This window comes from Caulobacter sp. (assembly GCF_039596335.1).
GTDB lineage: Bacteria > Pseudomonadota > Alphaproteobacteria > Caulobacterales > Caulobacteraceae > Caulobacter.
The window spans coordinates 286,686-341,218 of record NZ_JBCNJZ010000005.1 but is presented as its reverse complement, the minus strand read 5'-3'; the positions used below and the strand labels follow the sequence as shown (position 1 = coordinate 341,218).

Here is a 54,533-nt window from a genome sequence, read left to right as displayed (position 1 = left end):
ACAGCTTCGAGGGCGAGCCGACGATCCTGGAAGACCACGCCCTGCACGACTGGGGGTGGTTTGCCCTGGACGCCCTGCCCTCGCCGATGACGGCGGGGGCGCTGGACGCCGTGGCGGCCTTGAAGAAGGCCTAGCCCCGGGTCCGATCCACCGTCTCGACCGACGGACAGGCGCGAAGCGCGGCCTGGATGTTGGTCAGGTGCTTGGCGTCGCGGACCTCGACATCGATGTCGGTGTCGAAGAAGTCGCTCTGCCGATGGTGCATGCGCAGATTGACGATGTTGCCGCCGGCCTCGCCGATGATCGTGCAGACCAGGCCCAGCACGCCCGGGGCGTTCTGGATCGTGGCGTGCAGGCGGGTCAGCGAAATGGTCGAACGCTCGGCTTCGGGCGTCCAGTTCAGGTCGCGCCACAGCTCTTCCTGATCCTCGAACTCGGCCAGCCGTGGGCAGTCGATGGTGTGGACGTCCAGGCCCTCGCCGTCTTCCCTCAGGATGCCGACAATGCGGTCGCCCGGCACCGGGCTGCAGCAGTGGGCGAAGTGCAGCGAGACGCCGGGGGTCAGGCCGCCGCCGCGCACATAGAGCGTGGCGTTAGCGCCGCCCTCGATCCGGCGACGGGCCGTGGCGGCCTCGCGGTCGGCGTCCTTCATGCCCGGATAGGCCGTCTCCAGCACCTGGCTGGGCGAGATGCGGCCACGACCGACGGCGTCGAACAGCGCCTCTTCGGTCTCCAGGGCAAAGCGCTCCAGGATCGGCCGCAGGGACACGTCCTTCAGCTTCTTGCCGGCGCGCTCGAAGACCTGCTCCAGCGAGGCCTTGCCCAGGCGCAAGAACTCTTCCTTCTCGGTCTGGCGAATGTGGCGACGGATGGCCGAACGGGCGCGGCCCGTGACCGTCAGCGAGCGCCAGTCCGGCGGCACCACCGGCTTGGAGCCACGCACCACCTCGACCACGTCGCCATTGACCAGCACCGTGCGCAGGGGCTTCAGCTCGCCGTTGATCTTCACGCCGATGCAGGTGTCGCCCACGTCGGTGTGGACGGCATAGGCGAAGTCCAGCGGCATCGCGCCCCGCGGCAGGCTGACCAGCTTGCCCTTGGGGGTGAAGACGAACACCTGGTCCAGGAACATTTCGAGCTTGGCGTGCTCGACCAGTTCCTCAGAGTCGCCGCCGTGCTCCAGCACCTGAACCAGCTGGCGCAGATTGGCCAGCGGGTCACGGCCGCCAGCGGCTTCCATGCCCTCCAAGTCCAGGCCGTACGAGGCGTCCTTGTAGCGGAAGTGGGCGGCGACGCCCTCTTCGTTGACCCGGTCCATGCTCTCGGTGCGGATCTGCATCTCGATGCGCATCCCGCGCGGACCGACCACGGTCGTGTGCAGCGAGCGGTAATTGTTCCGCTTCGGCGTCGAGATGTAGTCCTTGAAGCGATCCGGCACGCTGGACCAGGCGCGGTGCACCACGCCCAGGGCGCGGTAGCAGTCTTCCTCGCTGTCGACGATCACGCGAAACGCATAGATGTCGGCCATCTGCGAGAAGCCGATCGATTTGCGCTGCAGCTTGCGCCAGATCGAATACGGCGACTTCTCGCGGCCGAACACGCGGGCCGGCAGGTTGGCCGACTCCAGGCGCGCGGCGATCTCCTGGCTGACCAGGGCCACCGCCCCGCCCTGCTCCTCGCGCAGCGCGTCCAGGCGGCGCTCGATGGCGTCGCGAGCCACCGGGTTGGTGTGCTGGAAGGACAGCTCCTCCAGCTCCACGCAGATGCGGTGACAGCCGATGTTGCGGGCCAGCGGCGCGTAGATGTCGCGCGTCTCGCGGGCGATCCGCTCGCGTTTCGCCTGATTCTTGATGAAGTGCAGCGTCCGCATGTTGTGCAGACGGTCGGCCAGCTTCACCAGCAGGACGCGGACGTCCTTGGAGATGGCCAGGATGAATTTGCGCAGGTTCTCGGCCTGGCGCATGTGCTCGGCCTGGAGTTCCAGCTTGGACAGCTTGGTGACGCCCTCGACCAGCTCGCCGATCTCGTCGCCGAACAGCTTGGCGATCTCGTCCTTGGTGACCGGGGTGTCCTCGATCACGTCATGCAGCAGGGCCGTGACGATGGTCGCGGTGTCGAGACGGTACTCGGTGAGGATGCCCGCCACCTCGATCGGGTGGGCGTAATAGGGGTCGCCGCTGGCCCGGGTCTGCGAGCCGTGCATGCGCATGGCGTAGACATAGGCGCGGTTCAGCAGCGCCTCGTCGGCCGTCGGGTCGTAGGCGTGGACCCGCTCGATCAGTTCATACTGGCGAAGAAACTTGGGGCGCGGCTTGGGAGCCGGCGGCTCGACCGCAGCAGCGGGAGCTTGAGACGAAGACGCGCCCGATTCGGAACCGGGCGCGCGTTCGGACGAGACGGTCGGATCGACCGCCTCGAGGGTCAGAGGATCTGCGCCTTCGGGGCTCAGTACCGCTCCTCCTGACCGCCGTCGCGGTCGCTCTGCAGAGCGCGGACCAGTTCCAGCTCGCTCATCTGCATGTGGCTCGGATCCGCCAGCAGGGCCAGGGTTTCGGCCTCTTCCTCGGCTTCGGTGTGCTCATCGACGCGTTGCAGCGTGGTGATGAGGTGTTCCTTCAGGCCCTCGTGGTCGATCACGTCGTCGGCGATCTCGCGCAGGGCGACGACGGGGTTCTTGTCGTTGTCGCGGTCGACCATCAGGGCGGCGCCGGCCGAAATGGCGCGGGCGCGGTGCGCCGAGAGCAGGACCAGCGAGAAGCGGTTCGGAACCTTCTCGACGCAATCTTCGACGGTGACGCGGGCCATGAGTTCCTCGGGCTGCGGTTAGCTATCGCAAAATAGGCTTCCGTGCGGCGACACGCAATGTCGCGCATGATCGTCAGCTTTTGCGAGCGGGCGCTTATGCCCGCTTCGTCACCTAAAGTCCACCCTCTCCGGCAGGGCGCGCATCACGCCCGACGGTCGAGGTCGCAGCCAGGCGGAAGGCCGACTCGCCTGTGACCGGGTGGATCCAGGCCGAGGCCAGTTCGGCCAGCGGTCCCATGACGAAGAGACGTTCGTGAGCTCTGGGATGCGGCACCACGAGGTCGCCGTCCAGCACAGCGCGGCCGTGGGCGATCAAGTCCAGGTCCAGAGTGCGCGGCGCATTGGCCTCTCCCCTCGCCCGCCCGAACTGGGCCTCGACGCGATGCAGGGCCGCCAAGGTCTCGGCCGGCGAGAAGTCGGTGCTGACAATGGCGACGCCGTTGCGATACGCCGGCCCCTCGGGATCGGGCCAGGCCGCCGAAGTCCACCAGGACGAGCGGGCGACGATCGCCAGCCCCGCCTGCGGCAGAGCCTCCAGCGCGGCTTCCAACAGCGCCTCGCGACTCGTATAGGCTCCCGGCAGATTACAGCCGAGCGCCACGATCACGGCCTCGTCCAAGTCATTTCGAGCGACCTGATTTTTCAAGGAATTTCCCGTGACCTTCTATCCGACCGACCGTCTGGCCCTGTTCATAGACGGGGCCAATCTCTATTCCGCCGCCAAGGCGCTGGGCTTCGATATCGACTATCGCAAGCTGCTCGACGAGTTCAAAAAGCGCGGCGTCCTGATCCGCGCCTACTACTATACCGCGATCGCCGAGAACGACGACTATTCTCCGATCCGGCCGCTGGTCGACTGGCTGGACTATAACGGCTTCACCCTGGTGACGAAGCCGGCGCGCGAGTTCACCGACAGCCAAGGCCGCAAGCGCTGGCGCGGCGACATGGACATCGAGATCGCCGTCGACATGCTGCAGCTGGCCGAGACCGCCGACCACCTGGTGCTGTTCTCGGGCGACGGCGACTTCCGCGCCCTGGTCGAGGCCGTGCAGCGCAAGGGCCGTCGGGTCACCGTCGTCTCCACGATGAAGAGCCAGCCGCCGATGACCAGCGACGACCTGCGCCGCCAGGCCGACGACTTCGTCGATCTCGCCGACCTGGGCGGCATCATCGGCCGTCCGCAACGGGTGCAGCCGCGCCAGATGGTCGACAACCGCACGCCGGCTGAGCGCGACGCCGAGGACGAGTACTAGGATGCTGCAGCACTCCAACATCGCCGGCGAGACCGTTCCCAACCCGGCAGAGCCGCCGCGCGACTGCCCGCTGTGTCCGCGCCTGGTGGCCTATCGCCAGGAGAACCGCGACCTCTATCCCGATTGGTGGAACGGCCCCGCCCCGTCGTTCGGCGATCAGGACGCCCGCCTGCTGGTTGCGGGCCTGGCGCCGGGTCGCAAGGGCGCCAACCGCACCGGTCGGCCGTTCACCGGCGACTATGCCGGCACGCTACTCTACGAGACGCTGATCAAGTTCGGCTTCGCCACCGGCAAGTTCGAGGCTCGGACGGATGACAGCCTGAAGCTGGTCGGCGCAGCCGTGACCAACGCCGTCCGCTGCGCTCCGCCCGGCAACAAGCCCGAGACCTCGGAAGAGAACAACTGCCGGCCGTTCCTGAAGGCACGGCTGGACATGTTCCCGAACCTGAAGGTGATCGTCACCCTGGGCGACGTGGCGCGCCGCAATGTTCTGAAGACGCTGGGCCTGAAGGCCTCGGCCGGCATTCCCGGCCACGGCTCGGAGTTCCAGGCCGGCCCCTATCGCATCTTCAACAGCTATCACTGCTCGCGGCTCAACACGAACACGGGCCGCCTGACGACGCCGATGTTCGAGGAGCTGTTCGCCCGGGTGAAGGCCTATCTCGACGAAAACCCATAATAGAAAAGCCCTCCGGCCCGTAGCGACCGGAGGGCTTTCTTTCAGGCTGAACCGCGCCCCTGACGAGGCGCGGCGTGGCTAGCCTCAGGCGTTTTCGAGAACGCGCGAGTCGGCCAGCAGACCCTTGATGTAGTCGCGGATGCCTTCGTCCTGGGCGTTGGCGAAGAAGTACTCCTGGAACTTCTCACCAGCGATGGCGGCCTTCAGCAGGTCCTGGTCGACGTTCTTCAGGACGGTCAGCATGTCGTTGCAGGTGACTTCCTTCAGGCCCTTCAGGATGCCGCGGTTCTTCGCCATGATCTCGGCGCGTTCCTTCGGATAGCCCAGGCCGCGCTCGCCTTCGAACAGCTTGCGGTAGACGTCTTGCAGGTTCAGCTCGGCCGCCCAGCCGAAGCCCTTGGCGTACGGCATCGAGATGGCGTTGCCATCGTTGATCTGGCCGAACAGGAAGGCGTCGGTCGGGTCGATGACCAGGCCGCAGAACACGCCCGGCATCGAGTTGCAGGCCAGCATGGCGCCCATGCCGGTGCCGCAGCCGGTGACGACAAAGTCGGCGGCCTTCGAGTTCAGCAGGATGCCGGCCAGCAGGCCGTTCATCACGTAGGTCAGCGAGGCCTTATCTTCGGCGGTGTACATGCCGTAGTTGAACACCTGATGGCCCATGGGCTCGGCGACGGCGGTCAGCGCGGCGTGAATCGTCTGATTCTTGGCGGCTTGGCTGTTTTCGGTGATCAGGGCGATCTTCATGGGTATTCCTCATTACGCTCGGGGCGGCGGATGCCGGTTAGGCGCGCCGCTGGGTGATGTCTAGAGCGATCTGCTCGCGTCCTCTTTTCCCTTAGGTCGCTTACACAGATTTTGCGACATTATTGGCGCCTTCACGACCGTACGCGGGGCACGGCGTCCAGCCAGCGCGCATAGGCCGCCTCGCGGTCGTGCTCCTTGATCGAAGGCGACAGCGTCTCGGCGGCCGGACTGACCTGGGCGGCTTCCTCGACCGAGGCGTAGAGCCCGGCACCGACACCGGCGAACAGGGCTGCGCCCAGGGCGGTCATCTCCTGATAGCTCGCCCGGCGCACGTCGATGCCGGTCAGGTCGGCCAGGCGCTGCGAGAACCAGGCGCTCTTGGACATGCCGCCGTCGATGCGCAGTTGCGCCGCTTCCCCGAAGGCCGTCGGCGCATCAGCCCGCATGGCTTCGATCAGGTCGCGGCTCTGCAGGGCGCAGGCGTCGAAGGTCGCCGCCGCAATCTCGGGCAGGCCGGCGTCACGGGTCAGGCCGAACACGCCCCCTCGCGCCCCGGCGTCCCACCACGGCGCGCCCAGGCCGGTGAAGGCCGGCACGACGACGACGCCATGATCGGCCTTGGCCGCGCGAGCCAGCGCTTCGGCGGCGCGGGGCCCGCCGGTGATCCCCAGCCCTTCGCCCAGCCACTGGATCGCCGCTCCGGCCACAAAGATCGAGCCTTCCAGAGCGTAGGTCGTGCGGCCATTCACCCGCGCCGCCATCGTAGTCAGCAGCCGCGAGCGCGACACCGCGCGGTCCTCGCCGGTGTTGATCAGCATGAAGCAGCCGGTGCCGTAGGTGGCCTTCATCTGACCGGGCGCCACGCAGCCCTGCCCCATCAGCGCCGCCTGCTGGTCGCCGGCCACGCCGCGGATCGGCACCTCACGGCCCAGGATCGGCGCCTGGGTCGCGCCGAAGTCGCCGACGCAGTCCAGCACCTTGGGCAACAGGGCGGCCGGGACGTTCAGTAGCTCCAGCATCGGCAACGACCAGTCCTGCTGGGCGATGTCGAACAGCAAGGTGCGCGAGGCGTTGGTGGCGTCGGTGACGTGCATCGCCCCGCCGGTCAGCCGCCAGATCACCCAGCAGTCCATGGTCCCGGCCAGCAGCTCCCCCGCCTCGGCCCGAGCCCGCGCGCCGGGAACCTTGTCGAGAATCCAGGCGATCTTGGTCCCCGAGAAGTACGGGTCCAACAGCAGGCCAGTGACCTCGGTGACGCGCGGCTCGTGGCCCTCGGCTTTCAACTTGGCGCAGACCTCGGCCGTCCGACGGTCCTGCCAGACGATGGCCGGATGGATCGGGCGGCCGGTCTTGCGATCCCAGACGACGACCGTCTCGCGCTGGTTGGTGATGCCGATCGCCGCCACGTCGTCGGCCCGCCCCGACGTCTCGACCACCTCGCGCAGCACCGCCACGCAGGCCGCGTAGATCTCCTCGGCGTCATGCTCGACCCAGCCGTCGTGCGGATAGCTCTGGCGCAGCGGCCGCGTGGCCTCCGACAGCGGCTTGCCGACCCGGTCGAACAGGATGGCCCGAGTGCTGGTCGTGCCCTGGTCCAAAGCCAAGATCAGGTCTTGCGCCATCTACGCGTCCTCCACTGCTGCTTGCGACATTTCGACGCCGTCTTCCTTGACTGGTTTAAGCATGTTTTCATTTGAGGACGGCAAGGTCATCCTCATTCGGGACTTCCGGATTCGTGGAGGCGGGATCATTCCAGCCGTCGAAATCGCTTCGCTTCTGAAGCTGGCCCGCAGTCGCGAGGCCGGTGACCGCGAGCGTTTGCTTACGGGGATCATCGACCTGTGCGAGGCCGGCCAGGCCCGTGGCGAGCCGACCCATCCCGATGTCCAGGCCCTGCTGAACTCCATTTTCATGACCCTGGTGGTCGAGGCTGAGCGCGAGATCCGTCATCGCCTGGCTGAACGCCTGGCCGACGCCGAATGGGCGCCGTCGGCGCTGATCAATATTATGGCCCTCGACGAGATCGAGATCGCCCGGCCGATCATCGCCCGCAGCGCGGTGCTGCATGATCACGACCTGATCCGCCTGCTGGTCCAGGCCACGCTGGAACACCAGATCGAGATCGCCCGCCGCCCGCATCTTCGCTCGTCCGTCGTCGAGGCGATCATCGACCGCGACGAGCCCGCCGTGCTGACCGCCCTGGCCGGCAACGAGACCGCCGACATCTCGTCGGACGCCATGGGCAAGCTGGTCGATCGCTCCCGCGAGGTCGTGGCCCTGCGCTCGCCACTGGCCCGCCATCCGCGCCTGTCCGAACAATTGGCCGAGCAACTGTATTTGCTGGTCGGCCGCGCCCTGCAGGACGCGCTGGAAAGCCGCTTCCACCTGGATCCGGGCCGGATGCAGGCCGCCGTCGCTGACGCCGCCAGGGCCGCCCATCACGGCGCAGCCCCAGACCAGCCCGCGCCGATCGGCCTGGACGAGGATCGCGAGGAGATGGAGCGCTCACTGATCGAGAAGCTCGACTCCGCCGGTCAGCTGCGCCCCGGCTATCTGCTGCGGGTCCTGCGCGAAGGCCGGCTGCAGCTGTTCGTCATGGCCTTGGCGCGCCTGGGCAAGTTTGAATCCGCCCAGATCCGCCGCGCCATCGACAGCGCTCGCCCCGAACTGCTGGCCCTGGCATGCTCGTCCATCGGCATCGACCGCAGCGTCTTCCCGACCATCCTGGAGCACGTCCGCCAGCTGAACGGCGGCCGTCCGGGCGGCGGTGAGGAAGGCGTGCGTCGCGCCGCCAGCGCCTTCGGCCCCTTCACGCCGGACATCGCCGGCATGGCCTTCCGCCAGGCCGTCGGCCAAGCCTGAACAACGTCCCGACACGGCGTTTGACAAGCTGGCGGCCTTCCCGCCACTTGGCCGCATGTTCCAGCCGCAACCCTTCGTGACTCGCCTGGCGTTCAAGGCCAGCGACCGGCCCGAAGCCATCGAAGCCCGCGAGCGGCTCGTCGAACGCTACGGCGACGTCGGCGACCAGAACGCCCAGGTGATTGTCGCCCTGGGCGGCGACGGTTTCATGCTGGAGACCCTGCACGAGTCGATCGCGACCCAGACGCCGATCTACGGCATGAACCGCGGCTCGGTCGGCTTCCTGATGAACGAGTATTCCGAGGACGACCTGCTGGAGCGGATCAACGTCGCCGAGCGCGCCGTCATCCACCCGCTGGCCATGGTCGCCATCGACAGCCGTCGCACCCAGCACCGCGCCTTGGCGATCAACGAGGTCTCGCTGCTGCGCCAGACCCGCCAGACCGCCAAGCTGCGCATCTCGATCGACGGCAAGGTGCGGATGGGCGAACTGGTCTGCGACGGCGCCCTGCTGGCCACGCCCGCCGGGTCGACCGCCTACAACCTGTCGGCCCACGGGCCGATCATTCCGATCGACGGCCAGGTGCTGGCCCTGACGCCCATCTCCGCGTTCCGCCCCCGCCGCTGGCGCGGGGCCCTGCTGCCGCAGTCTTCCCGCGTCACCTTCGAGGTTCTGGAGGCCGACAAGCGGCCGGTCAGCGCCGTGGCCGACAACTTCGAAGTCCGCGACGTGGCGGAGGTCCACATCTCCGAGGACCGCGGCACCTCGCTGTCGATGCTGTTCGACGCCGGCCGCAGCCTGGAGGAAAGAGTTCTGGCAGAGCAGTTCTCGGCCTGAGGCGTTCAGCCGCAGTGAAACGTGCGTCTCATCCAATCTTAACGCCTGCTATGTTAGCGATATCCAACTAACGCTGGTGGGGAACGCCCGTGACGAACAAGACCAACGCCGAGGTCATCCAGGTTCCGAACATGCTGAAGCTGAAAGTCGGGGGCCGGGGCGGCATCGACATGGCCGCCATCGCCAAGGCCGAAGCCGCGCTGAAGAGCCTGTCGGGCAACTTTGCCGAGTGGCTGAACGACGAGATCGTCAAGCTGGAGGCCGCCCGTCAGGGTGTGCGCTCCGAGGGCCTGACCGCCGAGACCGTCGAGACCCTGTATCTGCGCGCCCACGATCTGAAGGGCCTGGGCGCCACCTACGAGTTCCCGCTGATCACCCGCCTGGCCGCCTCGCTGTGCAAGCTGATCGACGATCCGGAGACCCGCCTGTCGGCGCCGATGTTCCTGGTCGACGCTCACATCGACGCGATCAAGGCCTGCGTCCGTGACGACATCAAGGTCGATACCCATCCTGTCGGCAAGGCCCTGGTCACCGAACTTGAGGCCCGCGTCGCCGACTATCTCGGCGCTTAAGCCAAGCCGAACAGCCCCTTCAGATAGGGGTTGAGCATCCGGCCGTCGGGATCCAGCTCCCGGCGGACCGCCAGGAAATTCTTCCAGTTCGGATAGATCGCCTCCAGCTGCCCGGCCCGCAGGGTGTGCAGCTTGCCCCAGTGCGGCCGGCCGTCGTAGCGGCGGAAGATCGGCTCGATCAGCGTGTAGAGGAAACTGAAGTCGTCGCGATAATAGGCGTGCACCGCCACCGAGCCGCGCGGCCCACCCTGGAACGGCGACAGCCAGGCGTCATCGCCGGCGATCCGTCGCACCTCGATCGGGAAGAAGACGTCCGGCCGCTCGCGCTCGATCACCCGCTGCACCTCGGCCAGCGCCTTCAGCTGGTTCTCGATCGGCAGGTGGAATTCCATCTCGTTGAAGCGCACCGGCCGCTCGGTCGATAGCAGCTTCCAGCCCTCGTCGACGCAGGTCTCGGGCTTGGCCGTCGACAGCAGAGCCCTGGCGGCAGCCCTGCGCAGCGGCGGCGCAAAGCTCAGAAGATTGCGTAGGCCTTTGAGCGCCTGCAGGAACTCGACATCCTGGTCGGGACCGCGCGCCTCGGCCGGATCGTCGGTCTCGTCGTGGCTGATGCCGACCGCCAGGCCGGTGAACGGCACGGCGTAGAACTCGAAATTGCGATGCTGGGCCCAGCGCGCCTCGGCCTTGGCCATGGCTTCGTCGAACGGCTCCAGCCAGACATTGCGGCGCAGGCGGCGGTTGGCGATGGTGCGCATCCGCACCTGGGTGATCACGCCCAGCGCGCCCAGCGACACCTTGGCGGCCTGGAAGATCTCGGGATGGGTCTTGGCGTCGGCGTCGATCACCCGGCCCGACGGCGTGACCAGTCGCAAGCCTGTGACGTCGGCGTGCATGGCCGGAATCTTGGCGCCGGTGCCGTGGGTCGCCGTGCCCAGCGCCCCGCCCAGCGACTGCTTGTTGATGTCCGGCAGGTTCGGCAGCGCCCGCCCCTTCGCCGCCAAGGCCGGACCCAGGGCGCCCAGCCGCGTGCCGGTGCGGATGATGGCCTCGCCCCCCTCCCAGCCGACGATGCCCGACATCGCGTCCAGCGAGACCAATGCGCCATTAGTCGGGGCCAGGCCGGTGAAGGAGTGGCCCGCGCCGACGGGACGGATCGGGGCCTGGGCGACCGTCAGCATGGTCGCCAGCTCGGCCTCGTCCTTGGGCGCCAGGCGGGCGGCGGGATAGGCGTGCTGCACGCCCGACCAGTTGCGCCAGAGCATCTTGCCATCGGCGTTGACCGAGGCCGGCGACGGCGGCTCGGGCTTGTCTCCGGTGGCGACGACATAGGCCGCGCCCGCGCCGCCAGCGACGACCACGGCGCTGGTCCCACCGGCGATCAAGGCTCCGCGTCGTGAGATCATGCCGCTCCCCAAGGTCTAGGTCGCGGAATCTTCTCGCCCCGCCATGAAGCGTATCAGGGCCTTGAAATCGTCCGGCGTGCAAGTCGCGCACTGGCCAGTGGCCGGCATGGCGTTGAAGCCCTGGATGGTGTGGTCCAGCAACACGGCCTCGCCCTGCTTCCAGCGCGGATCCCAGGCGGCGCGATCATGGACCATCGGCGCGGCCGTTTCGGGGATGGCGTGGCAGGCGTGGCACGAGGTCTCGTACAGCGCCGCCAGCCGCGCGTCGGCCGGGCGCAGGGCCAATGCTTGTTCAGGCGTTGGCGGCGCAGACGGCTTGGCCCCGCAAGCTGAAACGGACAGGGCGAACGCTGCGAAGACGAACGCCCCTCGCATCAGGCGACGCCCGAAATGCGCTTGGCGGCCGTCAGCGTATTGGCCAGCAAGCAGGCGATGGTCATCGGTCCGACTCCCCCCGGAACCGGCGTGATCGCGCCGGCGACCTCGCGAACTTCGTCGAAGGCGACGTCGCCGACAAGCCGGGTCTTGCCCGCCGCGGCGGCTTCCGGGTCGCGGGCCGGGAAGCGGCTGATGCCGACGTCGATGACCACGGCGCCCGGCTTGACCCAGTCGGCCTTGACCATCTCGGCGCGACCGACGGCGGCCACGACGATGTCGGCCTGACGCACGATCGACGGCAGATCCTGGCTGCGCGAGTGGGCGATGGTCACAGTGCAGTCGGCGGCCAGAAGCATCTGGGCCATCGGCTTACCCATCAGGTTCGAGCGGCCGATGACGACGGCGGTCTTGCCCGAAAGATCGTCGATCACGTCCTTGATCAGCATCATGCAGCCCGTCGGGGTGCAGGGCGCCAGGGCCGGCAGGCCACTGGCCAGACGCCCGGCGTTGGTCACGGTCAGGCCGTCGACGTCCTTGTCCGGCGACAGGGCCGCCACGACGTCCATCTGGTTGATGTGGGCCGGCACCGGGAACTGCACCAGCACGCCGTGGATCTTGGGGTCGGCGTTCAGCTTGGCGACCACGGCCAGCAGGTCGTCCTGGCTGGTGTCGGCCGGCAGGCGATGGGTTTCGGAATACATGCCGGCGGCTTCGGTCTGCTCGCCCTTGTTGCGGACATAGACCTGGCTGGCCGGATCCTCGCCGACCAGCACCACGGCCAGACCCGGCGTGATCCCGTGTTCAGCCTTCAGGGCGGCGACCTCGCCGGCGATCTTGGCCCGCAGATCGGCCGCGAAGGCCTTGCCGTCGATGAGTTTGCCCTGGGCCATGTCGGTTCTCCTGCTGGGTGCGTCCCTAGCGGCTGGCGGAGTGACGCGCAACGGGCCGCCCCTCGCGCCGCTCAGGCTGCGAGTGGATGGAAAGGGCTGCGGAGCGCCGGACAGCGTCCGGCGGTGTGTGGAATTGATACCGTTTCGACGAAGCCAGACGCTCCGCGCAGCCGTTATCCGCCAGCGTCCCGTCGGGTGGCCCTGTTCAGGCCTTACCGGGACCCAGGCCCTTCCGTTTCCGGAAGCCCCCGAAGGTCGGAGAGGACGAGCCAATACAGGCTAAGACACATCCCTTGGCCTCCAACCACGCCGACGGCGGGCGGGTCTGGCAGCGACCAGATCCCCGGACCGTTCGAGTATCCCCCTCGAACCTGTCCCCGCTCGACCACGCCCCGCCGCCGCAACTGGTCGCTGGCCATGCGCCCTTTCCCTGCGACGAGGTGGATAGAGATTACGGCAGGTTTTGCAGGGGAGGACGGAAGCGTGGGAACGCTCGTGCTCCACCCGACCCCTTCTCTCATAGAGAGAGGGAGGGGCCCATGCGCAGCATGGGAGGGTGAGAGGTTACACTGCTCACCGGTAAATCCTGAAAACTCAGTGAGATGAGCGAAACCACCCACCGGCTTCGCCTAACCTCTCACCCTCCCACGCCTGACGGCGCGGGCCCCTCCCTCTCTCAAAGAGAGAGAGGTTCAACGCCCGTGCTCCCGCGGGGATAACCACCTTGCCGTCCGCGCGCTCAACCGGCATAAGCCCTGGCTTCGGGCTTTCGAGCCCACGCCGGCTTAGCACAGCGGTAGTGCAGCGGTTTTGTAAACCGAAGGTCGCGGGTTCGATCCCTGCAGCCGGCACCATTTTCCATGCCCAGGTACCGCGCGATGACCGCCATCCTCTTCATCGACGCCGACGCCTGTCCCGTGAAGGACGAGGCCTACAAGGTCGCCGCCCGTCACGGCTTCAAGACCTTCGTGGTGTCTAACAGCTGGATCCGCGTTCCCCAGACGCCGGTGATCGAGCAGATCGTGGTCGAGGCCGGTCCCGACATCGCCGACGACTGGATCGCCGAACGCTGCGGTCCCGGCGACGTGGTGGTGACCAACGACATCCCCCTGGCCGACCGCGTGCTGAAGGCGGGCGGCGCGGCCCTGGCCCCCAACGGGCGGGTGTTCAGTCCCGACATGATCGGCTCGGCCCTGGCCTCGCGCTCGATCGGCGAGCATCTGCGCTCGATGGGCGAGGTTACGAAAGGCCCGGCCGCCTTCGCCAACGCCGACCGCTCGCGCTTCCTACAGGCGCTGGACCAGCTGGTGGTGAAGGCCAAGCGGGCCCCGTCTGCCCCTAAAGCGCCGCCGAAATGATCGAGATCACGTCCTGGCTTCGGATCGACGAGGACGAGCTGGTCTGGAAGGCCACGCGCGCCTCGGGTCCGGGCGGTCAGCACGTCAACAAGACCAGCACGGCGATCGAGCTGCGCTTTGACGTCAGGAACTCCCCAGCCCTGCCCGAGGACGTCAAGGCGCGTCTCGAAAAGCTGGCCGGCAGTCGCCTGACCCAGGACGGCGTGCTGATCCTGTTCGCCCAGGGCTCGCGTTCCCAGGAGATGAACCGGCAGGACGCTCAGGCGCGGCTGGTCGAGCTGATCCTGCGCGCCACCGAACGGCCCAAGGCCCGCAAGGCGACCAAGCCCACCTATTCCAGCAAGCTCAAGCGGCTGGAGAGCAAGACCAAGCGCGCGGGCGTGAAGTCAGGCCGCGGCCGGGTGAAGTTCGACGACTGAGAACGCTCAGACCACTTCCGGCGGGGCGGGGGCCGAGAAGGCCAGGACATCCTGCTTCCAGTCCGGCTCCACGATCAGGCCTGACAGCATCTTCTGCAGGTAGCCGGTCATCGCCGCCTGCTCTTCGGCGGTCAGGTTCGAGCAGATGTCGCGGTTCAGCGGGCGGATCTCAGCGCGGATCGCTTCCAGCAGAATGCGACCGGTGTCAGTCAGGCAAACGACGACGATACGGCGGTCGCTGGGCGAGGCCTGGCGGGCGACCAGGCCGTCGGTGATCAGGCTGTCGATGGCGCGGGTCAGGGTCGTGCGGTCGGTGGCGGCCAACCTGGCCAGGCGGGTCATCGACAGATCGCCGAAGCGGCGCAGCGAGATCATCGCCACCCATTTGGCGAAGGTCAGGCCATGTCTCGCCAGCAGGTCGGCGGCCATCGCCCGGCGGTGTTGCTCGGTCTGGTAGAGCAGATAACTCAGATAGCTCGGCAACGGCAGCGCATGCTCGTCGACCGTGCCACCGCCCTCAAACCCCTCGCCCATATTGGTTTCCGTCCCCCAGAAGCGGCGCTGTGTGTGTCATAAGGTTAACGCCAACGCAATCTGTGCACTCCCGACGGAAACGAAAAACCCCGCGAAAGGCTTCGCGGGGTCATCCATTTCAATTTAGACGAGAATTTACTGACGCAGCAGGCGAGAACGTCAGCACTTCCGCCAAAATGTCGCCTATCCGACTTTTAGCGTCAGGCGGCGACGGCCGTGGCAGCCTCGCGGTTGCGGTTGCGGCCACGGGTCAGCCAGTCGTCGGGATAGGTCTCACGCACGGTGATCGACTTGAACTGGGTCACCGGAATGCTGGCGTGGTCGCCAGGATTGAGGTCGCGCGACACCGAATGGCCGGCGAACTCCTCAATGATGGTGATCACTTGGCTGCTGCCGGCGGCGTTCTCGATCAGGACCATGTTCATGGCGGGTTCGTCTCGGTGATCTCGAGGAAAAGGGAAAGTCGTGAAGGGGGGCGGGAAGGATCAGCCGATGCTGGGCTGGACCCGCTCCTTCAGGCCGCGCAGGGCCCAGGCTTCGACCGACTTGGCCGAGCCGCCGCTGCGGTGGGCGCCCTGGCTGTGCTGCTCGCAGTAGGAGCCACGCATCGAGACCTTGGGGCGACCGCAGAAGCCGAATTCATCGCTGTCGGGATGGCCGATCGGCCAGCGACAGGAATGGGCGCCCAGACCCAGGATGCCCGAGGTCGGCAGCATGTCCTCCTCAGTGCGCTCGAAGCGCGGGGCGACATGAGGAGCGGCCGTGGTCTCGCGGGTGGGACGACGGGTCGGAATGCGCGACGGAGCGCGGACGGTGGTGATCCGTTGACGGACGGGCGTGTCGCGGACGGTGATGCCCAGGCGGTGGACCTTGCCGATCACCGCGCTGCGGCTGACGCCGCCCAGCTGGCGCGCCACCTGGCTTGCGCTCATGCCCTCAAGCCACAACTTCTTGAGCGTGGCGGTACGTTCTTCGCTCCAGTCCATGGTCGTCTCTCGTGCCCTGCTCGGAGCCAGCCCGCTCCGTGGAGAAATGGGTAGAATTTATGGTTAACGCACGTCAAACGCTTATGTGCAGACCCACGGTTTGCATTTCCACTTTTCGTGAGAAGAATCAGCTAGCTACCAGCAATTGTCGCAGAGCGCCGCCGGAGGCCCGGATTGGGAACATCGTTCCGTGACAAGGCCATGGCCCTGAATTTATAAGGGTTTGGAATGCGTCGCGCCGTCGCAGCCCATGCGGCGAAACGTCAGTCGGGGATCAGCATGCGTAAGATCGAAACGGTCGCTCTGGCGGCCTTGTGCCTGGGCGCGGGCCTGACCCTCGCGGCGTGCTCCAAGGACGGCGGCGGCTCGGGCGAGGCTCCGGCCTCTGCGCCCGCCTCGGCTCCGCCGACCGACGCCGAGAAGGCCGCGGCCCTGGCCGCCCTCCCCGCGCCCTACAACACCGGCGACCTCTCCAACGGCCAGCGCAAGTTCGCGCTCTGCCGCTCGTGCCACACCATCACCGAGGGCGGCCCGGACCTGACCGGCCCGAACCTGTACGGCGTGTTCGGCCGCACGGCCGGGACCAAGGACGGCTACCGCTATTCCGACGCCGTGAAGGCCGCGGGCTTCGCCTGGGACGCCCAGCACCTGGACAAGTGGCTGGCCGACCCGCGCGGCTTCATGCCGGGCACCAAGATGACCTTCGCCGGCCTGCACGACGCCAAGGACCGGGTGGACCTGATCGCCTATCTCAAGGTCGAGACAGGCTACAAGCCTGCGCCAACCTCTGCGCCATGACCGTGCGCCCGGCCCCGCCAGAAATCGAGGCGCTGGTCGGGCGTCTCTACGACGCCGTCGGGCGCCGGGACTTCGAGGCCTTTCGCGGCCTGGTCCCGGGTCGGCTGGAATGGGCGGATCTGACGCGCGGCGGCTGGCTGGATAGCCCCGAAGCCGTCCTCGACTACTGGGCGTATAACGACGCCTCGATCCGCGTGGAGACCACGCCTGTCGAGGTCTGGCTGGACGACGAGGACCATGTCCTGGTCGACTCCAACCAGGTGATCTGGAACCTGACCGGCCGTCTCTGGTCGGATTTCTGCGTGCGGCATTGTTACACGCTCCGCGACGGACTGTTCTGGCGCATGGATGTCGTCTCCAAGGGAGACTCGGAACCAAGCCCATGACGGCGGAGGCGGAACGCAGCGCGCAGCAAGCGGTCCTGGCGAAGGCCTATGAGGCCGTCAACGCCCAGGATCTCGTGGGCGTGCGCGACACCCTGCACCCCGATGCGACCTGGCCCGACACCCTGGAAGGCGGCCGGCTGCACGGCCGGGAAGCCATCCTCGCGCACTTCGAGCAGCTGTTTGCCCTGACCCGGCCCAACATCCAGCTGATCCGCATCGTCGGCGAGACGGACGGGGCGCTGGACGTCGAGGTCCAGCTGCTGGTCCAGGACCACAAGGGCCACATCTGGTCCGACACCCGCGCCCGCCTGACCTATCGCTTCGCGGACAGCCTGCTCAGCGACGTGATCATCCTCAGCGGCGTCTAAGCCACCGGCGGCGCGGCGGCCGCGGCCTTTTCTTCGGCCTCGTAGGCCTCGATCTGGCGCGCGGTCCATTCCGGCGATTTCGTGAAGCGCGCGAGCAGGTCGTAGAAAACCGGCACGATGAACAGCGTCAGCAAGGTGGCGAAGATCGCCCCCGTGAAGATCGTCGCCCCGATCGTCTGGCGGCTGCCCGCCCCGGCTCCGGCCCACAGCATCAGCGGCAGAGCGCCCATGGCCGCGGCGATCGAGGTCATGATGATCGGACGCAGGCGCAGGGCCGCCGCCTCGATCACGGCTTCACGCACCGACAGGCCCTCGTCGCGCAGCTGGTTGGCGAACTCGACGATCAGGATGCCGTTCTTGGTGGCGATGCCGACCAGGATGATCAGGCCGATCTGGCTGTAGGTGTTGATGGTCGAGCCGGTCATCAGCAGGCCGAACAGGCCGCCCAGCGCCGCCAGGGGCACGGTCAGCATGATCACCGCCGGGTGGATCCAGCTTTCGAACTGCGCGGCGAGCACCAGGAAGACCAGCAGCAGGGCCAGGCCGAAGGCGATGGCGATGCCGCCCGAACCTTCCAGATAGTCCTTGGCCTGGCCGCCCCACTTCACCGACACGCCCGGCGCGGCGTGATCCGCGGCCTGCTGCTGGAAGAAGGTCACCGCGTCGCCCACGGTGTAGCCGGGGTTCAGCTGGGTGGTCAGGGTCACCGAGCGCAGGCGGTCGACGCGCGGACGGTCCGGAGTGTCGCCGCGCAGCTGCGTGGTCACCACGGTCGACAGCGGCACCAAGGCGCCCGAAGCGGCGCGGACGTTCAGGCGGTTCAGATCCTCAATGCTGCGACGCTGGTCGAGGTTGGTCTGCAGGATGACGTCGTATTCCTGGCCGTTCTTGATGTAGGTCGTCGCCCGGCGCGAGCCGAACATCGTCTCGAGCGCGCGACCGATCGACTGGGCCGAGACGCCCAGGCTGGCGGCCTTGTCCAGGTCGATCGACACCGACAGGCGCGGCGCGGTCGGCTCGTAGTCCAGGCGCGGACGCGACAGGCCGGGGTTCTCCTGCGAGGCCTGCAGGATCGGCTTCAGCCAGTTCGACAGCTGGACGTAGTCGTTGCCGACGGCGATCAGGTCGACATTGGTGCCGCCGCCCCCGCCGCCGCCACCGCCCCGCTGGAACGGGCCGCGCACGCTGGCCACGGCGCGCACCCCGGTGATCTTGTTGAGGTCCTTGTTGAGCTGGGCGGCCACCTCATCGGCGGTCATGTCCCGCTCGCCCCAGGGCTTCATCACCACCACGCCGTTGCCGGTGTTGAACTGGCTCTGGCCGAAGCGCGGGATCGAGACGATGGTCCGCTCGGCCTGGCCGTTCTCGCGATAGGCCGAAATCTCCTTCTCGACCCGACCGATGATCGAGGCGGTGTAGTCGTAGCCAGCGCCTTCCGGCGCGGTGATCGAGACGTCGACCCGGCCACGGTCTTCCGGCGGCACCAGCTCCTTGGGCAGGGTGGCGAACATCAGGCCGGCGAAGGCCGCCAGGCCGATCACCAACACGCCGGCCAGGGCTGCGGTCCAGCGGCCAACCAGAATGCCCTCCAGCGAGGCGCGATACGAGTTCTTCAGCCCGTCCATGGCCACGTTGACCTTGCGGGCCAGCCAGCCTTCGCCATGCGCCGACTTCAGTAGCTTGGACGCCATCATCGGCGACAGCGACAGGGCCAGCAGGGCCGAGAACGCCACGGCCGAGGCGATGGCCACGGCCAGCTCGACGAACAGGCGGCCGATATAGCCGGGCAGGAACATCAGCGGCGCGAACACCGAGATCAGCACGATGGTGGTGGCCACGACGGCGAAGAACACCTGGCGGGTGCCGCGCTCGGCGGCGACCAGCGGCGGCTCGCCCTCGTCGACGCGACGCTGGATGTTCTCGACCACCACGATGGCGTCATCGACAACCAGGCCAACGGCCAGCACCAGGGCCAGCAGGGTCAGCAGGTTCAGCGAGAAGCCCAGCGGGGCCAGGATGATGAAGGTCGACAGGATGCAGATCGGCGCGACGATCGACGGGATCAGCGCCGAGCGCCAGCTGCCCAGGAACAGCAGGTTGACCAGCACCACCAGGCCGATCGACAGCCCCATGGTGATCCAGACCTCATGGATGGCCTCGGCGGTGAACACTGAGTTGTCCACGGCCACGACCAGCTTGGTGCCGGGCGGCAGGGTCTGGTTGATCGACTCCACTTCCTTGCGGACGGTCTCGGAGATGGCGACGTCATTGGCCTGCGACTGGCGGGTCAGGCCGATGCCGACCTGGTCGACGCCGTTGCCGCGGAACTGGCGGCGGCGCTCGTCCGGGCCTTCCTCGACCCGGGCCACATCGCCCAGGCGCAGCACGAAGCCGCTGGCGTCGGCGGCGCGGATCGGCAGGCGGGCGAACTCCTCGGGCTTGGCATAGGCGCGCACGACCCGGATGGTGAAGTCCTTGGTGGCGCTTTCCAGCGAGCCGGCCGGCAGTTCCAGGTTCTGGCTGTTGAGGGCGCTTTCGACGTCGTCGACGGTGACGCCGCGGGCGGCCATCTGGTCGGCGTCCAGCCAGATCCGCATGGCGAAGATCTTGGCCCCGAACAGGTTGGCCTGGGCCACGCCGTCGATGGTCGACATCCGCTCGACCAGGTAGCGGTCGGCGTAGTCGGCCAGCTGCAGCGGATCCAGCGTGGTCGAGGTCAGGTTCAGGATGATGATCGGCGAGCTGTCGGCATTGGCCTTGGCGATCTGCGGCGGATCGGCCTGGTCGGGCAGATTGGCCGTCACCCGGCTGACGGCGTCGCGCACGTCATTGGCGGCCGCGTCCAGGTCGCGGTCGAGATTGAAGGTGATGGTGATCTGCGAGCGACCGTCGCGCGACGAGCTGTTGACCCGGTCGATGCCCTGGATGCCGGCCGCCTGGCGCTCGATCACCTGGGTGATGCGCTCTTCGATGACCTCGGCCGAGGCGCCGCGATAGGTGGTCGAGATCGACACCACGGGCGGATCGACGCTGGGCAGCTCACGGATCGGCAGCGACGTGTAGGCTGCCAGGCCAATGACGCAGAGGATGATCGCCGCGACGGCGGCGAATACGGGACGACGGACAGAAAGGTCGGACAGCATCAGCCGCCCTTGCGGCTTTCACCGCCCTTTTGCTGGCCTTGGCCACCTTGACCACCACGGACGGCCGCGCCGTCCTGGATGCGGTTCAGGCCGTCGGCGACGATCTTCTCGCCGGCCCGCAGACCTGCCCGGATCTCGACGAAGCCGTTCTCGGTGGCCCCGGTGTCGACGTCGGCGCGGCGCGCGACCAGGCCCTTGGGACCTTCGATGATGCGGAAGACCGACGCCTGAGAGCCTTCGAACTGAACGGCCGTCTCCGGCGTGGCGACAGCGGTGCGCACACCCTGGTCGATGGCGACCTTGACCAGCATCCCCGGCTTCAGGCGATCGCCAGCGTTGGGGAACTCGGCCCGGGCCATCACCGCGCGGGTGCTGGGATTGATGCGGGTGTCGACCTGGGCGATGCGGCCCTGGAAGGTCTCGCCCGGCAGGGCGTCGGGACGCGCCGTGATCGGCAGGCCCACGCGCAGGGTGCGCAGGTAGCGGTCCGGCACCGAGAAGTCGACGCGGATCACCGAGATATCGTCCAGGCTGACGATAGCCGCACCCGGGCTGATCATGGTCCCCGGCGCGACGTCGGAAATGCCGACACGGCCGGCGAATGGCGCGCGGATCACGCGGTCCAGCTTCTGGGCCTGGGCCGTGCCGACGGCGGCGCGGGCGGCTTCCAGATTGGCCAGCGATTGCTCGGCCGTGGCGCGCGGGGCGATGCCCTTGTCGGCCAGGGTCTTCCAGCGGGCATAGTCGCGCTCGGCCTGGGCCAGGCGGGCGCGGGCCTCGGAGATGCCGGCGTCTTCCTGCTCGGCGCGCAGTTCGACCAGCACCTGGCCGCGCGACACGCTCTGGCCGTCGACGAAGCGCACGGCGGTGATCTGCTCGGTGGTGTTGGAAGTGATCGTCACCGACTGGCGGCCCTTGGCCACGCCCAGCACCTCGATGCGGTCGGTGAACTGGCGATCGATCGCCACGGCCTGCGAAACACTGGTCGCGCGACCGCCGGGGCCGCCTTCGTCCTTCTTACCGCCAAACGCAAGCTTCAGCCCGCCGACGATCACCATCAAGACGACGGCGGCGACGGCCACCACGAGAAAGAAATGCCTGCGGATCAACGAAACGCTCCGGGCGCCGACTGGATTCGGCGTTTATTCTGTGGCGACATATGACCGCAGCCTAAAGCGTCGTCCAGTGACAGCCGAATGACCGTCTGTTGCAATGCTGAAACAAGCTATAACTGACGCCACAAACTGAGCAGTACGCCGCGATCACGAGCGACTTCGCGGCCAGTAACCGTATCGCGCCAGCCGGCCTGAACACTCCAGTCACCAACGGCGCGGACGACCGAGACCTCGCTCTTGACCCAGCGCGCGCCGACCTCGCCACGGTCGGTCCGGCCGGCATAGGTCTGGGCCATCACCAGCCATCGCTTGGCCGGCCGCACGCCCACGGTCGTGTCGAAACGTGTCTCGTCGGCAAGGCCTTGACGCTTCAGCCGGGCGGCCTGCAGATCGACGAACACCTGCCGACCGCGCCAGACGCCCGAGCGGCCGTAGAGCACCCGCGCTTCCAGATCCAGGCTCCCCTGCCCTGGCGTCGCATAGCCGGCGTTGCGGCCCTTCCCCGCCTCGCCCGCGCCGACATAGAGCGCCAGGGACGAGCGGTCGTCGCGGCGAACCGTCCAGCGGACCCCGGCCTCGATCGGACCGCGCCCCTCATAGTCCACCCAGCGGTCATGGCCGCGCGTCACCCCGACCTTGCCTTGCAGGGTCAGGCGCGGCGTGACGCCATGCTCGACGAAGACCGACAGCAGTTCGTCCCGGCGATGGCCCACCGTCACCAGCACGCCGTCGGGATCATAGCCCTCGTCGGCGTGGGTGCGCTCGTACTTGGCGATCAGCTGGGTGCGGCCCGGCTCGATCGGCCAGGCGCCGGCCGTGGCCTTCCCCGGGGCCAGACATGGAAAAGCCGCCGCGATCACCAGGACCGCGACGGCTTTCCAAAGCGTCGAAACGAAGCCTAGTCCGAGTAGCCGGGCAGCTCGCGATCCAGCTTGCGCAGGCAGCCGGGCCAGGCCAGGCTGCCGATCATTCCCATGCCCATGCCGACCTGGCGTCGGACCTCCTCCTGAGCGCCTTCCGGCGCCAGCAGGACGTTGTCGCGACCGATCGAGAGCGCCATGACCTGTTGTGCGCACGCCCGCTCCAGGAAGAACATCCCCAACCAGCATTCGGCCGCGGTCGCGCCCAGGGACAGGGTTCCATGGTTGCGCAACATCATCAGCTTCTTGTCACCGAGATCAGCCACAATTCGCTCGCGCTCGTCAAGGTTGAGCGCAATGCCTTCATAGTCGTGATAGGCGATTTGAGGCGTGACGATCAGCGCGTGTTGGGTCAGCGGCAGCAGGCCGTCCTTGTGCGCCGACACGGCCACGCCCTGGTCGCTGTGTAGGTGCATGACGAAATGGGCGTCCTCGCGCGCGGCGTGGATGGCCGAGTGGATGGTGAAGCCCGCCGGATTGATGAAGTACTGGGTCTTGTCGACGATGTTCCCCTCGAGATCGACCTTGACCAGGCACGAGGCGGTCATCTCGCCGAAGAACATGCCGTAGGGATTGATCAGGAAGTGGTGCTCAGGCCCGGGAATGCGGGCCGAGATGTGGGTGAAGATCATGTCGTCCCACCCGTGCAGGGCCACGAGACGATAGAGAGCGGCCAAGTCGACGCGCGCCTGCCACTCGGCGTCGCTGACCTTGCCCTTTAGCGATGGTATTGGCAGGGACGTGATCGGCAGAGACCCGTCGGCCATGGTTTCCTCCGTAGGTTATCATTGTTGACTTGAGGGTCGCGCCGGGGCGTTTCAGCGTCAAGGGGGACTTGCGCCGCCTGTCACGCTGAAGTTGAAGGGGCTTATGACCGCCCTCGCCGCCTTCAGATGAGTCTGGCCCGCGCCACGGCCTCGCGCTTCGCCCGGATCGCCCTGGGCCATCTGACGCGCGAGTACCCCGCCAAGCTGGATCACGTGATGGCCGGGCCGGAGGACATTCAGAGTCCCCGCGACCTGCATCCGATCTTCTTCGGCAGCTTCGACTGGCACTCTTGCGTGCACGGCTACTGGCTGCTGGCCACCCTGCTGCGGCTGCGGCCTGAGATGGCCGAGGCCGAGCAGATCATCGAGATCTTCGACGACGCGTTCACGCCCGACAAGGTCGCCGGCGAGGTGGCCTATCTCTCCCGGCCCGAGAGCCGCGGCTTCGAGCGTCCCTATGGCTGGGCCTGGAACCTGATGTTGCAGGCCGAGCTGCTGCGCCACGATCGCCCGTGGGCCGGGGCCCACGCGCCCCTGGCCAATGCCTTCGCCGAGCGGTTCGAGGATTTCCTGCCGATCGCCGACTATCCGGTCCGTAGCGGCGCGCACTTCAACACCGCCTTCGCCCTGGTCTTGGCCAGCGAATATGCCGACATGACCCACGACGCGGCCTTCCGCCAGCTGCTGCTGGACCGGGCGCTGGTCTGGTACGGCCAGGATGCCGCCTGCCCGGCCTGGGAGCCGTCGGGCGACGACTTCCTTTCCCCCGCCCTGATCGAGGCCGAGGCCATGCGCCGGCTGATGCCGCGCGAACGCTTCGAGCTGTGGTTCCCGCGCTTCCTGCCGGATCTGGCCCGCAAGCAGCCGGCGACGCTGTTCACGCCGGCCCGGGTCAGCGACCGCACCGACGGCCAGATCGTCCACCTGGACGGCCTGAACCTGTCGCGCGCCTGGTGCTGGCGCACCCTGGCCGGAGCGATGTCCGAGGCCGATCCGGCCAAGCCGCTGGCCATCAACGCCGCGCTAAACCACCTGGCGGCGGCCATCCCGCACGTGTCTGGCGACTATATGGGCGAGCACTGGCTGGCCACCTTCGCCCTGCTGGCGCTGGAAAACGGCTGACCGGAAAGGTTGATCCGCCGCAAAGCCATTCGTCCGGGTTCTGTTTACATAGATTGACAATGCTCAGGGCTTGGCTCGCGTTAAGGATGCTCCCGCGTCCGGTCGGGGGCGCGAGTCGCAACCAGGGAGCTCGTCGTCATGAACCAGGACGCCGCGCACTGCCAGCGCATCGAAATCATGCCGCTGAATGACGGCTGGGTCGTCACCGAGGGCGGACGCACCGCCGGACAGTTCGACAATGTCGAGAGCGCCTACAAGAGCGCCCTGGCCATTTGCGGAGACCTGTTCGAGCAAGGCGTTCGATCTCAGGTCACCGAGCGGGCGGCTGCCGCCTAGAGGCTCAGGACCTCACTTTAACAATCGTTGACAATGCCCAGCTCGCGCCAGGGTTTAACATCCGTGCGAAGACTGAATCGTGGCGCGCGCATAACGCGCCGCAGGATCGGAGCCTGATCATGGCGCAGACGCCCACGACCCTTCGCCCAACCGCACTCCGCCAAGAGGTCCGCACCTTCCTGATCGTCAGCGCGGGCGCCTTCGCCCTGGGCCTGGTGATCGGCTTCCTGCTGATGGGCCAGCACTAGGCCCACCGACCGCTAGTCGTCGCGGTTGCCCTTCATCAGGCGCGCCTTGTCGCGCTGCCAGTCGCGCGCGGCTTCGGTCTCGCGCTTGTCGTGATTCTTCTTGCCCTTGGCCAGGCCGATCTCCAGCTTGGCTAGGCCCTTCTCGTTCCAATAGAGCTTCAGCGGGATCATCGTCCGGCCGTCGCGCTGGACCGCGCCGATAAGCTTGTCGATCTGCTTGCGGTGCAGCAGCAGCTTCCGGTGCCGGCGCGGCTCGTGATTGAAGCGGTTGGCGTGGCCGTACGGCGGAATGTCGGCGTTGATCAGCTTGATCTCGCGACCTTCCACTGAGGCGTAGGATTCAGCGATATTGGCCCGGCCGACGCGTAAGCTCTTCACCTCGGTGCCGGTCAGCATGATGCCGGCCTCGAAGGTCTCCTCGATGAAGTAGTCGTACCGGGCGCGCCGGTTTTCCGCGATCGGCTTGGTCATTACTGGAGACCGGCCTCGCGCATGGCCTCGATGATCGTCGGACGCACGGCGTCGCCGCACGCGGTGATCGGCAGGCGCACGTCTTCGGTGCAGAGGCCCAGGTGGGCCATGGCGAACTTCGTCGGCCCGGGTGAGCTGTCCAGGAACAGGGCCTTGTGCAGGCGCACCAGGCGGTCCTGCCAGTAGAGGCCGGTTTCCCAAGCCCCCTGCATGCAGGCGTTCATGAAGGCGGCGCAGGCGTCCGGCGCGACATTGGCGGTGACCGAGATCACGCCATGGCCGCCGTGGGCCATGTAGCCCAGCGCGGTCGGGTCATCGCCCGACAGCAGGATCCAGTCCGGACCGCACAGCAGGCGCTGCATGCTGATCCGCGTCAGGTCGCCGGTGGCGTCCTTGATGCCGACGATGTTGGGCAGCTTGGACAGGCGCGCCAGCGTCTCGTTGCTGATGTCGACGCCCGAGCGGCCCGGCACGTTGTAGACGAAGATCGGCAGCTCCACGGCGTCGTTGATCGCCTTGTAGTGCTGGTACATGCCCTCCTGGCTGGGGCGGTTGTAGTACGGGGTCACGACCAGGGCGGCGTCGGCGCCGACGGCCTTGGCGTGCTGGGCCAGTTCGATGGCCTCGTCGGTCGAGTTCGAACCGGCGCCGGCGATCACCGGCACACGGCCGGCGGCGGTCTTCACGCACAGCTCGACGACGCGCTTGTGCTCGTCGTGCGACAGGGTCGAGGTCTCGCCCGTCGTGCCCACCGGCACCAGGCCATGGACGCCGCCGGCGATCTGGCGCTCGACCAGGGCCACGAAGGCTTTTTCGTCCACCTCACCGTCGCGGAACGGCGTGACGAGGGCCGGAATGACGCCCTTGAAGTGAGACTGGACCATGACTTGCAAATTGCCGTGAGGAGGCGCCGCAGGGTGTTGCGGCTTGAGGATGGGGGCGGACAATATGTCCGCGCCCTGTGGTCCCGCAACCGGGTCCGACAGGGCGAAGGCGGATTTGATGGGGGAAGGCTTTCCGGTCAAGCCCGCCAACCCGACTTTAAAACCTATTAGAGCCTGAATCGTCGCATAGGGACGGCGTCGGGTTTGAGATGGAAGGCCCCCCGGGGGCCTTTCGAGGAGAGTGTTTTGGCTTCTGTGGTGCGTCGGATTCTTCTTGGTGGAGCCTGTATCGCGGCCGTGGTCGGGGCGGCGGACGCCCAAACCACCTCGGGCTACGCCACGCCTGGCGCCTCGAGCCTGATCACCACGCCGCCCACCGCCGTGCCGCAGAGCCTGTCGGACACCGACTCGGCGAACCTGCAGAGCGCCCTGGCCGCCGCCAAGCGCGGCGACGTCTCGGGCGCGCGCATGGCCATGGGCTCCATCCAGGACCCGATCGCCAAGAAGATCGCCCAATGGCAGATGGTCGACAGCAACGCCGAGGCCATGAGCTTCTTCGAGCTGGACGCCGCCCGCCGCGACCTGGCCGGCTGGCCGCGCAGCGCCCGCCGTGACAGCGCCGCCGAGAAGTCCCTATCGACCTCGGGCCTGGATCCGGCCCGCACCATCGCCTGGTTCGGCGGCGCCCAGCCGTCGACGGCCGAAGGCGCCATGGCCCTGGCCAGCGCCTGGCAGGCCACCGGCCGCGCCAAGGACGCCACCAACCTGATCCGCAACACCTTCCGCGACAAGGTGTTCGAGGCCGACGCCCAGCGCAGCATGATCGCCCGCTTTGGGGCCATGCTGACGCCCGACGACTATGTCCGCCGCGCCGACATCCTGCTGTACGGCCAGCAAGGCCCGGCCGCCCGCGAGATGGTCGCCATGCTGTCGGAAACTCAGCAGGGCGCGGCCCGCGTGCGCATGGCCTATCGCCAGAACGCCGGCAACGCCAACGACCTCTACAACAGCCTCACCCCCGACCTGCAGGCCCAGCCGGGCGTGGTGTTCGAGCGCGCCGCCTATCTGCGCCGCAAGGGCATGGACACCCTGGCCCTGCCGATGGTGGTCAACTTCCCGGTCCCGCCGACCGAGGAGGCCTCCAGCGCCATCTGGCGCGAGCGCAAGCAGTTGATCGTCGGCGCCCTGAAGGCCGGCAACAGCGCCGGCGCCTATGCCGCCGCCAACAACACCCAGGCCATCGCCCCCGCAGACATCGCCGAGAGCGAGTTCTACGCCGGCTGGCTGGCCCTGACCCGTCTGCGCAATCCCGACGCCGCCGCGGCCCACTTCGCCCAGATCGCCGCCGTCGGCGCCTCGCCGATCACCCGCGGCCGCGCCCTCTACTGGCAGGGCCGCGCGGCCGAGGCCCAAGGCGACCCGATCGCCGCCCAGGCCTTCTATTCCGAGGGCGCGCGCCACACGACCACCTTCTACGGCCAGCTGGCCGCCGAGAAGGCCGGGATGAAGGAGCTGCGCCTGCCGCGCGATCCGGTCATCACCCAGGCCGACCGCGCCCGCTTCTATGGCCGCGAACAAGTGCGCGCCGCCCGCATCCTGGCCGACATCGGCCAGCGCGACCTGTTCCGCAGCCTGGTGCTCTATATCGACGACACCCTGCCCAACGCCGAGGAAAGCGCCCTGCTGGTCGACCTGGCCCGTGGCTATGGCGACCAGGACCTGGCCATGCGCGCGGTCCGCACCGCCGCCCAGCGGGGCATGATCCTGACCGAGCGCGGCTATCCGCTGCTGGACCACCACTTCACGCCCGGCCCCGGCGCGGCCGAAACGGCCTTCGTCTATTCTATCTCGCGCCAGGAAAGTAACTTCGACCCGGCCGCCCGCTCGGGTGTCGGCGCGCGCGGCATGATGCAGTTGATGCCGGCCACCGCCTCGCTGGTCGCCCGCAAGCTGGGCGAAAGCCACAGCGTCGAGCGCCTGGGGGACGCGCCCTACAACATGCGCCTGGGCTCGGTGTATCTGGGTGACATGGTCCGCACCTTCAGCGGCTCGTACATCATGGCCGCGGCGGCCTATAACGCCGGCCCCGGCCGTCCGGCCCAATGGGCGGGCCTGTGCGGCGACCCGCGCGGCGCCAGCACCGACCCGCTGGACTTCATCGAGTGCATCCCGTTCTCCGAGACCCGCAACTACGTGATGCGAACCTTGGAAACGACCATGGTCTATCGCGCGCGGCTGGCCGGCGGGGTGACGCCGCTGACGCTGTCCAGCGACTTGAAGCGGGGTGGGTATGTGTACACGCCGGCGGTCGCGAGCGCGGACGGGATCTCGGCGCAGCCTTAGGCTATCCACCACACCCATTTCTCAAGTTTGCTTTCCTGGGCCTTGTGCCCAGGACCCAGCGTTCAGCCCGCTCTGCGCTGAAATCTAGGGCGGCCACGCTGACCACACACCCCAATCAACGCCTAGCCCAGCCGAACCATAGGTCCTCGCCACAAGGGCGAGGAAGGCAGTTGGGAGGATTGGGCTAAACCCGCCTGGCCGCCAGAACCGGCCCAGCGTCGGTCTCGACCAGCTCGCCGTCGAGCCTGAACACGCGCTTGAGTAACTCTCGCGACAGCGCCTCACGCGGCGCGGCGTCGGCAACCACACGTCCGGCCTCCATCACCACGATCCGGTCGCACGACCGCGCCGCCAAGCCCAGGTCGTGCAGCGTCACCACGACGCCGGCCCCACGTGCGGCCTCGTCCCGCAGCAGATCAAGCGTCAGCAGCTGGGCGTCGGGATCCAGGCCCGCTACCGGCTCGTCGGCGACCAGCAGCGGGGCGCGGGTGGCCAGAAGGCGCGCCAGCAGCACCTTGGCCCGCTCGCCGCCGGACATGTCCAGCACGCCGCGATCGGCGAGATCCCGCGCGCCGACGCGGTTCAGCATCTCCAGCGCCAACGCGTCGGCGGCGTCATCGGCCAGGTCGCTGGCGCCCAGGGCGGCGACCATGCGAGCTGGCAGGTTCCAGGCCGCGCGGCGGTCCTGCGGCAGGTAGCCGACCAGCCGGGCGCGCTCGTGCGGCTTCAACTGAGCGACGGGTCGGTCCGACAGCCGCGCCTCGCCGGCCACGCTCGCCAGCACGCCCAGACCCGCCCGCAGCAGGCTGGTCTTGCCCGCGCCATTGGGGCCGACCACGCCGACCACTTCGCCGGCGGACACCGACAGGCTGGCGGCGTCCAGCACCGTCTTCCGGCCCTGACACGCGGTCAGGCCTACGAGGGTCCACAGCACGCTCACGACCGCCAGCTCCGCGAAGCCCGCCACGCCAGCAGGGCGAAGGCCGGCGCGCCGAACAGCGCGGTGACCACGCCCAGCTTCAGTTCCTGCTCGGTGGGAATGAGACGGGCGGCCAGATCGGCCAGCACCAGCAGCAGCGCGCCAGCCAGGGCCGAGGGCCACAGGAGGCGCTTGGGATCGTCGCGGACCAAGGCCCGCACCAGGTGCGGCGCGGCCAGGCCGACAAAGCCGATCACCCCCGCCGCCGCCACCGCAGCGCCGGTCAGCAGAGCCGCGCCGGCCACGGCATACAACCGCAAGCGCGCCATCGGCAGGGCCGACATCCGCGCCGCCTCCTCGCCCAGGGTCAGCATGCGCAGCCCCTGCCCGGCCCGCACGCAGAGCGCCGCGCCCAGCGCCATCGGGACCACCGCCCAGGCCGCATCGGTCCAGTCGCGGTTCTGCACCGAGCCCATCAGCCAGGCCAGGATCTCCGCCGTCGCCACCGGCGAAGGCGACAGGTTGAACACTAGCGCCGTCAGCGCCCCGCCGAACGCGGACAGGGCCACGCCGAACAGGATAAGCGCCTCGGGCTCCCGAAACCGCGCGGCCAGGGCCACGACCAAGGCGCCGGCGACCAGCGCCCCGACGAGGGCCGACAGCTCGATGACGCCGGGCGCGACCGCAAGTCCCGCCGAGATGGCCAGGGCCGCGCCCAGGCCCGACACCGCCGAGACGCCCAGCACGCCGGGATCGGCCAAGGGATTTCGCAGCAGGCCCTGCATGGTCGCGCCCGCCAGACCTAACGCCGCGCCGACCAGGGCGGCGACGGCGACGCGCGGCGCGCGGATGGTCCACAGCACCTCGCCCGGCGGAGAAGCCGGCTGGCTCAGGGCCTGGAGGTGCTGCGCCATCGACAGCGGCGTCTCGCCCAGGGCGATCGCCAGAACGGTCGCGCCGGCCAGAACCAGCAGCATCAGAAGACAGAGACGGATGAGGTTCATCGCGCGGCCTTGGCCAGGGCTCGCGCCCCATCGGCCGCGAACCAGCCGGCGCAGCCGACCATCGAGGCCGGCAGCGAGGCGACGGTGCGGGTCTTCACGGCCTTCTGAAGCGCCGCGTGACGGCCGGGGCCCCAACGATCAGAGCCGGCGCGGACCAGATCGAACAGGCCCAACACCACCGCCGCCGGCGGAGTCATGACCATCCGCTCCAGCGACACCGGCGCGAAATAGGGATCCTTGGACGCGTTCGTGTAGCCCGCCGCCTTCAGCATGGTGTCGATCAGGGTGCCGGAGCCCGCCGTATAGCCGCCCGGCGTCAGGTACAGCGCTTCACGCCCCTGCCCTGCCCCAGCGGCGTTGGCCAGCTTGGCGTCCATGCTTGCGATCAAGGCCTCGCCCTGCGGCCGGCGATCTAGCGCCGCCGCCACCTTGCGGACATTGCCGCGTACGCCCTCGAAATCGGCCGCATCGTCCAAAGCCACCGTCGTGACGCCTTTGCCGCTCAGCGCCTTGGAGAGCCGCGCATCGCCGCCCCACAGGCGCACCACGACCTCAGGCTTGGCCGACACCAGGCTCTCGAACGTGGCCCGGCGCAGCGGCAGGCCGCCGGCCGCGTCGCGCATATAGCTGTCGCGCGCGATCGCCCGGTGCGAGAGGCCGACGATGCTGTCGCGCGGGGCCAGGGCCAGCACATACTGGTCGGCGCAGGAATCCAGAGACATCACCCGCGGTGCGGCCAGGGCCGTTACCGGGGCGAGCGCCACCACCGCCAAAACGGCGCACAAAGCCTTGGCGGGGCTCATGAGATCAGTCCGTGACCAGGCCGTACAGCAGACCGTCCAGCATCACCTTCATCAACTGATCAGGCTCGGACCAGCCCCGCGAGGGCTTGGTGATCAGCAGCGACACCAGGCCATGGCAGCCGCTCCACAACACCTCGGCCGCCGCATGGGCCGTCCCCGAGCGCAGACGCCCCTGGGCGGCGATGGCGTGCACCGGCTCGCTGAACTTTTCGAAGCAGCGGTCGCCCAGCGCCATGACGTCGGCGGTCTTGTCGGACGAGACGTGCTCGCCGGTGCTGCAGAACACCAGCTGATAGGTGTTGGGATTGTCCAGCGCGAAGGTCATGTAGGCTTCGAGCATCAAGCGCACGCGCGCCACCGGGTCGACCGGCTGGGAGGCGATCTCGGTGTTCAGGGCCAGCAAGCGCTCGATGGCGTCGTTGCTGATCTCCAGCAGGATCTGATCCTTATCGCGGAAGTGCATGTAGAGCGCGGTCGACGACACGCCCACGGCGTCGGCGATCTTGCGGATGGTCGCGCCCGCATAGCCCTCGGCGATGAAGATCTTCTCGGCCGCCGCCAGGATCTCGCCTCGGCGCATGTGCCCGTCGCCCTTGGGCTTCCGCGCGGACTTGTGAGGCTTCTTCAAAACGACGGACACGGAATTGGCTTCCCCTCTCAGTTCCCCATCGGACACTAAACGGGAATCACTCAGCCGTCGCAAGAACGTGCGCCCGTTGCGGGTGTCCGCGTCGAAACGCCCCAAGACGCGCATTTTTCCATTTGACAGCCTTGAGTTGTGAATCCGTTATGCCTCGCGTTGGGGCGACGGCGTCAATCGGGGGCATCCATGACGCGGGAGGAAGTGTTGGAACCGGCGCTAGCGCCGGCGAGCGGCGGTGCTGTGCCCGGCGTTCTGGAGCCGACCGGGACAGACATCCGCGACGGCGCGCATCGCAGCCTGTCGCCGGCCCAGGCCGTGGCGGTGGCGCTGGCGGGCCTGCTGGCGGCGATCGGCGTAGCGCTGGATCCCGGCAGCGCCATGGTCATGGTCCACCACCTGTTCTTCGCCATTTTCCTGCTGGGCGGCCTGACACGCCTGGCGGCCGCCTGTACGCCCCTGCCTGACACGCCGGCGCCGCCGCTGGCCGACGCGGACCTGCCGACCTACACCCTGATCGCACCGCTCTATCGCGAGGCCGAGGTGCTGGCCGAGCTGGTTCAGAACCTGGCCGCGCTCGACTATCCGCACGAGCGGCTGCAGGCGCTGATCGTGCTGGAGACCGACGACGAGACGACCCAGGACGCCGCCGACGAACTGGACCTGCCAGCCTTCGTCTCGGTGCTGGTGGTCCCGCCGGGCACGCCCAAGACCAAGCCGCGCGCCTGCAACCACGCTCTGGACCACGCCAAGGGCGAACTGGTGGTCATCTATGACGCGGAGGACATGCCCGATCCGGGCCAGCTGCGCGAGGCCGCCGCCCGCTTCGCCGCCTCGGACCCGCGCCTGGCCTGCCTGCAGGCGCCGCTGCGGATCGAGGATCCGGGCTTTTCGATGTTTCTGCCCTCGCAGTTCCGGCTGGAATATGCGGCCCACTTCGAGGTGCTGCTGCCGGCCCTGGCCCGCTGGGGCCTGGCCTTTCCGCTGGGCGGCACCAGCAACCACTTCAAGGCCGCAGCCCTGCACGAGGTCGGGGCCTGGGACGCCTTCAACGTCACCGAGGACGCGGACGTTGGCTTCCGGCTAGCGGCCGCCGGCTATCGTCTGGGCGTGATCCGCCGCCCGACCTGGGAGACGGCTCCGACCGCCTGGGGCCAGTGGCTCCCGCAGCGGGCCCGGTGGATCAAGGGCCACATGCAGACGCTGTTCGTGCACGCCCGGGGCCGGGTCCCGCGCCAGCCGCGCAACGCCGCCGCCCTGGTGCTGACCCTGGCCCAGTCGGTGGCGTCGTCGCACCTGCACGGCCCGGTGATGGCGGTGGCGCTGCTGCTGGCGGCGATCGACTGGCTGCCCGACGGCGACATCACCCTGCCGCTGTGGGACCTGATGCTGTACGCCCTGGGCTGGGGCTCAGCGGCCATCGCCGGGGCGCGCGGCGTGCTGCGGGCGGGTGATCGGCCCAAGTCGCTGCACCTGCTGGGCATGCCCGGCTATTGGCTTCTGCAGAGCCTGGCCGCGACCAAGGCCCTTTACCAGTTCGTCACCGCTCCGCACCGCTGGGACAAGACCCACCATGTCCCCCGCTCTGGACCAGTAGCCCCCTAAGGCGGTATGGGCGGGCGATGGCACCGAAGATCGCTCCGTCCCCCCTCGTCATGCGCACCACCGGCTGGGCCGACTACGCCCTGCTGGACAGCGGAAACGGCAAGAAGCTGGAGCGCTACGGCCGCTACACCGTCGTGCGCCCCGAGCCGCAGTGCTTCTGGGCGCCGCGCCTGGATCAGAAGGTGTGGGACAACGCCGACGCCGTGTTCGATCCCTCCGACGAGGATGAAGCCGGCCGCTGGCGCTTCAAGGGCAAGCCGATCGAGAAGTTCGACCTAGGCTGGGGCGACGCCAAGTTCCACGGCCAGTTCACGCCCTTCCGCCACCTGGCCTTCTTCCCCGAGCAGGCCGCCAATTGGGCCTGGCAGGACGAGCGCGTGCGCACCCTGTGCAAGAGCTCAGGTCCGCAGCCGAAGATCTTGAATCTGTTCGGCTATACGGGCGTGGCCTCGCTGGTCTGCGCCGCTGCCGGCGCGGCCGTCACCCATGTCGACGCCTCCAAGAAGTCGGTCGGCTTCGCGCGCGAGAACGCCGCCTTCGCCGGCCTGGCCGACAAGCCGATCCGCTGGATCGTCGAGGACGCGCGCAAGTTCGTGGCCCGCGAGGTCCGTCGCGGCAACACATACGACGGCATCATCCTGGACCCGCCCAAGTTCGGCCGCGGCGCCGACGGCGAGGTCTGGCGCCTGTTCGAGGACCTGGCCGCCCTGACCAAGGACTGCGCCCAGCTGCTGTCGCCCGACGCCTCGTTCCTGCTGATGAACGCCTATGCCGCCCGCGTCTCGGGCGCGGCGATGTCGGGCCTGCTGGCCCAGGAGCTGGAAGGCCGCGGCGGCGTCATCGACTGGGGCGAGCTGTCGCTGGTCGAGGAAAAGGGCGATCGCCAGATTGGCCTGTCGTTCTTCGCCCGCTGGTCCTCGGAGGGCTGATTGTGAACGCCAAGACCGTCACCTCGCTGACCAATACCACCGTCAAGGCCGTCCGCGCCCTGCATATGCGCAAGGAACGGGAAGAGAGCGGCCTCTTCCTGGCCGAGGGCCTGAAGATCGTCATCGAGGCGATCGACTGTGGCCACGCGCCCAAGATCGTCATGTACGGCCCCGACGCCGCCGATCACCCGATGCTGAAGAAGGCCGTCGCCGCCTGCGTCAAGGCCGGCGGCGAAGTCATTGAGGTCAATCGGGAAATCCTGGAAAAGGTCTCGCGTCGCGACAACCCCCAGGCCGTCGTCGCCGTCTTCCGTCAGGTGTTCACGCCGCTGTCGGCCATCGTACCCGAGAGCGCGCCGTGCTGGGTGGCGATGCAGGCCGTCCGCGACCCCGGCAACCTGGGCACCGTGATCCGCACCGCCGACGCCGCTGGCTGCGGCGGCGTGATCCTGGTCGGCGACTGCGTGGACCCCTACTCCGTCGAGGGCGTACGCGCGACCATGGGCTCGATCTTCGCCGTGAAGATCGCCAAGGCCACTACGCCTGAGTTCCTGGCCTGGCGCGAGACCTGGCCCGGCAGCGTGGTCGGAACCCTGCTGACCGCCACCGTCGACCACAAGAGCGCCGACTATGTGAAGCCGTCGCTGATCCTGATGGGCAACGAGCAGCAGGGCCTGCCGCCCGAGCTGGCCGCCGCCTGCGACGTCAACGTCAAGATCCCCATGCGCGGCCGCGCCGACAGCCTGAACCTGTCGGTGGCCACGGGGATCATGATCTACACGGTGACGGGCTAGGCCCGGCTACTTGGCTTCCGGCTTCTTCGCCGGGGCGATGCCGGCTTCCTTGCCCAGGGCTTCGAACTTCGACTCGTCGACATATTCGCCGAGCTTAGTGAAGTTCTCGGCGACGGCGGGATCGCCCATCAGGCCGCGCATGGCCACTTGGCCCAGCACGCCAAAGGATTGCTCGATCGCCGAGGCGCCCTCGTACTTCAGCGCCTCGACCGTCTCCTTGCGGCAGCTGGTGATCAGAAGCCGCTCCATAAGGCCCGAGGCCTTCCGGGCGATTTCGGTGCGCTGAGCCTCGGTGATGGACACATAGCCTTTGACCGAAGGGTGAGAGCTCATCGCGGCGAACACCCAGTTCACGAGATCCGTTTGATCCTGCGGGGTCGCCGAGCGCACCAGGCACTTGGACATCTCGTCGGTATAGATGCCGGCATGGGCCAGACCCGGCGCGAGAACGGCAGCCGCCGCGGCGAACGACATCAGCAAGCGTCGCATATGTTCAATCATCCCCGATCCGCGGATTCGTCGTTCCGCAACCTCTAGTCACACCCGGGGATGCCTTTGGACAAGCCCGCTCGCGCGACGAGAGTTCTCAGGTCCCGCGCGGCTTGGCCCGGGTCACCGGGGCGGCGTTGGCCGGGTCGTCGGGCCAAACGTGGCGGGGGTAGCGGCCCTTCATCTCGACCTTCACCTCGCGCCACGAGCCTTTCCAGAAGCCGGGCAGGTCCTTGGTGATCTGGATCGGACGGTGGGCGGGCGACAGCAGGGCCAGCGTCAAGGGGACCTTGCCGCCCGCGACACTGGGATGTTCGGAGAGGCCGTAGAGCTCCCCCACCCGCACTTCCACGCGCGGACCGCCCTCGGCCGCGTAATCGATGGCGAAGGTCGAGCCGGTCGGGGCCTCGAAGCGGGCCGGCAGCATCGTATCCATCTTCCGCTGCAGGTCCCAGGGGACCAGGGTTTTCAGCGCATCGTGCAGCGCCCCTTCGTCCAGGCTGGCCAACGACGATCGGCCCGGCAGCAGCGGCTCCAGCCATTCGTCCACCCGCGCGATCAAGGCGGTTTCGGAGAGGTCCGGCCAGTCCTCGCCATCGACGTCGCGCAGGAAGGCCACGCGATCCAGGAACGCCCTGGCCCGCTCGCCCAGCCGTAGCGCCTTCATGCCATCAGCGCGGACCTGATCCAGCAGCGCGCCGGCGATCATCGCCGGGTCGGGGTTCTCGATCAGCCGCTCTTCCAGAACCAGCTTGCCCATCCGCAGCAGGCGCTTGGCGCGCACCTTGCCGCCGGCGGTCTCCAGACGGTCCTCAGCCACCATGCGATCAGCGAAGGCCTCGCGCAGGTCAGCCTCGTCGACGGCGGCGGCCAGCAGGATGCGGTCGCGGCTGTCGCCCCCGCCCAACTCGCCGACGGCCAGCCAGCTCTCGCGGGCCAGGGGATCGGTCGGCTCCAGATAGACGCCGCGCCCGCCGGCCAGCTGGAACTCGCCGGGCTTGCCGCGCGCCTTGGCCACCCGCTCGGGATAGGCCTCGGCCAGCATCAGGCCGGCCTCGAGCGCCTTGGCGCCGCTCTTCTTACCCGCCGCGCGGCTCCAGCGCTCGACCAGGGCCATGGCGTCGCGGCCGCGGGGTGAGCGATCGCGGTGCAGGTTCTCCAGCCGCCGGCGCAGGTCGACGTCCTTGCCGCCCAACCCCTGCTCGGTCAGCACCGCGGCGATCTCGGCCCCCTCGCGGGCCTGGCCCGAGGCGGCGGCGCGGACGACCATGTGCGCCAGGCGCGGCGGCAGCGGCATCTCGGCCAGGGCCTCGCCGTGCGGGGTCAAATCCCCCTGCCCGTCCAGCGCCTGGATGCGGGTCAGCAGGGTCCGGGCCTCAGCAAAGGCCGGCGCCGGCGGCGGGTCCAGGAAGGTCAGGCCCGCAGGATCGCGCGCGCCCCAGCGGGCCAGATCCAGGGCCAGACGCGACAGGTCGGCCTCCAGGATCTCGGGCCGCGCGAAGGCCGGCAGAGAGCGGGTCTCGGGCTCGCCCCATAGGCGGTAGCAAACGCCGGGCTCGGTGCGGCCGGCGCGGCCCCGGCGCTGGTCGGCGGCGGCGCGGCTGACGCGCACGGTCTCCAGACGCGTGATGCCCGAGGCCGGGTCGTAACGCGGCACGCGAGCCTGGCCGGCGTCAATCACCACCCGCACGCCCTCGATGGTCAGCGAGGTCTCGGCGATCGAGGTGGCCAGCACCACCTTGCGGCGGCCTGCGGGCGCGGGGGCGATGGCGCGGTCTTGGGCGGCGGGCTCCAGCGCGCCATACAGCGGCGCGATGTCGACATCGGGCCGGCGCAGGCGCTCGTTCAGCCAGCTCTCCGCTCGGCGGATCTCGCCCTGCCCCGGCAGGAAGACCAGGATCGACCCGCCCTCCTCGGCCAGCGCCCGCTCGACAGCGCGACCGACGCGCTCCTCAAGACGCTGACGTTCGTCGCGACCGAGATAGCGGGTGTCGACTGGGAACATCCGCCCCTGGCTTTCCACGACCGGCGCATCGTTCAGCAGCGCGGAAATCCGCGCCCCATCCAGGGTGGCCGACATTACCAGGAGGCGCAGGTCGTCGCGGAGCACGCTCTGCACATCGCGCGCGAAGGCCAGGCCTAGGTCGGCGTCCAGGCTGCGCTCGTGGAATTCGTCGAACAGCACGGCGGCGACGCCGTCCAGGCCCGGATCATCCAGAATCATCCGGGTGAAGACGCCCTCGGTCACCACCTCGATGCGTGTGCGGGCCGAAACCTTGGACTGCAGGCGCACGCGGAAGCCCACGGTCTCGCCGACGGCCTCGCCCAGATTGGCGGCCATCCGCGAGGCGGCGGCGCGCGCGGCCAGGCGCCGAGGCTCCAGCACAATGATCTTGCGACCCTGGGTCCACGACTCGTCGAGCAGCGCCAGAGGCACGGCCGTGGTCTTGCCGGCGCCGGGCGGCGCGACGAGAACGGCGGTCTCCCGTTCGCTCAGGGCGCCTTTCAGCGCGGGAAGGGCCTCGAAAATGGGCAACATCGCGCCCGCTTTAGCGGCGCCGCTCAAGAACGCCAAGCAAGGCTGGACTAGTCAGGGGCGCGGAGAACATTTACGCGCTTCCACCGCTCGACCTTGACCCCATGCTCATAAAAGGGTCACGGTCCGCAAAATTTTCTAAAGGCGACCCCTGGGGGGAGTCTTGCCTACTCCAGGAGGAACTATGTGGCGCGTTAAATCGCTTGATGCGATCCTAGCGACGGCTGAGAAAAAATCCCTTCACCGCTCGCTTGGTCCCGTCCAGCTGACGCTGCTGGGGGTTGGCGCGATCATCGGTACCGGGATCTTTGTTCTGACCGCCGCCGCCGCCCAGAAGGCCGGCCCTGGCATGATGTGGTCGTTCGTCATCGCCGGCGCCGTCTGCGCCTTCGCCGCGCTCTGCTACTCCGAACTGGCCTCGATGGTCCCCGTCTCGGGCTCGGCCTACACCTATAGCTATGCCGTCATGGGCGAACTGCTGGCCTGGATGGTCGGCTGGGCGCTGATCCTGGAATACGCCGTCGCGGCCTCGGCCGTGTCGGTCGGCTGGTCCGGCTACTTCCTGGGCCTGATCGAGAACGCGCTGGGATTCCATTGGCCTGACGCCTTGAGGCACGGGCCCGCCTGGTCGATGAACGGCTGGATGCCGGCCGCCGACTTCAGCGCCGGCATCGTCAACGTCCCGGCCATCATCGTGGCTCTGGCCGTGACCGCCCTGCTGGTGCTGGGCACCACCGAGAGCGCCCGCGTCAACGCGATCCTGGTGGCGATCAAGGTCACCGCCCTGACCGTGTTCATCGCCATGGCCATCCCGGTCCTGAAGACCGGCAACTTCTCGCCCTTCACCCCGAACGGCTGGTTCGGTCCGGCCGGCACCACCGGCATGGGTGTGGTCGGCGCCGCGGCCTCGATCTTCTTCGCTTACGTCGGCTTCGACGCCGTCTCGACGGCCGCCGAAGAGACCAAGGACCCGCAGCGCAACGTGCCGATCGGCCTGATCGGCTCGCTGGCGCTGTGCACCATCTTCTATCTTCTGGTCGCGGCCGGCGCGATCGGCGCGATCGGCGCTCAACCGGTGCTCGGCGCTGACGGCTCGGCCGTCCAGCCCGGCTCGGCCGCCTTCACCGCCGCCTGCAACCTGGCCGCCAACAAGGACCAGCTGGTCTGCTCGAACGAGGCCTTGGCCCACGTTCTGCGCATGATCAACTTCCCGGTCCTGGGCAACCTCTTGGGCCTGGCAGCCAACCTGGCGCTGCCGTCGGTCATCCTGATGATGATCTACGGCCAGACCCGCATCTTCTTCGTCATGGCCCGCGACGGCCTGCTGCCGGAGAAGCTGGCCGCCATCCACCCCAAGTTCAAGACGCCGCACATCGTCACCATGGTGACGGGCGTGTTCGTCGCCATCGCCGCCGCCTTCTTCCCGGTGGGTCAGCTGGCCGACATCTCGAACTCGGGCACGCTGTTCGCCTTCTTCATGGTGTCCATCGCCGTGATGGTGCTGCGCAAGAAGGACCCGAACCGTCCGCGTCCGTTCAAGACGCCGTTCCTGTGGGTCGTCGCCCCGATCGCCATGATCGGTTGCGCGGTGCTCTACTTCAACCTGCCCTTCGAGGCGATGGCCGTGCTGCCGATCTGGGGCGCCATTGGCCTGGTGATCTACTTCGCCTACGGCTACCGCAAGAGCCACGTCGGCCGCGGCCTGGTGGACGTGCCGGAGCTGGATCCGGCCGCCCCCGGTGGTCCGGTGCCGCCGATGCCGGGTGCGCCTGCCCCGGGCTCGAAGGAAGAACGCGATTGATCTTCAGGCTATAGGCCTTAGGTCAGAGAGGGCGGGCGCTTCGGCTCCCGCCCTTTTCTTTTGAGGCCTTCCCATGACCATGCCCATCTCCGCGGTGATCGCGCCGGTCACGCCGCTGCAGCAGAACTGCACGATTGTGTGGTGCACCAACACGATGAAGGCCGCCGTCATCGATCCCGGCGGCGAGGTCGATCGCCTACTGAAGGCCCTGACCGACAAGGGCCTGACCCTGGAGAAGATCTGGATCACCCACGGCCACATGGACCACGCCGGCGGCGCGGCCGAGCTGAAGGCCCGCACCGGCGTTCCGATCGAGGGCCCGCACGAGGACGACCAGTTCTGGATCGACCAGATCCAGCAGAGCGGCGAGATGTACGGCATCCCTGAAGCCCGGATCTTCGTCACCGATCGCTGGCTGCACGACGGCGACAAGGTCACCCTGGGCGAGACCCAGTTCGAGGTCTTCCACTGCCCCGGCCACACGCCCGGACACGTGGTGTTCTTCCATCGCGAGACCAGGTTCGCCCAGGTCGGCGACGTGTTGTTCCAGGGCTCGATCGGCCGCACCGACTTCCCGCGGGGCAACCACCAGGACCTGCTCGACTCGATCGTCCAGAAGCTGTGGCCGCTGGGCGACGACGTGCGCTTCGTGCCGGGCCACGGCCCGATGTCGACCTTCGGGGCCGAGCGCCGCAGCAATCCGTTCGTGGCCGACCGGGTGATCGCCCAGATGCAGGCGCAAGGGTCGGCCTATCAGGCACCGAAGAACCACTCGCCAGGCTGACACGCGACATCGGGCCGCATGACAGGGTTGCGTCGCTGTTTCAGCCGTGAAATCTGGGCGTGACGGGGGCGTGACAGGAAGCATCGCATGGAAACCGTCCAGAATACCGTTCCCAATGCCGCCCAGGGCGAGCCCGATGCCCTCCGTGGAGCCGCGCCCCGCATCCTGATCGTCGACGACGACCCCGGCATCCGCGATGTCGTCTCCGAGTTCCTCACCCGCCACGGCTATGCGGTCGAGACCGCCCAGGACGCCCGCACGATGGAGCAGGTGCTGGCGCGCGGTCCGATCGACCTGATCGTGCTGGACGTCATGCTGCCGGGCGAAGACGGCCTGGCCATCTGCCGCCGCCTGTCGGGCGCCAGCGACGCCCCGGCCATCATCATGCTGTCGGCCATGGGCGAAGAGACCGACCGTATCGTCGGCCTGGAGCTGGGCGCCGACGACTACCTGCCCAAGCCCTGCAATCCCCGTGAGCTGTTGGCCCGCGTCCGCGCCGTGCTGCGCCGCCGCCAGGAGCCCCGCGCCGTCGACGACGCCATGGGCGCGGCCTGCGAGTTCGCCGGCTGGCGCCTGGATCTGGTCCGCCGCGAACTGCGCTCGCCGCAGTCGGTGGTGGTGAACCTGTCTAGCGGCGAGTTCTCGCTGTTGCGCGCCTTCGTCGAGCGTCCGCAACGCGTTCTTACGCGCGACCAGCTGCTGGACCTGGCCCGCGGCCGCGACAGCGACGCCTATGACCGCGCCATCGATGTCCAGATCAGCCGTCTGCGCCGCAAGCTGGACGACGGCGGCGGCGGCGAGCTGATCCGCACCATCCGCAGCGAAGGCTACATGTTCACCGCCAAGGTGCTGCGTACGCCATGACAATGTTCCGGCGCGGCGCGCCGCTGTTCGTGCAGGCTCTGGGTCTGGTCATCGTCACCCTGGTGGCGGCCCAGCTGATCTCGATCGCCGTCATCTTCAACCTGCCGCCGCCGCCGCCCGAGTTCTATCGCTCCAGCGAGATCGCCCGCGCGATGCGCACGGGCCAGCCGGTGCAGGCCCGCGATGGCCGCCAGCTGGTCGTGCGCCAGCGCAACGCCTTCCGCTCCGAGGGCGTCGACAGCCCCCGCCGCGCCGACTTCAAGGCCGGGGTCAGCCGGGCCATCGGCGTGCCGGTCGACCGCATTGAGCTGCATACCGACAACGGTCCGCGCTTCTTCGTCCGCCGCAACCAGGTGACCAAGCCCCCGGAAGGTCCGCCTGGACCGCCGCCCGGTCCCGGCCGCGAGCCCTTCGCCCGCGAAGGCGGCCCCGGCGCGCGCGGCCAGGGTCCCGACGAGCCGCTGATCTTCGGCGACTTCAAGCTGGGCGTACGCCAGAGCGACGGCCAGTGGCTGGTGGTCGAGCCGCGCCCCGGCCTGCGCCTGGACAGCTGGCAGCAGCGGGTGCTGCTGATCCTGCTGCTGTCGGTGATCGCCGTCTCGCCACTGGCCTGGCTGTTCGCCCGCCGCCTGTCGCAGCCGATCACCGCCTTCGCCGACGCCGCCGAGCGCCTGGGCAAGGACCCGCGCAGCCCGCCGCTGAACCTGACCGGCTCCACCGAGGTCCTGGCCGCCGCCTCGGCCTTCAACATGATGCAGGAGCGCCTGCGCCGCTATGTCGAGGATCGCACCGCCATGGTCGGGGCCATCGCCCACGACATGCGTACGCCGCTGACCCGTTTGCGCTTCCGGATCGAGGCCACGCCCGACGACGTCAGGGCCAAGCTGGCCGCCGACATCGACCAGATGGACGCCATGATCTCGGCCACCCTGGGCTTTGTGCGCGACACCAGCCGTCCGGCCGAGCGCACCAAGCTGGAGCTGTCTTCGCTGGTCGAGAGCGTGGTCGACGAAGCGGCCGAGACGGGCGGCGACGCCACGGTCGAACGAGCCGAAAAGGTGGTCATCGAGGGCGATCCGGTCGCCCTGAAGCGCCTGGTCTCCAACCTGGTCGAGAACGCCTTGAAGTACGGCGCGGCCGCCCGCGCCCGGGTCTATCCCGAGGACGGCATGGCGATCATCGAGATCGACGACGACGGCCCCGGCGTACCGCCGACCGAGCTGGAGCGGGTGTTCGAGCCCTTCTATCGCGGCGAACCCTCGCGCAATCGCGAGACCGGCGGCATTGGCCTGGGCCTGGCGGTCGTCCGCTCCCTGGCGCGGGCGCATGGCGGCGACGTCACCCTGCATAACCGCCAGGGCGGCGGCCTGCGCGCCTGTATCCGCCTGCCGGCCTAGATTGTTTCAGCGCCGCAAGGCCGCGTTGGACAGCTGACATCCCCGGGACATCCGGCCGCGCTTCAAGCTTGGCCAAACGGAGATCCCCCGATGACGCCCCGCACGCTCGGCCTGACTGCCGCCCTCGCCCTGACCTTGACCGCCTGTGCTAGCGGCGGACCGCCGGAGGGCCCGCGCGGGGGTCCGCCGTCCGGCGAGGACGGGCCGGGTCCGCGCGGCGGCGGCCAGCAGCTGTTCATCAGCCCGGCCGGCGAGCCCTTCCGCGCCCCGCCCGGCGCGCCCTACCCCGTCGCAGCTTGGTTCGCGGGGGCGGACGCCAATCATGACGGCGCCCTAACGCGGGACGAATTCGTGGCCGACGCCCTGCGCTTCTTCGCCGTGGTCGACGCCGACCATGACGGGGTGATCGACGGCTTCGAGGTCAGCGCCTACGAGCAGCGCATCGCGCCGGAGATCATCGGCGGTGCGGCTCCTTCGCTACGGCGCGGCCCCGCGGGCCAAGGCCCCGGCGGCGGCGATGGCCCGCCCGGCGGCGGACGCGGCGGACGTGGGCCTCGCGGCGGCATGGGCGGCAACGCCCTGCAGGGCGCGACCCTGTACAGCCTGATCGCCGAGCCTCAGCCGGTCATGGGCGCCGACGCCGACTTCAACCGCCGGATCACCAAGGACGAAGCGACCAAGGCCGCCTTGACCCGCTTCAGGCTGCTCGACACCGACAAGGACGGCGTCCTGCGCCTGGAGACCCTGCCCAAGACCCCCGTCCAGCTGCGCGCCGAGGGTCGGGCCGGCAAGGACGGCCCTAAGCGCCGACCAGGCCGGCGATGAGGTTGATGCCCAGCGCCAGGATGGCGGTGTTATAGAAATAGGCCGCCGCCGCATGGGCGGTGACCAGCCGGCGCACCTTCGAGGTCAGGATCGCGTTGTCCGAGACCTGGAAGGTCGCGCCGATGCTGAAGGCCAGATAGGCGAAGTCGAGATAGCCGGTCGGCTGCTCGCCGGGAAACTGGATCGCGCCGGGCTCAGAGCCGTCTCCGAAATGCCGGTGGGCGTAGTGCAGCACGAACACCGACTGCAGCACCAGCCAAGACAGGACCAGCGTCGCCCCCGCGCAGCCGGCGATCAGGGCCTTGGCGCCGGCGACGGTGGTCTTGGCGGCGATCATGGCGTCGACCACAGCCCCCAGGCTGGCCAGGATCGCCGCCAGCACGATCAGCATCAAGACCGGAACGCCCTCGTCTTCTTGGGCGGCGCGCGAGCGGACTTCGGCTTCGTCGGCGCGTAGAAACAACGTCCAGGTCGTCAGTAGATAGACTAAAGCGGCGCAGTCCCAACCCAGCAACAAGTGCGCGCCGCGCGGGGCGCCCAAGATTTTCGCCGCTGACCAAGCGGCTATTCCCGCCGCCAAAGCGGCGGGCAAACGCCAATGAGCGACGGCGCGATCCAGCATCTGCTTGGCGTTGCGGGGCATTCTCAGACGACTCCTTGTCCCACCGCTCGTCCCTGTGCGGCGTAATTAGTGTCACCAAGCGGTGAACCGAAACCGTGTTCGCTGGTTACTTCACCGGAACGCTTAGGAAACGACACAGTGACCGACCCTACTGCCCCGCCCCCGCCCGAGCCTAAACCGCCCGAGTATGAGCCCGGCGTTATCCCCGTCGAGGAGCCCCCTACCTCGCCGCCACCGGTCGATCCTGGGGACGACCGTCCCTATGCCGCCTCCTGATGCGTCCCGCCTGTGACCAGTCCCGACTAGGAGCCCCACATGGACATCGATAGCGAACGTCCCCGCGGCCGTCGCGGTTTCGCCGCCATGGACCCGGAACGCCGACGCGAGATCGCCAGGAAGGGCGGAGCTAGCGTGCCCAGTGAAAAGCGCAGCTTCGCCAAGGATCGCGACCTCGCGGCCAACGCAGGACGCAAGGGCGGTTCGTCCTCGCGGACCGGCCGGCCCGGCGAACGACTCTAAGACGATCGAACCGCAAGGTTCGGACGCCGGTTCCGGCTCACTCGGAACCGGCGCCTTTTCGTGTGCGGGTCGTCGCTCCTGACCCGGACTCAAAAAGAAAGCCGCGCCGCCCCGAAAGGGACGGCGCGGCGCTTTCGTTTTCCTGATGATCAGGCCGTCAGCGCATAGACGGCGAACGCGGGGTCCTCGCTGACCCAGCGCTGGGCCACCGTCCAGCCGGCTTGGCGCGCGATCGCCTCGAAGGCCTCGGGCCGATACTTGTGCGAGTTCTCAGTGTGGATGGTCTCGCCAGCCGCAAACCGGAAGCCGTGGTCGCCGACCATGACGATCTGATCGCGGACGCTTTCCAGGTGCATCTCGATCCGGCTCTCCTCGGCGTTCCAGACCGCTCGGTGTGCGAAGGCCATCGGATCGAAGGTCCCGCCCAGCTCGCGATTGATGTGGACCAGGATGTTGCGGTTGAACGCCGCCGTCACGCCCTGGGCGTCGTCATAGGCCGGCACCAGCACCGCAGGATCCTTAGCGACATCGGCGCCGACGATGAACAGCGACCCTGGCCCCAGCAGCTCGCGCGCGCCGCGCAGCACGGCCTCGGCCTCGTCCGGCGCGAAGTTGCCGATGGTCGAGCCGGGGAAGAAGCCGACCGGCGTGTGGCTTCGCGCGCCCTCGGGCAGGCGCATGGCCTGGGTGAAGTCGTCGACCAGCGGCGTCACGGCGAGGTCCGGATAGTCGGCGCGCAGGCTCGCGGCGGCCGCGTCCAGGGCGCTGGGGCTGATGTCGATCGGCGCGTAGACCGCGATCTGCGGGGCGGCGTCCAGCACGATGCGGGTCTTAGTGCTGGCCCCGCTGCCGAACTCGACCAGAGCCGCGCCGTCGGGAATGCGCGCGGCGATTTCCGGAGCGATCTGGCGCAGCAGCGCCGTCTCGGTGCGGGTCAGGTAGTATTCGGGCAGTTCGCAGATCTCTTCGAACAGGCGCGAGCCCTCGGCGTCGTAGAAGTACTTGGCCGACAGGGTCTTGGGCGTGGCCGACAGGCCGGCGATCACTTCACTGAGGAAGCCGTTCTCGGGCGTCACCGCGCTCAGCCGATCGTCGTCGGCCAGGCGCACCCCGGCGAACATCCAGCGTTTGTCGGGGTGGAAGAAGTTGCGATAGCTGGCCCGCGTGTGATCGCAGGGCGTTGTCTCGCAGCCGCCGCGCAGCACCATCTGGCTGACCATGAACTTGCCGTTGTACTCGCCCAGCGCGCCCGGCCCCGGCTTGAAGCCCGGATAGGCGCTGTAGGCGCTGGCGGTCCACTGCCACGCCGCGCCATAGAGTTGGCGCAGGGCCGAAAGCCCGCTGGCGGTGGCGGCGGCCTCCCACTCGGCCTCGGTCGGCAGGCGGCGGCCGGCCCAGGCGGCGAAGGCGGCGGCTTCGAAATAGCTGACGTGCAGCACGGGCGCGTTTGGATCGACCGGATGACGGCCGCGCAGGGTCATGGTGGTCCAGGCGCCGTCGTCCTCGCGCCGCCAGTAACCCGGAGCCTCCCAGCCCTCTTCCTGGACCTTGGTCCAGCCCTCGGACAGCCACAGGTCGGCCTGGGCATAGCCGCCGGCCTCAATGAAAGCGATCCACTCACCGTTGGTCACCAGACGGTCGGCCAGGCGGAATGGGGCGACATAGGTCTTGTGGCGCGGGCGCTCGTTGTCGAAGGCGAAGCCGCCCTCCTCTGCCCCGATCTCCACCAGACCGCCGGCGAAGCGGTGGAAGCGCAGCGGACCGGCGTCAGGACGCTTCACAGCCGAACCGGGCTGGTAGGCCGGGCTCAGGGGCGACTGAGCGAACAGATGCAGGATGTCCATCAGGATCAGCTCCTGATGCTGCTCCTCATGGGCCAGGCCCAGCTCCAGCCGCTCGCGGATCTCCGGCGACACCGTGCCGTCCAGCAGGCGGATCATCGCCGCGTCGACATGGGTGCGATAGGCGCCGACCGCCTGGGTCGAGGGCCGGGTCAGCAGGCCACGTTGCGGTCGCGGCTGCCGCGGCCCCATGGCCTCGTAATAGGAATTGAACAGATAGCCGAAGCTCTCGTCGAAGACCTGGTAGCCCGCCAGGAACGGCGTCAGCAGGAAGGTCTCGAAGAACCAAGTCGTGTGCGCGCGGTGCCATTTGGTCGGGCTGGCGTCCGGCATCGACTGGGCCGCCTGATCCTCGGAGGACAGCGGCGCGGCCAGGGTCTCGGTGCGCCAGCGGACGCGACGGTACTGGTCGGACAGGGTCTCGACGGGCGCGCCGACAAGGTCCATCGCGGGCAGGTCGTCCGGGGTCATGAGCACTCCTGAGGAAACCAGGGCGGGCCTCGCCACAGCCCGCGACGACAACGTCCCGTCAACTTCAGTGTTCCGCCGTGCATCAGCAAGCATGGACGGCCGACGCTGCTGACACAGGGTGTCAGGAAGCGTACGGCGGCGCTTGACCGCAACAAACCCGTTTTGAGCGAATTATTTTTGAAACGACTGGAGGGGGAGCGCGCGCGGAGACGTCACCACAATGAGAGCGTCGACTGCCCCTTACCGTCGGCGTCTCCCAGCCGGCCGGGGAATTGAGCAGCCTCGGCCGGCCCCCCACATCCCAAAAAATCAAAGATTTAGACGCGCCAGACGGCTGTGACGCTGGCCGTGTCGGAAACGATCGCGGTGTTCAGGTCCATGACCTTCAGCGCCCCGATGTGCAGGTCCGGCTCGTAGGCCGCGCAGGCGTCGGCGGCGACAATCACGTGGTAGTCGAGGTTGAAGGCGTCCCGGGCCGTGCCGTCGACGCAGCATTCGGTGGTCACGCCGGCCAGCACCACCGTGTCGATCCCCAGGGTCCGCAGCCGCACGTGCAGATCGGTGTCCCAGAAGGCGCTGTAGCGGGTCTTGCGCACCACCCATTCGTCCGCCTGGGGCTGAGGGCCGACGAAGGCGCTGCCCGCCTCCCCGTCCCGGCAGATGGCCGCCTCGACGGCGGGCTCGCCGCCGCGCCGTCGCAGGCGCTCCAGCAGGACCGGTGAGTCGTTCTCGGGCCGCGTGAACAGTCCGGCGAAGATCACCGGAACCTTCGCCGCCCGCGCCGCCTGCGCCAGATGTTGCGCCGCCTCGAGAGCCGCGGGCACGGTCGACAGGTCCGCGCCCCAGCGCCCTGCCGCGCCGTCGGGCGAGACGAAGTCGGCCTGCATGTCGATGATCAGCAGCGCCGTGCGGCCTGGCGCGACCCAGTCGGCCCTCATCGCGCCGGGGCTCATGCGAAGGCCTCGCGCAGATGCGGCAGGACCTCGGTCCCGAACATGGCCAGCCCCTCGTCATAGTCGGGAAAGATCAGCATCAGCCCGTCCAGCTCGCACGTGGTCATGAAAGCCTGGATCTGCTCGCGGCAGGTGGCGGGCGAGCCGACCACGGTCTGGGTCATGAACGCCCCCTGCCTTTCGGCCGTCGCCTGCAGGCGGTCCGCCGGCACCCCCCAGCTGCGCAGCATGGCCAGGATCGCGCCCATGTCCGCGCCCTCGGCATAGCGGCGGGCCAGAGCCTGCGCGCCGGCGTCGCTCTCGGCGTGGATCACCGTGCACATGGCGTAGGTCCGCACCGTGCGGCCCAGGTCGGCGGCCAGCGCCTTGGCCCGGCGGGAGGCGTCGCGGTGCTCCTCGCGGGTGCGGCCGCCGATGAAGCAGGCGTCGGCCTCGCGCACCGAGAACTGGAAGCCGCGATCCGACATCCCCGCGCAGATCAGCTCCGGCCGAGGCGTCGACAGCGGCTTGGGGCGCGATTGGCAGTCCTTCATCGTGAAGTAGCGGCCCGCGAAGTCGACGCTGTCCTCGGTCCACAGCCGCTTGACGATGGTCGTCCATTCCTCGGCCAGGGCGTAGCGGTCGTCGTGTGACAGCGAATCGTCCCAGGCGCTCATCTGGTCGAACTCGGCCTTGTAGGCCCCGGCGACGATGTTCAGGCCTGCGCGACCGCCGCTGATGTGGTCGATGGTGGAAATTAGCTTGGCGGCTACGGCCGGATTCTGCAGCAGCGGATGGACCGTGGCCCAGATGCGCACCCGCGTGGTGGCCTCGGCGATGGCGGCCATCAGGGTCACCGATTCCAGCGACGCGCCCCAGTGGTCGGTCTCGCCGCCGAAGCCGCGGAACTTGGCCATCGACATCACGAAATCCATGCCGATCTGGTCGGCCGCCACCGCCGCGGCGCGGTTCTGGGCGTACAGGCCGTCCAGCGCCGGCGTAGTCTTCGACACGATCCAGCCGCCGTTGGCGACGGGCAGGAAGACGCCGAAATCCTTGTGCCTGGGTGAGCGGTCGAGCATGACGCGGATCCTTAACACGGCGCGCGCGGGAACATCACGCCGTTCGCGGCCAGCGACAACGGCTCAGTTTCCCTAAGGGCGGCCGCGCCTATTTCGGTCGCCTCGCCCTGCGCCAGGAGCGCGCATGTAGAAACAAAGGTCTTGGGCGAAAGCCGGCGGAGGACTATCCATTCCCCAAATGCTCACCCAGACCGATGGCGCCGCCGCCGTCCCCTCTGTTCCCAGCGCCGCAGAACGGGCCCGCAATCGCCGCCGGGCGCCGGTCCGCCGCCTGCGCCTGGGCCTCGCCGTGTTCGCCGCCCTGGTCGGCGTGACCGTGGTCGGCCAGGCCTCGCTGCGCAGCTTCGCCTCCAGCAAGCTGCAGACGCAAGCCGCCGCCACGCCCCTGCTGCTGGACAAGCCGCGCTTCACCGGCGTGCTGAAGGACGGCCGCGCCTTCCTGATCACCGCCCAGCGCGCCGAGCGCGACGCCAAGGACGAGAACCTGGTCCGACTGGTCGCTCCGACCCTGATCCGCGGCTACGGCGAACCGCAGTCGACCCAGGCCACGGCCAAGACCGGCCTCTATCGCGAGGCCGAGCACAAACTGCTGCTGTCCGAAGACGTGAAGATCGAGAGCGCCGAGGGCTACACCTTCGACGCGCCCCAGGCCTTGATCGACATGCGCACCGGCGAAGTCACCGGCCAGTCCGGCATCGAGGGCTCGGGCCCCAACGCCAGCACCCGCGCCAACAGCTACGAGGTCACCGACAAGGGCGACCGGGTGAAGCTGCAGGGCCGGGTCCGCACACGGCTGGAGCCCGGTCGCTGACGTGGCCGCCGCCAAACGCGTCTGCTTCCTCTACATCGCGCAACACCACCAGGTCTGGCACAGCCTGTCGGTGGCTGTCGCCATGGCGCGCCGCTGGCCGGGTGTGAAGGTCGAGATCGCCGCGACGACGCCTGACCTGCTGGCCTATGTCGAAAGCCTGCTGGCCGATCTGGGCGGCGCGCCGATCGAGCTGGTCCTGCTGCCGCCGGCCTGGCTGCGCAGCCTCGGCCGCGGGGCCCCACCCAAGGCCCCGATGTTGATCGCCAACGCCCTGCGCCTGTCGCGCTACGATGCGGTGATCACGCCCGAGCGCACCACGGCCCTGCTGCGCCGCATCGGCGTGCGCCATCCGATCCTGGTCTACACCCAGCATGGCGCCGGCGACCGCGAGGGCCCGTTCGAGCCACGCTTGAAGGTGTTCGACATCGTCATGGCCGCCGGCCGCAAGCAGCGCGACCGCATGGTCGGTGAAGGCTGGGTCAAGGCGGAAGACTGCGCCATGGTTGGCTATCCCAAGTTCGACTTGGTCGATGAATTGCCGCCCCGCCCCACCCCGCACTTCGACCGCGAAGGTCCGGTGGTGCTGTACAATCCCCACTTCCACGCCCAGCTGGGCTCCTGGCCCAAATGGGGCCGGCAGGTGCTGGACTATTTCGCCGGCAACGACCGCTACAACCTGGTCTTCGCCCCCCACATCCGGCTGTTCGAGACGGCCTCGATGGAGGAGCGCGCGGCGTTCAAGACCTTCGCCGAGCATCCGCGGATCCATGTCGACCTGGGCGGCCCGGCGGCGGCGGACATGACCTACACCCGCTCGGCCGACCTTTATCTGGGCGACGTCTCCAGCCAGGTCTACGAGTTCCTGCGCACGCCCAAGCCGTGCCTGTTCCTCAATTCCAGCGGCGCGGCCTGGTGCGGCGATCCCAGCTTCCACCACTGGCTTTACGGCCCGGTGCTGGAGCGCATCGAGGATCTGGGCGACGGCCTGGATCAGGCCTTCGCCACCCACGAGGACTATCGTCAGACCCAGGCCTGGGGCATCGACGAGACCTTCGACGTCAGCAACACCTCCGCCTCGGTGCGCGCCGCCCGCGCCATCGTCGACCGCCTGGAACGCGCCGCATGACCGACGCCCCGGCGGCTGCGAAGCCCGTATCGCCTCTCAAGAAGGTGCTGGCCAACGCCGGCCAGCTGCTGAGCGGCCGTGTGGTCAACGCCGTCGTCGGCCTGGCCTATATCGCCCTGACCGCTAGAAGCTTGGGCCAAGAGCTGATGGGTGTCGTCGTGCTGGTCAACGCCTTCGCCCAGTTCCTGGGCGAGGTGGCGCACTTCCAGTCCTGGCAGACCCTGATCACCTACGGCACGGGTCCGCTGCTGGAAAACGACCGGGCCAAGTTCCACCAGGTGCTGCGCCTGTCGCTGCTGCTGGACCTGATCAGCGGCGTGCTGGGCGTGGTCCTGGGCGTGCTGGGGGCCTTCTTCTTCTGGAAGACGCTGCAGTGGCCGGCCGACGTGATCGGCTACGGCGCGCTGTACGCCCTGTCGATCGGGGTGATGACCTCGGCCACCGGCGTGGGCCTGCTGCGGATGTTCGACCGCTTCCGCCATCTGGCCGGCCAGCAGGCGGTCAGCTCGCTGGTGCGGATGGTGGGCTGCGCGATCTGCGCGGCGCTGCACGCGCCGATCCAGTGGTTCCTGCTGGCCTGGGCGGCCGGCACCTTCGCCCAGTTCTTCTACATTGCCGCCATCGCGGTCTGGGACCTGAACAAGCGCGGCCTGCTGAAGGGCTTCGCCGTGCTGGGCCCCACCGGCGCCGGCCTGCCGGGCGTCTGGCGCTTCGCCATGGCCACCAATTTCTCCAGCACCCTGGACGTCGGCTTCACCCACGTGCTGACCATGATCGTCGGCGTTCTGCTGGGGCCGACCCAGGCGGGCTTCTGGCGGATCGGCAAGCAGGTGGCCGACGGCATGGCAAAGCCGGCCCGCCTGATGGTGCCCGCCCTCTATCCTGAACTGGCCAAGATGCGGGCCGCCGGCGGCCAGCAGGCGATGACCAAGCTGGCCCTGCAGATCGGCCTGATCGGCGGCGCGGCGGCCGGTGTTCTGTTGCTGGTCAGCCTCGTGGCAGGACGTTGGATATTGACCACCGTCATGGGAGAAGGCTACGGCGCGGCGGCGGGAGTCATGAACTGGCAGGTCGCGGCCGCCGCGATCGGGGTCATGACCTTGCCGCTGGAACCGATGCTGGTCTCGATGCGCGCCGCCGGCGCCGCACTGGCCGTACGCCTGGTGGTGGTGATCGCCTATCTGGCGGCGCTGGTTCCTCTGATCACCACGTTCGGCCTGACCGGCGCGGGCGCTGCTCTGGTGGCGTCGGCCTTGGCGATGGCCATAGGCATGTATTTCATGGCGCGCCGACGGCTCGCTAGACTCGCGGCGGAAGAAGGCTCCGCTCGCACCGACAAAGACGATGAAGGCCCAAGTCATGATTACGCCCACGGCGTCTGACCGCACCGTTCGGTTCGCCGACTTTCCGACCCTGACCCAGGCCCTGGATTTCGCCGCGACCGGCGAGACCGGGATCAACCTGCATTCGCTGCGTGGCGAGCTGGTCGAGGCCCTGCCCTACGCCCAGCTGCGTGAGGACGCGATCGTCCTGGCCCGCCGCCTGCTGGCGACCGGCGCCAAGGTCGGCGACAGCGTGGCCCTGCTGGCCGAAACCGACGGCGACTTCGTCCGCGCCTTCTTCGCCTGCCAATATGCCGGCCTGCTGCCCGCGCCGATGGCCCTGCCGACCCCGCTGGGCGGCCGCCCGGCCTATATCGAGCAGATCAGCAACCTGGCCAAATCGGCCAAGGCCAACATCCTGATCGGTCCGGTGGGCCTGAAGGACTGGGTGGCCGAGATTGGTGAGCGCGCGGGCCTGGCCTTCGCCGGCGTCCTGGCCGACCTGCCGGAAGACGGCGGCGCCGAGCTGCCGACTATCACGCCGGAAGATCCCTGCTACCTGCAGTTCTCGTCGGGCAGCACCCGCACCCCGACCGGCGTCCTGGTCCTGCACAAGGCCCTGATGGCCAACTGCGTGGCGATCACCCGCGACGGCCTGCAGGTCGTGCCGGACGACCGCGCCATCTCGTGGCTGCCGCTCTATCACGACATGGGCCTGATCGGCTTCCTGCTGGCCCCGCTGAGCTGCCAGATGTCGGTCGACCTGCTGCCCACCGGCGCCTTCGTGCGCCGCCCGCTGCTGTGGATCGACCTGATCGGCAAGAACGGCGCGACGATCGCCTACAGCCCCACCTTCGGCTACGAGCTGTGCGCCCGCCGCGTACAGGGCCAACCGCTGGACAACTACGACCTCTCGCGCTGGCGCAACGCCGGCCTGGGCGGCGACATGATCCGCATGCCGCCGCTGAAGGCCTTCGTCGAGGCCTTCGGCCCGGCCGGCTTCTCGCCGAACGCTTTCGTGGCCAGCTACGGCATGGCCGAGGCTACCCTGGCCCTGTCGATGGCCCCGCTGGGCAAGGGCCTGCGCGCCGAGACCCTGGATGTCGAGCGTCTGGAACGTGACAACCTGGCCGTCGACGCGCCGGAAGGCTCGGAACGCGCCCGCGACTTCGCCCGCTGCGGCCCGGCCCTGCCCGACCACCTGCTGGAAGTTCGCGACGAGAACGGCGCTGTCCTGCCCGAGCGCGGCGTCGGCCGGATCTTCGCCAAGGGCCCCTCGATCATGAGCGCCTACTTCGCCAATCCGGAAGAGAGCGCTCGTGTGCTGTCGGCCGACGGCTGGCTGGACACCGGCGATCTGGGCTTCAAGATCGACGACGAAATCGTCATCACCGGCCGCGCCAAGGACCTGATCATCCTGAACGGTCGCAATATCTGGCCGCAGGACCTGGAGTGGACCGCCGACCACGAGATCGACGGCCTGCGCAGCGGCGACGTCTGCGCCTTCGCCATTCCCGCCGAGCCGGAAGACCAGATCGTGGTCCTGGTCCAGGCGCGCGGCGGCGACGCCGACACCCGCGCGGCCCTGGTCGAGCAGGTCGCCACCCTGCTGCGCACCCGCCACGGCGTCGACGCCAAGGTCAAGCTGGTCGGGGCCCACGCCCTGCCCCAGACCTCGTCGGGCAAGCTGAGCCGTTCGAAGGCCAAGACCGCCTATCTGGCCGGCGCCTACGGTGACTAAACGCGTCGCCGTCACCGGCGCGACTGGCTTTCTGGGTCGTCACCTCGTCCG

The 54,533-nt window shown here is 68.6% G+C and carries 57 protein-coding genes, 1 tRNA gene and 1 pseudogene (2 of these 59 cut by a window edge); 32 read left to right on the top strand and 27 right to left on the bottom strand.

Going from position 1 to position 54,533, the window contains the following annotated elements; translation table 11 throughout:
* Positions 1 to 134: the final stretch of an NUDIX domain-containing protein gene (locus tag ABDW31_RS12925; protein WP_184718956.1), read on the top strand. 274 nt of this gene lie to the left of the window's left edge; only the last 134 of its 408 coding nucleotides appear in the window; its start codon lies off the left edge, out of view; the stop codon is at positions 132 to 134.
* On the opposite strand, the gene ABDW31_RS12920 is transcribed toward ABDW31_RS12925, so the two are convergent.
* The 3 genes from ABDW31_RS12920 to folK form a co-directional block, all read right to left on the bottom strand.
* Positions 131 to 2,281, bottom strand: coding sequence for a bifunctional (p)ppGpp synthetase/guanosine-3',5'-bis(diphosphate) 3'-pyrophosphohydrolase (locus ABDW31_RS12920; RefSeq protein WP_184723850.1), 2,151 nt, complete (start codon positions 2,279 to 2,281; stop codon positions 131 to 133). The genes ABDW31_RS12925 and ABDW31_RS12920 overlap by 4 nt on opposite strands.
* A gap of 164 nt (positions 2,282 to 2,445) precedes the next feature.
* Positions 2,446 to 2,805 carry a DNA-directed RNA polymerase subunit omega gene (gene rpoZ / locus ABDW31_RS12915; RefSeq protein WP_172273552.1) on the bottom strand — a complete coding sequence of 120 codons (360 nt, stop codon included), beginning with the start codon at positions 2,803 to 2,805 and terminating at the stop codon, positions 2,446 to 2,448.
* A gap of 112 nt (positions 2,806 to 2,917) precedes the next feature.
* On the bottom strand, positions 2,918 to 3,412 hold the full coding sequence (gene folK, locus ABDW31_RS12910; protein ID WP_184718953.1) for a 2-amino-4-hydroxy-6-hydroxymethyldihydropteridine diphosphokinase: 495 nt from the start codon (positions 3,410 to 3,412) through the stop codon (positions 2,918 to 2,920).
* A gap of 49 nt (positions 3,413 to 3,461) precedes the next feature.
* Here folK and ABDW31_RS12905 point away from each other — a divergent pair, with 49 nt between their 5' ends.
* Together ABDW31_RS12905 and ABDW31_RS12900 are read left to right on the top strand one after the other, a co-directional pair.
* The gene (locus tag ABDW31_RS12905; RefSeq protein WP_184718951.1) at positions 3,462 to 4,058 is read left to right on the top strand and encodes an NYN domain-containing protein; all 597 of its coding nucleotides are present in this window, start codon (positions 3,462 to 3,464) and stop codon (positions 4,056 to 4,058) included.
* A 1-nt stretch (position 4,059) separates the two neighbouring features.
* Entirely contained in the window at positions 4,060 to 4,737 is a 678-nt protein-coding gene (locus ABDW31_RS12900) for a uracil-DNA glycosylase (protein WP_184718949.1), read from the top strand.
* 84 nt (positions 4,738 to 4,821) lie between these two features.
* On the opposite strand, the gene ABDW31_RS12895 is transcribed toward ABDW31_RS12900, so the two are convergent.
* A complete protein-coding gene (locus ABDW31_RS12895) occupies positions 4,822 to 5,484 on the bottom strand; it encodes an RpiB/LacA/LacB family sugar-phosphate isomerase (protein ID WP_184718947.1) in 663 nt (220 codons plus the stop codon).
* A 131-nt stretch (positions 5,485 to 5,615) separates the two neighbouring features.
* On the bottom strand, positions 5,616 to 7,106 hold the full coding sequence (gene glpK, locus ABDW31_RS12890; protein ID WP_184718945.1) for a glycerol kinase GlpK: 1,491 nt from the start codon (positions 7,104 to 7,106) through the stop codon (positions 5,616 to 5,618).
* Positions 7,107 to 7,260: 154 nt separating this feature from the next.
* Here glpK and ABDW31_RS12885 point away from each other — a divergent pair, with 154 nt between their 5' ends.
* The 3 genes from ABDW31_RS12885 (at position 7,261) to ABDW31_RS12875 (ending at position 9,756) form a co-directional block, all read left to right on the top strand.
* Positions 7,261 to 8,346, top strand: a complete 1,086-nt coding sequence (locus ABDW31_RS12885) for a DUF2336 domain-containing protein (RefSeq protein ID WP_184723847.1) — start codon at positions 7,261 to 7,263, stop codon at positions 8,344 to 8,346.
* Positions 8,347 to 8,401: 55 nt separating this feature from the next.
* The gene (locus tag ABDW31_RS12880) at positions 8,402 to 9,184 is read left to right on the top strand and encodes an NAD kinase (protein ID WP_184718943.1); all 783 of its coding nucleotides are present in this window, start codon (positions 8,402 to 8,404) and stop codon (positions 9,182 to 9,184) included.
* A gap of 89 nt (positions 9,185 to 9,273) precedes the next feature.
* Positions 9,274 to 9,756, top strand: a complete 483-nt coding sequence (locus ABDW31_RS12875) for an Hpt domain-containing protein (protein WP_184718941.1) — start codon at positions 9,274 to 9,276, stop codon at positions 9,754 to 9,756.
* Here the strand turns inward: ABDW31_RS12875 and ABDW31_RS12870 are convergent.
* Genes ABDW31_RS12870 through folD form a run of 3 tightly spaced genes read right to left on the bottom strand, consistent with a single transcriptional unit; the run spans position 9,753 to position 12,427 of the window.
* The gene (locus tag ABDW31_RS12870) at positions 9,753 to 11,159 is read right to left on the bottom strand and encodes a D-arabinono-1,4-lactone oxidase (protein ID WP_184718939.1); all 1,407 of its coding nucleotides are present in this window, start codon (positions 11,157 to 11,159) and stop codon (positions 9,753 to 9,755) included. The genes ABDW31_RS12875 and ABDW31_RS12870 overlap by 4 nt on opposite strands.
* A 15-nt stretch (positions 11,160 to 11,174) precedes the next feature.
* Complete coding sequence (locus ABDW31_RS12865; RefSeq protein WP_184718937.1) at positions 11,175 to 11,534, bottom strand: cytochrome c5 family protein; 360 nt, start codon at positions 11,532 to 11,534, stop codon at positions 11,175 to 11,177.
* The gene (folD, locus tag ABDW31_RS12860) at positions 11,534 to 12,427 is read right to left on the bottom strand and encodes a bifunctional methylenetetrahydrofolate dehydrogenase/methenyltetrahydrofolate cyclohydrolase FolD (protein ID WP_184718935.1); all 894 of its coding nucleotides are present in this window, start codon (positions 12,425 to 12,427) and stop codon (positions 11,534 to 11,536) included. The genes ABDW31_RS12865 and folD overlap by 1 nt, the downstream gene beginning before the upstream one ends.
* Positions 12,428 to 12,513: 86 nt before the next feature.
* On the opposite strand from folD, the pseudogene ABDW31_RS12855 reads away from it, so the two are divergent.
* The 4 genes and pseudogenes from ABDW31_RS12855 to arfB all read left to right on the top strand — a co-directional run bounded on the left by ABDW31_RS12855 (position 12,514) and on the right by arfB (position 14,204).
* A pseudogene (locus ABDW31_RS12855) lies at positions 12,514 to 12,875 on the top strand (hypothetical protein).
* Positions 12,876 to 13,206: 331 nt separating this feature from the next.
* Positions 13,207 to 13,281 (top strand) — tRNA-Thr (locus tag ABDW31_RS12850).
* Positions 13,282 to 13,305: 24 nt separating this feature from the next.
* Entirely contained in the window at positions 13,306 to 13,785 is a 480-nt protein-coding gene (locus tag ABDW31_RS12845; protein ID WP_184718933.1) for a YaiI/YqxD family protein, read from the top strand.
* Entirely contained in the window at positions 13,782 to 14,204 is a 423-nt protein-coding gene (gene arfB, locus ABDW31_RS12840; protein ID WP_184718931.1) for an alternative ribosome rescue aminoacyl-tRNA hydrolase ArfB, read from the top strand. Before ABDW31_RS12845 ends, arfB begins: the two co-directional genes overlap by 4 nt.
* 6 nt (positions 14,205 to 14,210) lie before the next feature.
* Here arfB and ABDW31_RS12835 read toward each other — a convergent pair whose 3' ends face one another.
* From ABDW31_RS12835 to ABDW31_RS12825, 3 genes are all read right to left on the bottom strand, one after another.
* On the bottom strand, positions 14,211 to 14,738 hold the full coding sequence (locus ABDW31_RS12835; RefSeq protein ID WP_184718929.1) for a MarR family transcriptional regulator: 528 nt from the start codon (positions 14,736 to 14,738) through the stop codon (positions 14,211 to 14,213).
* Positions 14,739 to 14,938: 200 nt separating this feature from the next.
* A complete protein-coding gene (locus ABDW31_RS12830) occupies positions 14,939 to 15,163 on the bottom strand; it encodes a hypothetical protein (RefSeq protein ID WP_184718927.1) in 225 nt (74 codons plus the stop codon).
* A gap of 60 nt (positions 15,164 to 15,223) precedes the next feature.
* Positions 15,224 to 15,724: a GcrA family cell cycle regulator gene (locus ABDW31_RS12825; protein WP_184718925.1), complete on the bottom strand. Its 501-nt coding sequence runs from the start codon at positions 15,722 to 15,724 to the stop codon at positions 15,224 to 15,226.
* Positions 15,725 to 16,003: 279 nt separating this feature from the next.
* Between ABDW31_RS12825 and ABDW31_RS12820 the strand changes: the two genes are divergently transcribed.
* Genes ABDW31_RS12820 through ABDW31_RS12810 form a run of 3 tightly spaced genes read left to right on the top strand, consistent with a single transcriptional unit; the run spans position 16,004 to position 17,276 of the window.
* Entirely contained in the window at positions 16,004 to 16,522 is a 519-nt protein-coding gene (locus ABDW31_RS12820; RefSeq protein ID WP_184718923.1) for a cytochrome c family protein, read from the top strand.
* Positions 16,519 to 16,908: a hypothetical protein gene (locus tag ABDW31_RS12815; RefSeq protein WP_184718921.1), complete on the top strand. Its 390-nt coding sequence runs from the start codon at positions 16,519 to 16,521 to the stop codon at positions 16,906 to 16,908. The genes ABDW31_RS12820 and ABDW31_RS12815 overlap by 4 nt, the downstream gene beginning before the upstream one ends.
* A complete protein-coding gene (locus ABDW31_RS12810; protein ID WP_184718919.1) occupies positions 16,905 to 17,276 on the top strand; it encodes a nuclear transport factor 2 family protein in 372 nt (123 codons plus the stop codon). The genes ABDW31_RS12815 and ABDW31_RS12810 overlap by 4 nt, the downstream gene beginning before the upstream one ends.
* On the opposite strand, the gene ABDW31_RS12805 is transcribed toward ABDW31_RS12810, so the two are convergent.
* The 4 genes from ABDW31_RS12805 to ABDW31_RS12790 all read right to left on the bottom strand — a co-directional run bounded on the left by ABDW31_RS12805 (position 17,273) and on the right by ABDW31_RS12790 (position 23,221).
* Entirely contained in the window at positions 17,273 to 20,419 is a 3,147-nt protein-coding gene (locus ABDW31_RS12805; RefSeq protein WP_184718917.1) for an efflux RND transporter permease subunit, read from the bottom strand. The genes ABDW31_RS12810 and ABDW31_RS12805 overlap by 4 nt on opposite strands.
* Positions 20,419 to 21,528 (bottom strand): efflux RND transporter periplasmic adaptor subunit, encoded by a 1,110-nt coding sequence (locus tag ABDW31_RS12800; protein WP_184718915.1) that lies wholly within the window; start codon positions 21,526 to 21,528, stop codon positions 20,419 to 20,421. Before ABDW31_RS12800 ends, ABDW31_RS12805 begins: the two co-directional genes overlap by 1 nt.
* Positions 21,529 to 21,644: 116 nt before the next feature.
* The gene (locus ABDW31_RS12795) at positions 21,645 to 22,394 is read right to left on the bottom strand and encodes a hypothetical protein (RefSeq protein WP_184718913.1); all 750 of its coding nucleotides are present in this window, start codon (positions 22,392 to 22,394) and stop codon (positions 21,645 to 21,647) included.
* 38 nt (positions 22,395 to 22,432) lie between these two features.
* Entirely contained in the window at positions 22,433 to 23,221 is a 789-nt protein-coding gene (locus ABDW31_RS12790; protein ID WP_343698897.1) for a class II aldolase/adducin family protein, read from the bottom strand.
* Between the two features lie 126 nt (positions 23,222 to 23,347).
* Between ABDW31_RS12790 and ABDW31_RS12785 the strand changes: the two genes are divergently transcribed.
* From ABDW31_RS12785 to ABDW31_RS12775, 3 genes are all read left to right on the top strand, one after another.
* On the top strand, positions 23,348 to 24,343 hold the full coding sequence (locus ABDW31_RS12785; protein ID WP_184718909.1) for a DUF2891 domain-containing protein: 996 nt from the start codon (positions 23,348 to 23,350) through the stop codon (positions 24,341 to 24,343).
* A gap of 138 nt (positions 24,344 to 24,481) precedes the next feature.
* The gene (locus ABDW31_RS12780; protein WP_184718907.1) at positions 24,482 to 24,679 is read left to right on the top strand and encodes a hypothetical protein; all 198 of its coding nucleotides are present in this window, start codon (positions 24,482 to 24,484) and stop codon (positions 24,677 to 24,679) included.
* 119 nt (positions 24,680 to 24,798) lie between these two features.
* Positions 24,799 to 24,927 (top strand): hypothetical protein, encoded by a 129-nt coding sequence (locus ABDW31_RS12775; RefSeq protein WP_343698896.1) that lies wholly within the window; start codon positions 24,799 to 24,801, stop codon positions 24,925 to 24,927.
* A gap of 12 nt (positions 24,928 to 24,939) precedes the next feature.
* On the opposite strand, the gene smpB is transcribed toward ABDW31_RS12775, so the two are convergent.
* Complete coding sequence (smpB, locus tag ABDW31_RS12770; RefSeq protein WP_184718904.1) at positions 24,940 to 25,398, bottom strand: SsrA-binding protein SmpB; 459 nt, start codon at positions 25,396 to 25,398, stop codon at positions 24,940 to 24,942.
* Entirely contained in the window at positions 25,398 to 26,282 is an 885-nt protein-coding gene (gene dapA, locus ABDW31_RS12765; protein WP_184718896.1) for a 4-hydroxy-tetrahydrodipicolinate synthase, read from the bottom strand. Before dapA ends, smpB begins: the two co-directional genes overlap by 1 nt.
* A gap of 246 nt (positions 26,283 to 26,528) precedes the next feature.
* On the opposite strand from dapA, the gene ABDW31_RS12760 reads away from it, so the two are divergent.
* Entirely contained in the window at positions 26,529 to 28,625 is a 2,097-nt protein-coding gene (locus ABDW31_RS12760) for a lytic transglycosylase domain-containing protein (RefSeq protein WP_184718895.1), read from the top strand.
* Between the two features lie 184 nt (positions 28,626 to 28,809).
* On the opposite strand, the gene ABDW31_RS12755 is transcribed toward ABDW31_RS12760, so the two are convergent.
* Genes ABDW31_RS12755 through ABDW31_RS12740 form a run of 4 tightly spaced genes read right to left on the bottom strand, consistent with a single transcriptional unit; the run spans position 28,810 to position 31,991 of the window.
* Positions 28,810 to 29,565 carry an ABC transporter ATP-binding protein gene (locus tag ABDW31_RS12755; protein WP_184718893.1) on the bottom strand — a complete coding sequence of 252 codons (756 nt, stop codon included), beginning with the start codon at positions 29,563 to 29,565 and terminating at the stop codon, positions 28,810 to 28,812.
* The gene (locus ABDW31_RS12750) at positions 29,562 to 30,602 is read right to left on the bottom strand and encodes an iron ABC transporter permease (RefSeq protein WP_184723843.1); all 1,041 of its coding nucleotides are present in this window, start codon (positions 30,600 to 30,602) and stop codon (positions 29,562 to 29,564) included. Before ABDW31_RS12750 ends, ABDW31_RS12755 begins: the two co-directional genes overlap by 4 nt.
* The gene (locus tag ABDW31_RS12745) at positions 30,545 to 31,351 is read right to left on the bottom strand and encodes an ABC transporter substrate-binding protein (protein WP_184718891.1); all 807 of its coding nucleotides are present in this window, start codon (positions 31,349 to 31,351) and stop codon (positions 30,545 to 30,547) included. Before ABDW31_RS12745 ends, ABDW31_RS12750 begins: the two co-directional genes overlap by 58 nt.
* Before the next feature lie 4 nt (positions 31,352 to 31,355).
* Positions 31,356 to 31,991, bottom strand: a complete 636-nt coding sequence (locus ABDW31_RS12740) for a TetR/AcrR family transcriptional regulator (protein WP_184718889.1) — start codon at positions 31,989 to 31,991, stop codon at positions 31,356 to 31,358.
* 189 nt (positions 31,992 to 32,180) lie between these two features.
* On the opposite strand from ABDW31_RS12740, the gene ABDW31_RS12735 reads away from it, so the two are divergent.
* The 3 genes from ABDW31_RS12735 to ABDW31_RS12725 are packed head-to-tail and all read left to right on the top strand — an operon-like array spanning position 32,181 to position 35,319.
* Positions 32,181 to 33,596 carry a glycosyltransferase gene (locus ABDW31_RS12735; protein ID WP_184718887.1) on the top strand — a complete coding sequence of 472 codons (1,416 nt, stop codon included), beginning with the start codon at positions 32,181 to 32,183 and terminating at the stop codon, positions 33,594 to 33,596.
* 17 nt (positions 33,597 to 33,613) lie between these two features.
* A complete protein-coding gene (locus ABDW31_RS12730) occupies positions 33,614 to 34,525 on the top strand; it encodes a class I SAM-dependent methyltransferase (RefSeq protein WP_184718885.1) in 912 nt (303 codons plus the stop codon).
* Positions 34,526 to 34,527: 2 nt separating this feature from the next.
* Positions 34,528 to 35,319 (top strand): RNA methyltransferase, encoded by a 792-nt coding sequence (locus tag ABDW31_RS12725; protein WP_184718883.1) that lies wholly within the window; start codon positions 34,528 to 34,530, stop codon positions 35,317 to 35,319.
* 6 nt (positions 35,320 to 35,325) lie between these two features.
* Here the strand turns inward: ABDW31_RS12725 and ABDW31_RS12720 are convergent, their stop codons facing one another.
* Positions 35,326 to 35,808: a hypothetical protein gene (locus ABDW31_RS12720; RefSeq protein WP_184718869.1), complete on the bottom strand. Its 483-nt coding sequence runs from the start codon at positions 35,806 to 35,808 to the stop codon at positions 35,326 to 35,328.
* Between the two features lie 97 nt (positions 35,809 to 35,905).
* Positions 35,906 to 38,347 (bottom strand): ATP-dependent helicase HrpB, encoded by a 2,442-nt coding sequence (hrpB, locus tag ABDW31_RS12715; protein ID WP_184718867.1) that lies wholly within the window; start codon positions 38,345 to 38,347, stop codon positions 35,906 to 35,908.
* Between the two features lie 181 nt (positions 38,348 to 38,528).
* On the opposite strand from hrpB, the gene ABDW31_RS12710 reads away from it, so the two are divergent.
* The 5 genes from ABDW31_RS12710 to ABDW31_RS12690 all read left to right on the top strand — a co-directional run bounded on the left by ABDW31_RS12710 (position 38,529) and on the right by ABDW31_RS12690 (position 44,015).
* Positions 38,529 to 40,145 carry an amino acid permease gene (locus ABDW31_RS12710; RefSeq protein ID WP_184718865.1) on the top strand — a complete coding sequence of 539 codons (1,617 nt, stop codon included), beginning with the start codon at positions 38,529 to 38,531 and terminating at the stop codon, positions 40,143 to 40,145.
* 73 nt (positions 40,146 to 40,218) lie between these two features.
* Positions 40,219 to 40,929 (top strand): MBL fold metallo-hydrolase, encoded by a 711-nt coding sequence (locus tag ABDW31_RS12705; RefSeq protein ID WP_184718863.1) that lies wholly within the window; start codon positions 40,219 to 40,221, stop codon positions 40,927 to 40,929.
* Between the two features lie 87 nt (positions 40,930 to 41,016).
* Positions 41,017 to 41,793, top strand: coding sequence for a response regulator (locus ABDW31_RS12700; protein WP_184718862.1), 777 nt, complete (start codon positions 41,017 to 41,019; stop codon positions 41,791 to 41,793).
* A complete protein-coding gene (locus tag ABDW31_RS12695; protein WP_184718860.1) occupies positions 41,790 to 43,190 on the top strand; it encodes an ATP-binding protein in 1,401 nt (466 codons plus the stop codon). The genes ABDW31_RS12700 and ABDW31_RS12695 overlap by 4 nt, the downstream gene beginning before the upstream one ends.
* Before the next feature lie 90 nt (positions 43,191 to 43,280).
* On the top strand, positions 43,281 to 44,015 hold the full coding sequence (locus ABDW31_RS12690; RefSeq protein WP_184718858.1) for a hypothetical protein: 735 nt from the start codon (positions 43,281 to 43,283) through the stop codon (positions 44,013 to 44,015).
* On the opposite strand, the gene ABDW31_RS12685 is transcribed toward ABDW31_RS12690, so the two are convergent.
* Complete coding sequence (locus tag ABDW31_RS12685; protein ID WP_343698936.1) at positions 43,990 to 44,637, bottom strand: DUF1345 domain-containing protein; 648 nt, start codon at positions 44,635 to 44,637, stop codon at positions 43,990 to 43,992. The genes ABDW31_RS12690 and ABDW31_RS12685 overlap by 26 nt on opposite strands.
* Positions 44,638 to 44,775: 138 nt before the next feature.
* On the opposite strand from ABDW31_RS12685, the gene ABDW31_RS12680 reads away from it, so the two are divergent.
* Together ABDW31_RS12680 and ABDW31_RS12675 are read left to right on the top strand one after the other, a co-directional pair.
* Entirely contained in the window at positions 44,776 to 44,913 is a 138-nt protein-coding gene (locus ABDW31_RS12680; protein WP_184718854.1) for a hypothetical protein, read from the top strand.
* 39 nt (positions 44,914 to 44,952) lie between these two features.
* On the top strand, positions 44,953 to 45,156 hold the full coding sequence (locus tag ABDW31_RS12675) for a general stress protein (RefSeq protein WP_184718852.1): 204 nt from the start codon (positions 44,953 to 44,955) through the stop codon (positions 45,154 to 45,156).
* Between the two features lie 149 nt (positions 45,157 to 45,305).
* Here the strand turns inward: ABDW31_RS12675 and egtB are convergent, their stop codons facing one another.
* The 3 genes from egtB to ABDW31_RS12660 all read right to left on the bottom strand — a co-directional run bounded on the left by egtB (position 45,306) and on the right by ABDW31_RS12660 (position 49,482).
* Positions 45,306 to 47,468 carry an ergothioneine biosynthesis protein EgtB gene (gene egtB, locus ABDW31_RS12670; protein ID WP_184718850.1) on the bottom strand — a complete coding sequence of 721 codons (2,163 nt, stop codon included), beginning with the start codon at positions 47,466 to 47,468 and terminating at the stop codon, positions 45,306 to 45,308.
* A 317-nt stretch (positions 47,469 to 47,785) separates the two neighbouring features.
* Positions 47,786 to 48,421, bottom strand: coding sequence for a cysteine hydrolase (locus ABDW31_RS12665; RefSeq protein WP_343698895.1), 636 nt, complete (start codon positions 48,419 to 48,421; stop codon positions 47,786 to 47,788).
* Positions 48,418 to 49,482: an LLM class flavin-dependent oxidoreductase gene (locus ABDW31_RS12660; RefSeq protein WP_184718848.1), complete on the bottom strand. Its 1,065-nt coding sequence runs from the start codon at positions 49,480 to 49,482 to the stop codon at positions 48,418 to 48,420. The genes ABDW31_RS12665 and ABDW31_RS12660 overlap by 4 nt, the downstream gene beginning before the upstream one ends.
* Before the next feature lie 178 nt (positions 49,483 to 49,660).
* Between ABDW31_RS12660 and lptC the strand changes: the two genes are divergently transcribed.
* The 5 genes in view from lptC to cerR are tightly spaced (at most 1 nt apart) and all read left to right on the top strand, a layout consistent with a single transcriptional unit that may run on beyond the window.
* On the top strand, positions 49,661 to 50,293 hold the full coding sequence (gene lptC, locus ABDW31_RS12655; protein WP_184718846.1) for an LPS export ABC transporter periplasmic protein LptC: 633 nt from the start codon (positions 49,661 to 49,663) through the stop codon (positions 50,291 to 50,293).
* Between the two features lies 1 nt (position 50,294).
* Positions 50,295 to 51,419 carry a glycerophosphotransferase gene (locus tag ABDW31_RS12650; RefSeq protein ID WP_184718844.1) on the top strand — a complete coding sequence of 375 codons (1,125 nt, stop codon included), beginning with the start codon at positions 50,295 to 50,297 and terminating at the stop codon, positions 51,417 to 51,419.
* Positions 51,416 to 52,801: a lipopolysaccharide biosynthesis protein gene (locus tag ABDW31_RS12645; protein ID WP_184718842.1), complete on the top strand. Its 1,386-nt coding sequence runs from the start codon at positions 51,416 to 51,418 to the stop codon at positions 52,799 to 52,801. The genes ABDW31_RS12650 and ABDW31_RS12645 overlap by 4 nt, the downstream gene beginning before the upstream one ends.
* Positions 52,764 to 54,482 (top strand): fatty acyl-AMP ligase, encoded by a 1,719-nt coding sequence (locus tag ABDW31_RS12640; RefSeq protein WP_184718840.1) that lies wholly within the window; start codon positions 52,764 to 52,766, stop codon positions 54,480 to 54,482. The genes ABDW31_RS12645 and ABDW31_RS12640 overlap by 38 nt, the downstream gene beginning before the upstream one ends.
* Positions 54,475 to 54,533 carry the beginning of a ceramide reductase gene (gene cerR, locus ABDW31_RS12635; RefSeq protein ID WP_184718838.1) on the top strand. The gene runs 883 nt beyond the window's last position, so 59 of the gene's 942 nt are visible here — the first part of the coding sequence; its start codon is at positions 54,475 to 54,477; the stop codon falls past the right edge of the window. Before ABDW31_RS12640 ends, cerR begins: the two co-directional genes overlap by 8 nt.

Coding starts and splice junctions, on each gene's coding strand:
- ABDW31_RS12640 (WP_184718840.1), top strand. CDS start 52,764: ATGAAGGCCCAAGTCATGATTACGCCCACGGCGTCTGACCGCACCGTT.
- ABDW31_RS12775 (WP_343698896.1), top strand. CDS start 24,799: ATGGCGCAGACGCCCACGACCCTTCGCCCAACCGCACTCCGCCAAGAG.
- ABDW31_RS12820 (WP_184718923.1), top strand. CDS start 16,004: ATGCGTAAGATCGAAACGGTCGCTCTGGCGGCCTTGTGCCTGGGCGCG.
- ABDW31_RS12805 (WP_184718917.1), bottom strand. CDS start 20,419: ATGCTGTCCGACCTTTCTGTCCGTCGTCCCGTATTCGCCGCCGTCGCG.
- egtB (WP_184718850.1), bottom strand. CDS start 47,468: ATGACCCCGGACGACCTGCCCGCGATGGACCTTGTCGGCGCGCCCGTC.
- ABDW31_RS12645 (WP_184718842.1), top strand. CDS start 51,416: ATGACCGACGCCCCGGCGGCTGCGAAGCCCGTATCGCCTCTCAAGAAG.
- ABDW31_RS12900 (WP_184718949.1), top strand. CDS start 4,060: ATGCTGCAGCACTCCAACATCGCCGGCGAGACCGTTCCCAACCCGGCA.
- ABDW31_RS12865 (WP_184718937.1), bottom strand. CDS start 11,534: ATGCGAGGGGCGTTCGTCTTCGCAGCGTTCGCCCTGTCCGTTTCAGCT.
- ABDW31_RS12880 (WP_184718943.1), top strand. CDS start 8,402: ATGTTCCAGCCGCAACCCTTCGTGACTCGCCTGGCGTTCAAGGCCAGC.
- ABDW31_RS12735 (WP_184718887.1), top strand. CDS start 32,181: ATGACGCGGGAGGAAGTGTTGGAACCGGCGCTAGCGCCGGCGAGCGGC.
- ABDW31_RS12660 (WP_184718848.1), bottom strand. CDS start 49,482: ATGCTCGACCGCTCACCCAGGCACAAGGATTTCGGCGTCTTCCTGCCC.
- dapA (WP_184718896.1), bottom strand. CDS start 26,282: ATGGTCCAGTCTCACTTCAAGGGCGTCATTCCGGCCCTCGTCACGCCG.
- ABDW31_RS12745 (WP_184718891.1), bottom strand. CDS start 31,351: ATGAGCCCCGCCAAGGCTTTGTGCGCCGTTTTGGCGGTGGTGGCGCTC.
- glpK (WP_184718945.1), bottom strand. CDS start 7,106: ATGGCGCAAGACCTGATCTTGGCTTTGGACCAGGGCACGACCAGCACT.
- ABDW31_RS12835 (WP_184718929.1), bottom strand. CDS start 14,738: ATGGGCGAGGGGTTTGAGGGCGGTGGCACGGTCGACGAGCATGCGCTG.
- ABDW31_RS12710 (WP_184718865.1), top strand. CDS start 38,529: ATGTGGCGCGTTAAATCGCTTGATGCGATCCTAGCGACGGCTGAGAAA.
- ABDW31_RS12830 (WP_184718927.1), bottom strand. CDS start 15,163: ATGAACATGGTCCTGATCGAGAACGCCGCCGGCAGCAGCCAAGTGATC.
- ABDW31_RS12845 (WP_184718933.1), top strand. CDS start 13,306: ATGACCGCCATCCTCTTCATCGACGCCGACGCCTGTCCCGTGAAGGAC.
- ABDW31_RS12665 (WP_343698895.1), bottom strand. CDS start 48,421: ATGAGCCCCGGCGCGATGAGGGCCGACTGGGTCGCGCCAGGCCGCACG.
- ABDW31_RS12825 (WP_184718925.1), bottom strand. CDS start 15,724: ATGGACTGGAGCGAAGAACGTACCGCCACGCTCAAGAAGTTGTGGCTT.
- ABDW31_RS12730 (WP_184718885.1), top strand. CDS start 33,614: ATGGCACCGAAGATCGCTCCGTCCCCCCTCGTCATGCGCACCACCGGC.
- ABDW31_RS12685 (WP_343698936.1), bottom strand. CDS start 44,637: ATGCTGGATCGCGCCGTCGCTCATTGGCGTTTGCCCGCCGCTTTGGCG.
- lptC (WP_184718846.1), top strand. CDS start 49,661: ATGCTCACCCAGACCGATGGCGCCGCCGCCGTCCCCTCTGTTCCCAGC.
- folD (WP_184718935.1), bottom strand. CDS start 12,427: ATGGCCCAGGGCAAACTCATCGACGGCAAGGCCTTCGCGGCCGATCTG.
- ABDW31_RS12720 (WP_184718869.1), bottom strand. CDS start 35,808: ATGCGACGCTTGCTGATGTCGTTCGCCGCGGCGGCTGCCGTTCTCGCG.
- ABDW31_RS12810 (WP_184718919.1), top strand. CDS start 16,905: ATGACGGCGGAGGCGGAACGCAGCGCGCAGCAAGCGGTCCTGGCGAAG.
- arfB (WP_184718931.1), top strand. CDS start 13,782: ATGATCGAGATCACGTCCTGGCTTCGGATCGACGAGGACGAGCTGGTC.
- smpB (WP_184718904.1), bottom strand. CDS start 25,398: ATGACCAAGCCGATCGCGGAAAACCGGCGCGCCCGGTACGACTACTTC.
- ABDW31_RS12700 (WP_184718862.1), top strand. CDS start 41,017: ATGGAAACCGTCCAGAATACCGTTCCCAATGCCGCCCAGGGCGAGCCC.
- ABDW31_RS12785 (WP_184718909.1), top strand. CDS start 23,348: ATGAGTCTGGCCCGCGCCACGGCCTCGCGCTTCGCCCGGATCGCCCTG.
- ABDW31_RS12690 (WP_184718858.1), top strand. CDS start 43,281: ATGACGCCCCGCACGCTCGGCCTGACTGCCGCCCTCGCCCTGACCTTG.
- ABDW31_RS12675 (WP_184718852.1), top strand. CDS start 44,953: ATGGACATCGATAGCGAACGTCCCCGCGGCCGTCGCGGTTTCGCCGCC.
- ABDW31_RS12695 (WP_184718860.1), top strand. CDS start 41,790: ATGACAATGTTCCGGCGCGGCGCGCCGCTGTTCGTGCAGGCTCTGGGT.
- ABDW31_RS12705 (WP_184718863.1), top strand. CDS start 40,219: ATGACCATGCCCATCTCCGCGGTGATCGCGCCGGTCACGCCGCTGCAG.
- ABDW31_RS12790 (WP_343698897.1), bottom strand. CDS start 23,221: ATGGCCGACGGGTCTCTGCCGATCACGTCCCTGCCAATACCATCGCTA.
- ABDW31_RS12895 (WP_184718947.1), bottom strand. CDS start 5,484: ATGAAGATCGCCCTGATCACCGAAAACAGCCAAGCCGCCAAGAATCAG.
- rpoZ (WP_172273552.1), bottom strand. CDS start 2,805: ATGGCCCGCGTCACCGTCGAAGATTGCGTCGAGAAGGTTCCGAACCGC.
- ABDW31_RS12870 (WP_184718939.1), bottom strand. CDS start 11,159: ATGATCTCACGACGCGGAGCCTTGATCGCCGGTGGGACCAGCGCCGTG.
- hrpB (WP_184718867.1), bottom strand. CDS start 38,347: ATGTTGCCCATTTTCGAGGCCCTTCCCGCGCTGAAAGGCGCCCTGAGC.
- ABDW31_RS12780 (WP_184718907.1), top strand. CDS start 24,482: ATGAACCAGGACGCCGCGCACTGCCAGCGCATCGAAATCATGCCGCTG.
- ABDW31_RS12815 (WP_184718921.1), top strand. CDS start 16,519: ATGACCGTGCGCCCGGCCCCGCCAGAAATCGAGGCGCTGGTCGGGCGT.